51 protein-coding genes (1 of these 51 cut by a window edge) are annotated in these 56,842 nt (G+C 72.9%); 15 read left to right on the top strand and 36 right to left on the bottom strand.

What is annotated here, in order from left to right; translation table 11 throughout:
• Positions 1–288, bottom strand: partial view of a glycoside hydrolase family 10 protein gene (locus ACGF5U_RS26295; RefSeq protein WP_392715273.1) — the 5' end (the start) only. It extends 969 nt beyond the left edge of the window; the window shows 288 of its 1,257 coding nt (coding positions 1–288); it begins with the start codon at positions 286–288; its stop codon lies beyond the left edge, outside the window.
• A 170-nt stretch (positions 289–458) separates the two neighbouring features.
• Here ACGF5U_RS26295 and ACGF5U_RS26290 point away from each other — a divergent pair, with 170 nt between their 5' ends.
• The 3 genes from ACGF5U_RS26290 to ACGF5U_RS26280 all read left to right on the top strand — a co-directional run bounded on the left by ACGF5U_RS26290 (position 459) and on the right by ACGF5U_RS26280 (position 4,494).
• The gene (locus tag ACGF5U_RS26290) at positions 459–1,319 is read left to right on the top strand and encodes a 3-hydroxybutyryl-CoA dehydrogenase (protein ID WP_392715274.1); all 861 of its coding nucleotides are present in this window, start codon (positions 459–461) and stop codon (positions 1,317–1,319) included.
• 155 nt (positions 1,320–1,474) lie between these two features.
• Positions 1,475–3,175, top strand: coding sequence for an SPFH domain-containing protein (locus ACGF5U_RS26285; RefSeq protein ID WP_392715275.1), 1,701 nt, complete (start codon positions 1,475–1,477; stop codon positions 3,173–3,175).
• Complete coding sequence (locus tag ACGF5U_RS26280) at positions 3,172–4,494, top strand: SPFH domain-containing protein (protein WP_392715276.1); 1,323 nt, start codon at positions 3,172–3,174, stop codon at positions 4,492–4,494. Before ACGF5U_RS26285 ends, ACGF5U_RS26280 begins: the two co-directional genes overlap by 4 nt.
• Positions 4,495–4,619: 125 nt before the next feature.
• Here the strand turns inward: ACGF5U_RS26280 and ACGF5U_RS26275 are convergent, their stop codons facing one another.
• The 10 genes from ACGF5U_RS26275 to infC form a co-directional block, all read right to left on the bottom strand.
• Entirely contained in the window at positions 4,620–5,150 is a 531-nt protein-coding gene (locus ACGF5U_RS26275) for an NUDIX domain-containing protein (protein WP_392715277.1), read from the bottom strand.
• A gap of 51 nt (positions 5,151–5,201) precedes the next feature.
• Positions 5,202–6,542 carry a transcriptional regulator gene (locus ACGF5U_RS26270; RefSeq protein ID WP_392715278.1) on the bottom strand — a complete coding sequence of 447 codons (1,341 nt, stop codon included), beginning with the start codon at positions 6,540–6,542 and terminating at the stop codon, positions 5,202–5,204.
• Positions 6,543–6,807: 265 nt separating this feature from the next.
• Positions 6,808–7,887 carry a PP2C family protein-serine/threonine phosphatase gene (locus ACGF5U_RS26265; RefSeq protein ID WP_392715279.1) on the bottom strand — a complete coding sequence of 360 codons (1,080 nt, stop codon included), beginning with the start codon at positions 7,885–7,887 and terminating at the stop codon, positions 6,808–6,810.
• A 212-nt stretch (positions 7,888–8,099) separates the two neighbouring features.
• Positions 8,100–10,628 carry a phenylalanine--tRNA ligase subunit beta gene (gene pheT, locus ACGF5U_RS26260; RefSeq protein WP_392715280.1) on the bottom strand — a complete coding sequence of 843 codons (2,529 nt, stop codon included), beginning with the start codon at positions 10,626–10,628 and terminating at the stop codon, positions 8,100–8,102.
• On the bottom strand, positions 10,628–11,755 hold the full coding sequence (gene pheS, locus ACGF5U_RS26255; protein ID WP_392715281.1) for a phenylalanine--tRNA ligase subunit alpha: 1,128 nt from the start codon (positions 11,753–11,755) through the stop codon (positions 10,628–10,630). The genes pheT and pheS overlap by 1 nt, the downstream gene beginning before the upstream one ends.
• 136 nt (positions 11,756–11,891) lie before the next feature.
• Positions 11,892–13,088 carry an ATP-binding protein gene (locus ACGF5U_RS26250; protein WP_392715282.1) on the bottom strand — a complete coding sequence of 399 codons (1,197 nt, stop codon included), beginning with the start codon at positions 13,086–13,088 and terminating at the stop codon, positions 11,892–11,894.
• Positions 13,089–13,142: 54 nt separating this feature from the next.
• Positions 13,143–14,000, bottom strand: coding sequence for a TrmH family RNA methyltransferase (locus ACGF5U_RS26245; RefSeq protein ID WP_392715283.1), 858 nt, complete (start codon positions 13,998–14,000; stop codon positions 13,143–13,145).
• A gap of 149 nt (positions 14,001–14,149) precedes the next feature.
• Complete coding sequence (gene rplT / locus ACGF5U_RS26240) at positions 14,150–14,536, bottom strand: 50S ribosomal protein L20 (protein WP_017945472.1); 387 nt, start codon at positions 14,534–14,536, stop codon at positions 14,150–14,152.
• Positions 14,537–14,643: 107 nt separating this feature from the next.
• Complete coding sequence (gene rpmI / locus ACGF5U_RS26235) at positions 14,644–14,838, bottom strand: 50S ribosomal protein L35 (protein WP_019884943.1); 195 nt, start codon at positions 14,836–14,838, stop codon at positions 14,644–14,646.
• Between the two features lie 112 nt (positions 14,839–14,950).
• Complete coding sequence (infC, locus tag ACGF5U_RS26230) at positions 14,951–15,580, bottom strand: translation initiation factor IF-3 (RefSeq protein ID WP_392715284.1); 630 nt, start codon at positions 15,578–15,580, stop codon at positions 14,951–14,953.
• 335 nt (positions 15,581–15,915) lie between these two features.
• On the opposite strand from infC, the gene ACGF5U_RS26225 reads away from it, so the two are divergent.
• Positions 15,916–16,290 (top strand): DUF1844 domain-containing protein, encoded by a 375-nt coding sequence (locus tag ACGF5U_RS26225; protein WP_392715285.1) that lies wholly within the window; start codon positions 15,916–15,918, stop codon positions 16,288–16,290.
• Positions 16,291–16,315: 25 nt separating this feature from the next.
• Here ACGF5U_RS26225 and ACGF5U_RS26220 read toward each other — a convergent pair whose 3' ends face one another.
• The 3 genes from ACGF5U_RS26220 to ACGF5U_RS26210 form a co-directional block, all read right to left on the bottom strand.
• Positions 16,316–17,053 (bottom strand): SseB family protein, encoded by a 738-nt coding sequence (locus ACGF5U_RS26220; protein WP_392715286.1) that lies wholly within the window; start codon positions 17,051–17,053, stop codon positions 16,316–16,318.
• A 471-nt stretch (positions 17,054–17,524) separates the two neighbouring features.
• The gene (mycP, locus tag ACGF5U_RS26215) at positions 17,525–18,775 is read right to left on the bottom strand and encodes a type VII secretion-associated serine protease mycosin (RefSeq protein ID WP_392715287.1); all 1,251 of its coding nucleotides are present in this window, start codon (positions 18,773–18,775) and stop codon (positions 17,525–17,527) included.
• Positions 18,772–19,617: a hypothetical protein gene (locus ACGF5U_RS26210; RefSeq protein WP_392715467.1), complete on the bottom strand. Its 846-nt coding sequence runs from the start codon at positions 19,615–19,617 to the stop codon at positions 18,772–18,774. Before ACGF5U_RS26210 ends, mycP begins: the two co-directional genes overlap by 4 nt.
• An 820-nt stretch (positions 19,618–20,437) precedes the next feature.
• Between ACGF5U_RS26210 and ACGF5U_RS26205 the strand changes: the two genes are divergently transcribed.
• A complete protein-coding gene (locus ACGF5U_RS26205) occupies positions 20,438–21,640 on the top strand; it encodes an amino acid deaminase/aldolase (RefSeq protein ID WP_392715288.1) in 1,203 nt (400 codons plus the stop codon).
• Positions 21,641–21,743: 103 nt separating this feature from the next.
• Here ACGF5U_RS26205 and ACGF5U_RS26200 read toward each other — a convergent pair whose 3' ends face one another.
• The 4 genes from ACGF5U_RS26200 to ACGF5U_RS26185 are packed head-to-tail and all read right to left on the bottom strand — an operon-like array spanning position 21,744 to position 26,270.
• Positions 21,744–22,655, bottom strand: a complete 912-nt coding sequence (locus tag ACGF5U_RS26200; protein WP_392715289.1) for a DUF2510 domain-containing protein — start codon at positions 22,653–22,655, stop codon at positions 21,744–21,746.
• Positions 22,656–22,691: 36 nt separating this feature from the next.
• Positions 22,692–23,483 carry a 3-oxoacyl-ACP reductase gene (locus tag ACGF5U_RS26195; RefSeq protein ID WP_392715290.1) on the bottom strand — a complete coding sequence of 264 codons (792 nt, stop codon included), beginning with the start codon at positions 23,481–23,483 and terminating at the stop codon, positions 22,692–22,694.
• A gap of 6 nt (positions 23,484–23,489) precedes the next feature.
• The gene (locus tag ACGF5U_RS26190) at positions 23,490–24,863 is read right to left on the bottom strand and encodes an aldehyde dehydrogenase family protein (protein WP_392715291.1); all 1,374 of its coding nucleotides are present in this window, start codon (positions 24,861–24,863) and stop codon (positions 23,490–23,492) included.
• A gap of 3 nt (positions 24,864–24,866) precedes the next feature.
• Positions 24,867–26,270: a glutamine synthetase family protein gene (locus ACGF5U_RS26185; RefSeq protein ID WP_392715292.1), complete on the bottom strand. Its 1,404-nt coding sequence runs from the start codon at positions 26,268–26,270 to the stop codon at positions 24,867–24,869.
• Positions 26,271–26,444: 174 nt separating this feature from the next.
• On the opposite strand from ACGF5U_RS26185, the gene ACGF5U_RS26180 reads away from it, so the two are divergent.
• The 3 genes from ACGF5U_RS26180 to ACGF5U_RS26170 all read left to right on the top strand — a co-directional run bounded on the left by ACGF5U_RS26180 (position 26,445) and on the right by ACGF5U_RS26170 (position 29,537).
• Positions 26,445–27,170 (top strand): FadR/GntR family transcriptional regulator, encoded by a 726-nt coding sequence (locus ACGF5U_RS26180; protein ID WP_392715293.1) that lies wholly within the window; start codon positions 26,445–26,447, stop codon positions 27,168–27,170.
• Positions 27,171–27,308: 138 nt separating this feature from the next.
• Positions 27,309–28,787, top strand: a complete 1,479-nt coding sequence (gene eat / locus ACGF5U_RS26175; RefSeq protein WP_392715294.1) for an ethanolamine permease — start codon at positions 27,309–27,311, stop codon at positions 28,785–28,787.
• A gap of 69 nt (positions 28,788–28,856) precedes the next feature.
• Positions 28,857–29,537: a gamma-glutamyl-gamma-aminobutyrate hydrolase family protein gene (locus ACGF5U_RS26170; RefSeq protein WP_392715295.1), complete on the top strand. Its 681-nt coding sequence runs from the start codon at positions 28,857–28,859 to the stop codon at positions 29,535–29,537.
• 123 nt (positions 29,538–29,660) lie between these two features.
• On the opposite strand, the gene ACGF5U_RS26165 is transcribed toward ACGF5U_RS26170, so the two are convergent.
• On the bottom strand, positions 29,661–30,572 hold the full coding sequence (locus ACGF5U_RS26165) for a LysR family transcriptional regulator (protein ID WP_392715296.1): 912 nt from the start codon (positions 30,570–30,572) through the stop codon (positions 29,661–29,663).
• Positions 30,573–30,771: 199 nt separating this feature from the next.
• On the opposite strand from ACGF5U_RS26165, the gene ACGF5U_RS26160 reads away from it, so the two are divergent.
• Positions 30,772–31,917 carry a TDT family transporter gene (locus tag ACGF5U_RS26160; RefSeq protein WP_392715468.1) on the top strand — a complete coding sequence of 382 codons (1,146 nt, stop codon included), beginning with the start codon at positions 30,772–30,774 and terminating at the stop codon, positions 31,915–31,917.
• On the opposite strand, the gene ACGF5U_RS26155 is transcribed toward ACGF5U_RS26160, so the two are convergent.
• Both ACGF5U_RS26155 and ACGF5U_RS26150 read right to left on the bottom strand, forming a co-directional pair.
• Positions 31,856–32,605 carry a helical backbone metal receptor gene (locus ACGF5U_RS26155; protein WP_392715297.1) on the bottom strand — a complete coding sequence of 250 codons (750 nt, stop codon included), beginning with the start codon at positions 32,603–32,605 and terminating at the stop codon, positions 31,856–31,858. The two genes, ACGF5U_RS26160 and ACGF5U_RS26155, sit on opposite strands and share 62 nt — an antisense overlap.
• Positions 32,602–33,147: a helix-turn-helix domain-containing protein gene (locus ACGF5U_RS26150; protein ID WP_392715298.1), complete on the bottom strand. Its 546-nt coding sequence runs from the start codon at positions 33,145–33,147 to the stop codon at positions 32,602–32,604. Before ACGF5U_RS26150 ends, ACGF5U_RS26155 begins: the two co-directional genes overlap by 4 nt.
• A gap of 162 nt (positions 33,148–33,309) precedes the next feature.
• Here ACGF5U_RS26150 and ACGF5U_RS26145 point away from each other — a divergent pair, with 162 nt between their 5' ends.
• From ACGF5U_RS26145 to ACGF5U_RS26125, 5 genes are all read left to right on the top strand, one after another.
• Positions 33,310–34,215 (top strand): 5'-3' exonuclease H3TH domain-containing protein, encoded by a 906-nt coding sequence (locus tag ACGF5U_RS26145; protein ID WP_392715469.1) that lies wholly within the window; start codon positions 33,310–33,312, stop codon positions 34,213–34,215.
• 118 nt (positions 34,216–34,333) lie between these two features.
• Complete coding sequence (locus ACGF5U_RS26140; protein ID WP_392715299.1) at positions 34,334–35,185, top strand: siderophore-interacting protein; 852 nt, start codon at positions 34,334–34,336, stop codon at positions 35,183–35,185.
• A gap of 166 nt (positions 35,186–35,351) precedes the next feature.
• Entirely contained in the window at positions 35,352–35,756 is a 405-nt protein-coding gene (locus ACGF5U_RS26135) for a hypothetical protein (RefSeq protein WP_392715300.1), read from the top strand.
• A gap of 180 nt (positions 35,757–35,936) precedes the next feature.
• A complete protein-coding gene (locus tag ACGF5U_RS26130) occupies positions 35,937–36,839 on the top strand; it encodes a universal stress protein (RefSeq protein WP_392715301.1) in 903 nt (300 codons plus the stop codon).
• Positions 36,823–39,780, top strand: a complete 2,958-nt coding sequence (locus ACGF5U_RS26125) for a cation-translocating P-type ATPase (RefSeq protein ID WP_392715302.1) — start codon at positions 36,823–36,825, stop codon at positions 39,778–39,780. The genes ACGF5U_RS26130 and ACGF5U_RS26125 overlap by 17 nt, the downstream gene beginning before the upstream one ends.
• 115 nt (positions 39,781–39,895) lie before the next feature.
• Here the strand turns inward: ACGF5U_RS26125 and ACGF5U_RS26120 are convergent, their stop codons facing one another.
• The 11 genes from ACGF5U_RS26120 to ACGF5U_RS26070 form a co-directional block, all read right to left on the bottom strand.
• The gene (locus ACGF5U_RS26120) at positions 39,896–42,724 is read right to left on the bottom strand and encodes a DEAD/DEAH box helicase (RefSeq protein ID WP_392715303.1); all 2,829 of its coding nucleotides are present in this window, start codon (positions 42,722–42,724) and stop codon (positions 39,896–39,898) included.
• 173 nt (positions 42,725–42,897) lie between these two features.
• Positions 42,898–43,854: a twin-arginine translocase subunit TatC gene (gene tatC, locus ACGF5U_RS26115; RefSeq protein ID WP_392715304.1), complete on the bottom strand. Its 957-nt coding sequence runs from the start codon at positions 43,852–43,854 to the stop codon at positions 42,898–42,900.
• 74 nt (positions 43,855–43,928) lie between these two features.
• Complete coding sequence (gene tatA / locus ACGF5U_RS26110; protein WP_392715305.1) at positions 43,929–44,213, bottom strand: Sec-independent protein translocase subunit TatA; 285 nt, start codon at positions 44,211–44,213, stop codon at positions 43,929–43,931.
• 198 nt (positions 44,214–44,411) lie between these two features.
• Positions 44,412–44,648, bottom strand: coding sequence for a hypothetical protein (locus tag ACGF5U_RS26105; protein ID WP_392715306.1), 237 nt, complete (start codon positions 44,646–44,648; stop codon positions 44,412–44,414).
• Between the two features lie 38 nt (positions 44,649–44,686).
• Positions 44,687–44,941 carry a hypothetical protein gene (locus tag ACGF5U_RS26100; RefSeq protein WP_392715307.1) on the bottom strand — a complete coding sequence of 85 codons (255 nt, stop codon included), beginning with the start codon at positions 44,939–44,941 and terminating at the stop codon, positions 44,687–44,689.
• Positions 44,942–45,082: 141 nt separating this feature from the next.
• Positions 45,083–46,039: a helix-turn-helix transcriptional regulator gene (locus tag ACGF5U_RS26095; RefSeq protein ID WP_392715308.1), complete on the bottom strand. Its 957-nt coding sequence runs from the start codon at positions 46,037–46,039 to the stop codon at positions 45,083–45,085.
• Positions 46,040–46,059: 20 nt separating this feature from the next.
• Positions 46,060–47,055, bottom strand: a complete 996-nt coding sequence (locus tag ACGF5U_RS26090; protein WP_392715309.1) for a helix-turn-helix transcriptional regulator — start codon at positions 47,053–47,055, stop codon at positions 46,060–46,062.
• Between the two features lie 189 nt (positions 47,056–47,244).
• Positions 47,245–47,616 carry an FKBP-type peptidyl-prolyl cis-trans isomerase gene (locus ACGF5U_RS26085; protein ID WP_392715310.1) on the bottom strand — a complete coding sequence of 124 codons (372 nt, stop codon included), beginning with the start codon at positions 47,614–47,616 and terminating at the stop codon, positions 47,245–47,247.
• A gap of 42 nt (positions 47,617–47,658) precedes the next feature.
• Positions 47,659–48,651 (bottom strand): FKBP-type peptidyl-prolyl cis-trans isomerase, encoded by a 993-nt coding sequence (locus ACGF5U_RS26080; RefSeq protein WP_392715311.1) that lies wholly within the window; start codon positions 48,649–48,651, stop codon positions 47,659–47,661.
• A gap of 139 nt (positions 48,652–48,790) precedes the next feature.
• Entirely contained in the window at positions 48,791–50,152 is a 1,362-nt protein-coding gene (gene pafA, locus ACGF5U_RS26075; RefSeq protein ID WP_392715312.1) for a Pup--protein ligase, read from the bottom strand.
• Between the two features lie 9 nt (positions 50,153–50,161).
• Positions 50,162–51,457, bottom strand: coding sequence for an MFS transporter (locus ACGF5U_RS26070; RefSeq protein WP_392715313.1), 1,296 nt, complete (start codon positions 51,455–51,457; stop codon positions 50,162–50,164).
• Positions 51,458–51,580: 123 nt separating this feature from the next.
• Between ACGF5U_RS26070 and ACGF5U_RS26065 the strand changes: the two genes are divergently transcribed.
• Complete coding sequence (locus ACGF5U_RS26065) at positions 51,581–52,612, top strand: LacI family DNA-binding transcriptional regulator (protein ID WP_392715314.1); 1,032 nt, start codon at positions 51,581–51,583, stop codon at positions 52,610–52,612.
• A gap of 251 nt (positions 52,613–52,863) precedes the next feature.
• Here the strand turns inward: ACGF5U_RS26065 and prcA are convergent, their stop codons facing one another.
• From prcA to dop, 4 genes are all read right to left on the bottom strand, one after another.
• Positions 52,864–53,631, bottom strand: coding sequence for a proteasome subunit alpha (gene prcA, locus ACGF5U_RS26060; RefSeq protein ID WP_392715315.1), 768 nt, complete (start codon positions 53,629–53,631; stop codon positions 52,864–52,866).
• A 61-nt stretch (positions 53,632–53,692) separates the two neighbouring features.
• Positions 53,693–54,538: a proteasome subunit beta gene (gene prcB, locus ACGF5U_RS26055; RefSeq protein ID WP_392715316.1), complete on the bottom strand. Its 846-nt coding sequence runs from the start codon at positions 54,536–54,538 to the stop codon at positions 53,693–53,695.
• 204 nt (positions 54,539–54,742) lie between these two features.
• Positions 54,743–54,961 (bottom strand): ubiquitin-like protein Pup, encoded by a 219-nt coding sequence (locus ACGF5U_RS26050; protein ID WP_016325855.1) that lies wholly within the window; start codon positions 54,959–54,961, stop codon positions 54,743–54,745.
• A gap of 143 nt (positions 54,962–55,104) precedes the next feature.
• A complete protein-coding gene (dop, locus tag ACGF5U_RS26045; protein WP_392715317.1) occupies positions 55,105–56,616 on the bottom strand; it encodes a depupylase/deamidase Dop in 1,512 nt (503 codons plus the stop codon).
• Positions 56,617–56,842: the final 226 nt, after the last annotated feature.

Below are 56,842 nucleotides of genomic sequence, written 5' to 3'. Positions count from 1 at the left end.
CAGGGCGTCGGCGGTCGGCCGGACCTGGAGGATCACCGCGTTCAGCCGGCGCCGTACCGCCGTGTCCAGGTGCGCCAGCAGTTCGGCGCGCTGCTCGGCGGGCGTCAGCCCGGACGCCGACGGCCAGTCCCGGTTGGCGACGGTCGCCACCCACATGCCACGGAACTCCTCCGGCGTGTACCGCCGGGACACGGCCCCGGCCCCGGCCGCCGCCGGCCCGGGGGCCATCAGGGACGCCAGCGTCCCCACCGCACCCGCCACCAGCCCTCTCCGCCCGATACGTCCCATACGTCACCTCTCACCAGTCGTGCTCCGCCGTCCCTCGGGCAGAGCATGCCCGGCCCGGGGCGCCATCGAGCGGAGCGAACGGAGTAACGTCGTGGGGTCGAGGCGGGCGCCGGAACCATACGGAGGCCGCCACCGGGAAGTTCTGCGAAAGGCATGAGGTGACGGACTCAATGGCCGACATTGCGCGCGTCGGAGTGGTGGGCTGCGGCCAGATGGGCGCGGGCATCGCGGAGGTCTGCGCACGCAGTGGCCTCGAGGTGAAGGTGGCCGAGACCACGGGTGAGGCGCTGGAGATCGGCCGTACCCGGCTGACCAACTCGCTGTCGAAGGCCGCCGAACGCGGCAAGATCAGCGAGGAGGAGCGGGACGCGACGCTGGCGCGGCTGAGCTTCACCACCGACCTGGGCGAGTTCGCCGACCGCGATCTCGTCATCGAGGCGGTCGTCGAGAACGAGCAGGTGAAGACCGAGATCTTCCAGATCCTCGACCAGGTGGTGACCCGGCCGGACGCCATTCTCGCCTCCAACACCTCTTCCATCCCGCTGGTCAAGCTGGCCGTGGCGACGTCCCGCCCCGACCAGGTCATCGGCATCCACTTCTTCAACCCCGCCCCGGTGCAGCAGCTGGTCGAGCTGATCCCGGCGCTGACCACGTCCGAGGGCACGATCAGCCGCGCCCAGGCCGTGGTCGAGAAGGTGCTCGGCAAGCACGCCATCCGCGCCCAGGACCGGTCCGGTTTCGTGGTGAACGCGCTGCTGATCCCGTACCTGCTCTCGGCGATCCGGATGTTCGAGTCGGGTATCGCCAGCCGTGAGGACATCGACAACGGCATGGAGATGGGCTGCGCCCACCCGATGGGCCCGCTGAAGCTGTCGGACCTGATCGGCCTGGACACCGTCGCCTCGGTCGCCGACTCGATGTACGCCGAGTACAAGGAGCCGCTGTACGCCGCTCCCCCGCTGCTCCAGCGCATGGTGGACGCGGGACGCCTCGGCCGTAAGACGGGCTCCGGCTTCTACCCCTACTCCTGATCTCCACCCGTACTCCCGAGTACGCCCCCTGACGCGGCGGAAATTTGCCGGAACACGGCAATGATTCCGCCGCGTTCGCATGAGAACCTCGTTTCGGCCGTGGTGACGCGATCCGCGCACCCGCACGAGAACACGAGCAAGGCAGAGGGGGCACGGTGTCGCGGACCCAGAACGTACGCAGAATCGCGCGATCACTGGCGGAAGGAGCCGATCCACGGGCGGTCGCCGAGCAGGAACTGCGGCTCCGCGTCGGCGGCGGCCAGCAGCCGGGCGGTGGACCGGCCGCCGCCGGGGAGTCCCGGAGCGAGCGGCGCGAGCCGCAGGACGAGGGCATGGACCCGGCGGACTTCCCCGCCGCCCGCGAGCAGGGTGGCAGCATCGCCACCGTCATGACGCAGAAGACCGTCCCGCTGGACGAGGCCGGCGAGGCGCTGAACCGCAGCGAGCAGCAGCGCGAAGGCGGCGCGCAGGTGCATGCCATCTGCCCCATGGTGATGCCGCGCGGCCGTTCCTTCTGGAGCATGCTGCCGGTGGGCCTGCTGCTGGTGATCGGCGTGGTCGGATCGGTCGTCGTGGCGGCGACCGGGGACGGCGGGCTGCTGACGCATCCGCTGTTCGGGGCGCACTACTGGGTCATCGCGATCCTCGCCGTGTGCTTCGTCTGGGCGCGGCAGGGCATGGTGATGGTCCCGGACGGCTGCCAGGCGCTGATCACCCGCTTCGGCAAGCTGGAGAAGGTCGTGGGTCCGGGCCGGGTGATCCTGCTGAGCCCGTGGAAGAGGGTGTCGTACATCCTCAACACCACCCGTGAGTACCCGTTCAACGCGCCGGTGCGCGAGGCGCCCACCAAGGGCGGTGTGAAGGCGTCCATCGACCTGTTCATCCAGTTCCGGATCAACGACCCGACCGAGTTCGTGTACACGCTGGGCGCGGTGCGCGGCTTCGAGGAGAAGCTCGGCAACGCCGTGAGCGAGACGATCCGCAGCCTGATCTACGAGCAGGAGGCGTCCGGCATCTACGACATGGTCGGTGAGGACACCGGCCGGCTGCTGGAGCAGCTCAACCAGCAGTTCCAGCCCGCCGTGGAGCTGACGAACGCGAACATCACGCACGCCGAGCCATCGGACCGCGGCTACCGCATGGACCTGGCGGCGCCGGAGATGGTGCGGGTCGCCAAGGAGGCGTACACGCACGAGTACGCGCTCCAGCTGCGCAAGGAGCAGGACGAGGGCGACCTGACCAAGGAGCTGGCGACGCGGCAGGAGACGCTGTCCGCGATCCAGGCCGACATCGCCACGCACCAGGCGCAGATGGACACCGCCGTGGAGCGGGAGACCAACCGGGCGCAGGCCATGGCCCGTCAGCGCTATGTGCAGGCGGAGTCGGAGGCGAAGGCGAACGCGGCGCTGCTGGAGGCGCAGGCGCTGGACATCCGCGCGATGACGGCGGCCGAGGCCCCGGAGATCCTGGAGTACCGCTACCAGCAGCAGGTCCTGGACACGCTGGAGCAGGTCGCCGATCATCTGCCGCAGCTCGTGCGGATCGGTGGCTCCGGCGATCCCACGGAGGCCGCGGGGGTGGACTTCCTGCTCCTGGCCCGGGAGTTGATCGGCGAGCGCGGTGCCGAGCTGTTCACGCCGGAGGACATGACGGCGATGCGGGCGCGGCTGGCGGAGGTGTCGGAGCGGATCTCCGCGCGCGGTCCGGAGATCCGCGCACTGCTGGAGGAGGAGCGTCCGACCGTTCCGGCGGTCGGTGACGGTGCCGGCCCGGACGGCGACGCGGACGGCGCGGACGCGGCGGGTGCGGCGGGCGCGGCGCAGGTCGAGCTGAGCGACGAGGAGGCGGGCCGGTGAGCACCGCACGTACGAACAACCGGTCGGTCATCTCGGAGCGGGTGGCCCCCTGGAGCGACATCGCCCGGCTGCTGCGCGGCGGCGAGGCGGGCACGCTGATCCCCGTCATCATTCCGCGCTCGCGGCGCCGGCTGTGGTGGATGCTGCCCCTGTGGGTGGGCGTCTTCCTGCTGCTGACGGGGGTGATGCTGACGCTGCGGTCCGGTTCGGAGGGGGTCGCCGAGCTCGCCTACGGCGCCCTGGCCGCGCTGGCCTACGTGGGCGGCGGTCTGCTGCTCGTGGTGGGCGGGCTGTGGTGGTGGCGCTCCTCGATCGTGGAGATCGAGCAGGGCACGCACGGCATCCTGACGCGCTACGGCGCCTACACCCGCACGCTGGAGGCGGGCCGGCACTATCTGTGGCACCCGTGGGCGCGCGTCGAGTTCGTCGTGGACACGGCGACGGAGATCCCCTACTCGGCCCCGGTGATGGCCTGTCCGACGCGGGAGAACGTGCCGCTGCGGTCGATCGAGTTCTTCCTGAAGTTCCGGATCACGGACGCGCTGCTGTTCGTCCGGACCATCGGCGCGGGCAACTTCGACCTGGTGCTGTCGAGCGCGGTCCAGGACGCGATCCGGCAGCGGGCCCGCAAGATGCGCACCGAGCGGGCGTACGACCTGCGCGGCTCGGACGTCGCGGACATGCAGGAGCTGCTGAACCGTCAGCTGTCCCGCTACGGCGTACGCATCACGGGCTGCAACATCCCCGACGTGCAGCTGCCCACCCAGTACCAGCAGCACCTGGCGACCCGTGAGCGGGTGGCCAAGGAGCGGACGGCGTACGAGCAGGAGTGGGGTCTGACCCGCAAGCGCCGGATCGACAGCCTCCAGATGGACATCGAGCGGGCGAAGAAGGTGCGTGACGCCCGGATCGTGGAGGTGAAGGCCGCGCTGAACCGGGCCCGCGAGGCGGTGGCCCAGCTGCTGGAGGAGCAGGAGACCAACGCGCAGCGCGTCCGGTTCGAGATCGAGACGCGTGGGCGCAGCGGGCTGATCTCCGCCGAGAACGAGGCGCGTGCGCAGCGCGCCCTGGCCAAGGCGTACCGGGACAACCGGGCGGTGCTCCAGTACGAGCTGGCGCTGCGCCGGCTGGAGGTGGGCGCCGAGCTGGCGACGAACGCGCCGCAGCCGGTGGTGGTCCGCACCGACGGGCCCGGTGGCGGCGACACGTCGGCGCTGTCCACGCTGCTCACCGCCCAGTTGCTGCCCCACGCGTCGGGTCTCGGCCGGGCGGACGGTCTGGTCCGGACGCGGCGGCACGCGGAGGACGGCGAGGAGTAGCGGCGCCCGGCCGCCCCACGGGACGCGACCCCGCCGAGCCCCGGGGGGGACCCTCGCCGGTGCTCCGCCGCGGCCCGGCCCCGTGCCCGGGCGGTCGGCGCGGCTGCGCCCGGGCGGCCCGGCGGTCAGCCCAGGCGCAGGTGGTGCAGCATCAGCAGCCCGGCCGCCATGCCGGCGGCCGGGACCTCGCCCCTGGCGATCATGTCGGGAACCAGTTTGAGCGGTATCCACTCGCGGCGGGACGACTCGAAGTCGTCCACCGGGTGGCCGACGTAGGTGGCCTCCTGCGACCAGTAGAGGTGGTGGCGGGCGTCCGTCAGGCCGTTGGACGGCTCGACGGTGAGCAGATGCTGGAGGGGTCCGGGGCGCCAGCCGGTCTCCTCCTCCATCTCGCGGGCGGCCGCGGCCTCGATGTCCTCGCTGTCCTCCACCACACCGGCCGCCAGTTCCCAGCCCCAGCTGTCGGTGATGAATCGGTGGCGCCAGATCATCAGTACCTCGTTGGCCTCGTTGACGGCGGTGGCGACGGCCACCGGGCGGAGCCTGATGAGGAAGTGGTCCAGGTGCTGTCCGCCGGGGAGTGCGACATCCGCGAGATTGACCTTGAACCAGCGGTTCTCATAGACGGTTCTTTCGCTTAGGTTCGTCCACTGCACTGTTCTGCCACCTTCCGACACGTAGGTGGCAATATCGCATCAGCCACATGCTCACAGCGGAACGCGGAGCGCCCCGTCGATCAACTCGGCCGCGTCTTCCGCGTTACTGCACCCGCTCGCCACCAGACGCTCCCGTACCTCCCGCAGCCGGTCCCTGAGCCGTTGCGACTCCATGCCCCGTGCCCGCTCGGCCATCTCCACCGCCGTGTGCGCGGCCCGGTCCGGTTCACCCTGGCGGAGCTCTATCTGGCTGAGCATGGCCAGCCGGTGCACACGGCCCCGGTCGTGCGCCGGAGTACGCACCGCCGCCGCGGCGTGCTCCCGCGCGCCCGCCAGATCGCCCAGGCTGAGCAGCGCCTCCGCGACCTGGATGTTGACCAGCCCCGGCTGGACATAGCCCGTCTCGTCCGGCTCGTGCCCCGGCCTGATCCGCTCCGCCTCCGCCTCGGCGCGGCCGATGCACCGCAGCGCGGCGGCGGCGTCGCCGAGATGCGCGTACGCCTTCGCCTGCATGGCGTGCAGATCGGCGGCGAGCGCCGGGGTGATCTGCCGGCCGGCGGCCCGCAGCGCCGCCTCCGCGAACGCCACCGCCTGCCGGTACTCCCCCATGAACAGCGACTGGTTGACCAGCAGGGCGATGACGTACGCGCCCAGGCCCCGGTCCCCGCTCGCCTTCGCCAGCCGCAGCGCCTGGTGGAAGTAGCGCTGCGCCAGACCGTGCGCGTCCGAGTCGTAGGCGCAGATCCCGGCCACCGCGACCAGCCCACCGGTCGCCCGGTGCAACTGGCGGCCCAGGGTGTCGTTGTAGCCGCCGCGCAGCAGCGGGGCGGTCTCGGCGTTGAGGAAGCCGACGATCCTGGCACGTGTCGCGATGCCGCCCGCCTTGCGGTACATGAGCTCGTAGTGGGCGCGGGCCGCGCGCAGCATCTGGATGTCGGACATGCTGACGCGGGTCTGCCCGTCACGTGAGACGTCCGCGTCCTCGGGCGGGTTCTCCCACTCCCAGACCGGCATCACCGCGGGTGTGCCGGTGACGGCGGGGGCGCCCAGTATGTGCGGGCGCTGCTGTTCGTCGGAGCGCCACAGGGCGGTGGCCCGCTCCACGAAACCGGAGAGCGGCGAGCCGTGCGGGGCGGCCACGTCCCCCCGGACACCGAGCCCGATGTCGTCCAGCGTGATCGGACGGCGCAGCCGGGCCCCCAGCACCTCACAGATCAGGTCGGGCACCTGGCCGCGCGGCCGCTGCCCCTTCAGCCAGCGGGCCACGGCGGTGTGCTCGTACCGCAGGGCCAGGCCCCTGGCCCGGCCGGCCTGGTTGACGTGCGCGGCCAGGCCCGCGTGCGACATCCCCGCCTCGTCGAGCAGGGCGTCGAGCAGGGTGTTGGGCTGCATGGGTGCCCTCCGGTGCCTCGGTGCGCCCAGGGTAGTGGAGCCGTGTTCGCACGGGGTGTGAACGGAATGCCCGTATCCGTGCCCCACGTGCTCTGCCGTCATGCGCCGGGCGCGGGTTGACTTGGCTCCCTCTCACAGAGGCGGCCGGGCCGCCGGCTCCCCCTCGTACAGTGCGGCGGCCCGAACCGCGTCGCCCTCCCCGCTGATCTGCCCGACACTCCGCGGCGGGGAGGGTGGCGCCGGCCGCACCGTCCATGTCCGGCCGCTATCGATTGGAGGGTGCAGGCCGGGTACGGCGCAGCCCGGGTTCTGCGGGCTGCGCCGGTACCCGGGAACAGCCGCCGTACGCACGGTCGTTGCGTACGACGAGCAGCGCCACGTCGTCGGTGAGGCGTCCCCCGGTGTGCCGCAGCAGCGCCGCGTGGACGTGCTCGATCGCCTGGGCGGGCACCACGGGCCCGGCCAGCGCCAGCCGTACGAGCACGTCCTCCAGCCGGAAGAACCTCCCGACGGCGTCGCGCGCGTCCAGCGCCCCGTCGGTGTGCAGGAACAGCGCCTCACCGGCCAGCAGCCTCGGGCACCGCCGCACGGGCAGCGTGTCGGGCAGCGGGAACGCGCCGAGCGGCGGCATCGGGTCGCCGGCGGCCAGCGGTTCGGCGCCGTGGCCGAGCCGGTAGGGCCACGGATGGCCGCAGTTGAGGACCAGGATGTCGCCGTTGTGGCGGATGTCCAGGAGCAGCACCGTGACGAACTCCTCCGCCGACGGGCTGTCCGGGTCGCAGCGAAGCGAGGCGGGGTGCTCGTCACGCGCCCGCTCCCGCAGGTGCCGCCCCAGCGCCCGGTCCAGCCGCCGCAGCACACCGCCGAGCCCCGGTTCGTCGTGCGCGGCCTCCCGAAAGCTGCCCAGCACCGCGGCCGCCGCGCTCAGCGCGCCGAGCCCATGCCCCCGGACGTCCCCGATGATGATCCGCACCCCGTGCGGGGTGAGCACCGCCTCGTACAGATCACCGCCGACGGCCGCGCCGCGCGACGCGGAGAGCTGGGTCGCGGCGATGGACAGCCCGTCGATACGCGGCGGCAGAGGACGCAGCAACACCTGCTGGGCCGCCTGCGCGATGGCCTTGACCCGCTTCAGCTCACGCACCAGACCGTGCCGTATACCGATGACCAGGCCGGTACCGACCGTGAAGAACACGACGCTCGTGGCGATCCGGGTGACCATCCCCTCCTGCTGTGCCAGTGGGCAGGTCAGCTTCCAGGTGACGGCGACGGCGCCCCACAGGCCCGGCAGCGCGAGCGGCGCGAACCGGCGCGCCCAGGGACCCCAAGACCTCGTACGGATCATGCGGACCGCCCCTTCTCCAGGCCCCTTCCCGCGGTCGGGACGATTCTGTCGATCGTCCACGCCCTCCGGGAACGTCCACCAGACTTCTCACCCGAATGAGTGAGCAACCGTGCGAACGCTCCATGATCTGAAAAAAGGACGCATGAGGGGCGTGCCCGGTGATCCGGACACGCCCCTCAGCCCCGACGCGCGGGTCGGGCTCGACGCGTGGGTCAGGCTCCGCGCAGGACCGCGCCGGTCCGCTCGGCGGCGAGCGCCACGGCGGCGTCACGGGCGGCCGTGGCCTCCTCGACGGTCAGCGTGCGGTCCCCGGCACGGAACCGCAGCGCGTACGCCAGGGACTTCTTGCCCTCGCCGATCTGCTCACCGGTGAACACGTCGAACAGCCGGATCGACTCCAGCAGTTCACCGGCGCCCTCGCGCAGCACCCGCTCGACCTCGGCGGCCGGCACGTCCCGCGCGACGACGAGCGCCACGTCCTGGGTGGCGACGGGGAACGCGGAGATCCGCGGCGCCCGCAGCGGTCCGGCGGATGCCTCCTCGACCAGGTCGAGGTTCAGCTCCATCGCGCACGTACGGGCGGGCAGGCCGAGCGCCTTGACGACGCGCGGGTGCAGCTCACCGGCGAACCCGACGGTCCGCTCCTCGCCGTTCACGACCACGGCCAGCTCGGCGCAGCGACCGGGGTGCCACGGCCCGTACCGGCCCTGGCGCACGATCAGTTCGGCGCCGGTCTCCCGGGCGACCGTCCTGGCCGCCTCGACCGCGTCGGCCCAGTCGGACGGACGGCCCTTGCCCCACCAGCCGGCCTGCTCGCGCGCCCCGGCGAGGACCACGGCGGCGTGCCGCGGCTGCTCGGGCAGGGCGGCGTTGACGCCCGCGATCTCGGCGTCGGTCGGCCGTCGGTCGACGGGCAGCCGCACCGCGACGCCCGGCTCGGCCGGGAGGCGGAAGACGAGGCCGGTCTCGAAGAGGGCCAGGTCGTGGCTGCCACGGCCGTCGTTGCGGCGCAGCGCGCCGAGCAGCCCGGGCAGCAGCGCGGTGCGCAGCGCGGGCTCCTCGTCGGAGAGCGGGTTGACGAGCCTGACCAGCTTGCGGCAGTCGTCGTCAGCCGGGATGTCCAGCTGGTCGAGGACCTGCTCGCCGATGAACGGGTAGTTCAGCGCCTCGACGTAGCCGGCTCCGGCCAGGGCGCGGCCCACACGGCGGTGGGTGCGCTGGCGCTCGGTGAGACCACGGCCGGCCGGCGGCTTGGGCAGCGTGGAGGGCAGGTTCTCGTAGCCCTCCAGCCGGATGACCTCTTCGGCGAGGTCGTTGGGCTCGCTCAGGTCGGGGCGCCACGACGGGACGGTGACGACCAGCTCGTCCTGCCCGTAGACGTCGCAGCCGACCTCCTGGAGGCGGCGGACGACGGTCTCGCGGCCGTAGTCCATGCCGGCGACGCGGTCGGGGTGGTCGGCGTGCATCGCGATGGTGCGCGGGGCGCTCGGCGCGATGATCTCGGTGACACCGGCCTCGGCGGTGCCACCGGCGAGGAGGACCAGCAGGTCGACGGTGCGCTGGGCGGCGGCGGCCGCGGCCTGCGGGTCGACGCCGCGCTCGAACCGCTTGGACGCCTCCGACGACAGCCTGTGGCGGCGGGCGGAACGGGCGATGGAGATCGCGTCGAAGTGCGCGGCCTCGATGACGACCTCGGTGGTGCCCCGTACCTCGCCGGTCTCCGGGTCGCCGGTGGCGTCGGCGATCTCGGTGTTGGCGCCGCCCATGACACCCGCGATGCCGATGGGGCCGCGGTTGTCGGTGATGACCAGGTCGGCCGGGTCGAGGGCGCGTACGGTGCCGTCGAGGGTGGTGATCTTCTCACCGGGCTCGGCGCGGCGGACCCCGATGGGGCCGTCGAGGCGGCTGCGGTCGTAGGCGTGCAGCGGCTGGCCCAGCTCCAGCATCACGTAGTTCGTGACGTCGACGGCGAGCGAGATCGGGCGCATGCCCGCCTTCTGGAGGCGGCGCTGGAGCCAGATCGGGGAGCGCGCCTCGGGGTCGAGGCCGACGACCGTGCGCGCGGTGAACCGCGAGCAGCCGATCGGGTCGGAGACCTGGACCGGGTAGCCGTACGAGTTCGGCGCGGGCACGTCGAGGAGCGCCGGGTCGCGCAGCGGCAGGCCGTAGGCGGTGGCCACCTCGCGGGCGACGCCGCGCATCGACAGGCAGTAGCCCCGGTCGGGCGTGACGGCGATGTCGAGGACCTCGTCGAACAGCTCCAGCAGCTCGGTGGCGTCGGTGCCGACCTCGTGCTCGGGCGGCAGCACGATGATGCCGTGCGTACCGTCGTCACCCAGTCCGAGCTCGTCGCCGGAGCAGATCATGCCGCGGGAGACCTTGCCGTACGTCTTGCGCTCGGCGATCCGGAAGTCGCCGGGGAGGACGGCGCCGGGCAGGGCCACGACGACCTTGTCGCCCTCGGCGAAGTTCCGGGCGCCGCAGATGATCTCCTGGGGCTGACCTGTCCCATTGGCCTGGCCGACGTCGACGGTGCAGAAGCGGATCGGCTTCTTGAACTCGGTCAGCTCCTCGATGGTGAGCACCCTGCCCACCACGAGCGGGCCGGTGAGACCGGCGCCGAGCTGCTCGACGGTCTCGACCTCCAGGCCCGCCGACACCAGTTTGGCCTGTACGTCACGGCCGGTCTCCGTCACCGGCAGGTCGACGTACTCCCGCAGCCATGAAAGCGGGACCCGCATCAGATCTCCATCCCGAACGGCCGGGTGAACCGGACGTCACCCTCGACCATGTCTCGCATGTCCTCGACGTTGTGGCGGAACATCAGCATCCGCTCGATGCCGAACCCGAAGGCGAACCCGCTGTACTTCTCGGGGTCGACGCCGCAGGCGATCAGCACCTTCGGGTTGACCATGCCGCAGCCGCCCAGCTCGATCCAGCCCTCGCTGCCGCAGGTGCGGCAGGGCCGGTCGGCGTTGCCGACGGACTCGCCGCGGCAGACGTAGCAGAGCATGTCCATCTCGGCGGACGGCTCGGTGAACGGGAAGAAGTTCGGGCGGAGCCGGGTCTTCATGTCCGGGCCGAAGAGCGCCTGGACCATGTGGTCCAGGGTGCCCTTGAGGTCGGCCATGGTCAGGCCCTCGTCGACGGCGAGCAGCTCGATCTGGTGGAAGACCGGGGTGTGCGTGGCGTCGAGCTCGTCGGTGCGGTACACGCGGCCGGGGCACACGACGTAGACGGGCGGCTCGCGGTCGATCAGCGTGCGGGCCTGCACCGGGGAGGTGTGGGTGCGCAGCACGATGCCGGACTCGTCGCCCTTGGTGCCTTCCGGCCCCTGGACGAAGAAGGTGTCCTGCATCTGGCGGGCCGGGTGGTCGGGCACGAAGTTGAGGGCGTCGAAGTTGAACCACTCCGCCTCCACCTCCGGGCCCTCGGCGACCTCGTACCCCATGGAGACGAACACGTCGGCGACGCGCTCCATGAGGGTGGTCAGCGGGTGGCGGGCGCCGGCCGGGGTGCGGTCGTAGGGCAGTGTGACGTCCACCGCCTCCTCGACCAGCACACGGGCGTCGCGCTCGGCCTCCAGCTCGGTCTGGCGGGCGGCCAGTGCCTTGGACACGGCGCCGCGGGCCTGGCCCACGCGCTTGCCGGCCTCGGCCTTGGCCTGCGGCGGAAGGGCGCCGATCTCGCGGTTGGCGAGGGCGAGAGGCGAGGTACCACCGGTGTGCGCGACCTTGGCGTGGGCGAGCTCGTCGAGGTCGCCCGCGGCCGCGAAGGCGGCGAGCGCCTCGTCCCGCATGCGCTCGATCTCTTCCGGTTTCAGTGCCTCGACCTCGACTGGGTCGTACGACTTATTGGGTGCCGACATCTCTTCCCGTACTTCCGAATGGGCTGGCTGGGGCCCCCGCTCGACGACCGAGGACGCAAAGGTGCCAAAGGACGAGTCTAACGGGGTATGACGACGCGGATGCGCTGCGGATCAGCCCGTGGACTCCCGCGCGGCCTCAGAGGAGATAGGCCGGGGTGCCCACGGGCAGGGTAAATCGGAATTCGGCCCCGCCGGCGGGGCTCCGTCCGACGGTGATCGTGCCGCCGTGCGCCTCGACGATGCCCTTGACGATGTAGAGGCCGAGCCCGGTGCCGCCGCGCTTGCTGCCCCGCCAGAAGCGGGTGAAGACACGGCCCATCGACTCCGCGGGGATACCCGGGCCCTCGTCGCTCACGGTGACCGCCGTTCCCTTCTCGTCGTCGCTGTCCGCACCGGCGGGTGCCACCTCGATGGTGACGGTTCCCTCGCCGTGGCGCACCGCGTTTTCGAGGAGGTTGCCCAGGACCTGGTCGACCTTGTCGGGGTCGGCCCACAGATCGGGCAGGGGACGGCGGACGCGGACGAAGAAGCGGTCGGGTGCCTGTCCCCGGGCGGTGTGCGCCTGGATGTGGCGGCCGACGGCGGCGGCGATGTCGACGGGCTGGCGGCGGACCTCCAGCCGTCCCGAGTCGATGCGGGAGATGTCGAGGAGTTCGGTGATCAGCCGGGTGACCCGGTCGGCGTCGGCGTCGACGGTCTCCAGCATCAGCCGCTTCTGGTCGTCCGTGAACCGCTCCCACTTGGCGAGGAGGGTCGCGGTGAACCCCTTGACGGAGGTGAGCGGCGAGCGCAGTTCGTGCGCGACGGTGGCGATCAGCTCGGCGTGGCTGCGTTCGGTACGGCGCCGGGCCTCGGTGCCCCGCAGGGAGACCACGACGCGGCGGACGGGGCCGAGGGGGTGGTCGCGCACGTAGCGGGCGGAGACGAGGACCTCCCGGTTGCCGGGCAGCAGCAGATTCCGCTCGGGCTGCCCGGTACGGGTGGCGAGGCCGCCGTACGGATCGGTCAGCGCCCACCAGCGGCGGCCCTTGAGGTCCTCCAGGGGGAGCGCCTCGTCCAGGGGGCGGCCCATGGCGCGGGCGCGGGGCACGGCGGTGAGCCGTACGGCGGCGGCGTTGAAGCAGACGACACGGCCGCCGGCGTCGGCGACGACCAGGCCGTCGGGCAGGTCGTCGGGGTCGCAGGCGCGGGCGGGGTGACCGTCGGTGTGGCGGTCACCGGCGTGCCGGCCGTCTGCGCGGCGGTCGTCGGCGTCGTGGCCGTCGGCCGCGACGGCGGAGGCGTGAGCCGTGGCCTCCCGCGTCCCCGCGGGCCTGCTGGTCCCGACCGTCATCCCCGTACCCCACCCCTCCGTGCACCGCAGCGGGCCCCCGAGCCCGTCACCCTACTAGCTGGAGGTGACGGAGCGGCACCCTCCCGCAGCACGCTGCGCACGGGCGGACGCGTAGAGACATACGGCCGCGGCGGTCGCCAGGTTCAGGCTCTCGGCCTTTCCGTGGATCGGGACGCGGACGACGGCGTCGGCGAGGGCGCGGGTCTCCTCGGGCAGGCCCCAGGCCTCGTTGCCGAAGACCCAGGCGGTGGGGCCGCCCATGGTGCCGGCGTCGAGTTCGGCGTCCAGGTCGTCGTCGCCCGCGCCGTCGGCCGCGAGGATGCGGACACCGGCGCTCTTCAGACCGGCGACGGCCTGCTCGACGGGGACACCGACCGCGACCGGCAGATGGAACAGGGAGCCCACGGAGGCGCGGACCGACTTCGGGTTGTACAGGTCCACGGAGGCGTCCGTGAGGACGACCGCGTCGGCACCGGCGGCGTCGGCGCAGCGCAGGACGGTGCCCGCGTTGCCGGGGTCGCGTACGTGGGCGAGGACGGCGACCAGCCGGGGCCGGGCGGCGAGGATCTCGTCGAACGGCGAGTCGAGGAAGCGGCAGACGCCGACGAGGCCCTGCGGGGTGACGGTCTGCGAGACCTCGGCGAGCACGGCGTCGGATGCGAGGTGGACCCGGGCGCCGCCGGCGCGGGCGGCGGCCACGATGCCGGCGTACCGGTCGGCGGCCTCGGCGGTGGTGAACAGCTCGACCAGGGTCGGCTCGCCGCTGCCGCCGCGGTGTTCCACGGCCTCGCGGACGGCCTGCGGCCCCTCGGCGATGAAGAGGCGCTCCTTGCCCCGGAAGTTGCGCTTGGCGAGCCGCCGGGCGGCGACGACGCGCGGGGATCGCGGGGAGATCGGCTCGGGGGTGCCCATGATGGTCGGCGGCTCTCTTCTCGTACGGCCGCGTTCTGCGTGCGCGGCCCCGTCGTACGGGCGCGCCGGTGGCGGCGCGGGGGTGGAACGCGCCGGACCCGCAGGCGGTGGGCCTGCGGGTCCGGGCTGAAGTACTGCGGCCTGGGAGATCAGGCGGCGGCCTTCGGCGCGTTGACGTCGCTCGGAAGGGCCTTCTGGGCGACCTCGACGAGAGCGGCGAACGCGTTGGCGTCGTTGACCGCGAGCTCGGCCAGGATCTTGCGGTCCACCTCGACGTTGGCGGCCTTCAGACCCTGGATGAAGCGGTTGTAGGTGATGCCGTTCGCGCGGGCAGCGGCGTTGATGCGCTGGATCCACAGCTGACGGAAGTCGCCCTTGCGCTTCTTGCGGTCGTTGTAGTTGTAGACCAGCGAGTGGGTGACCTGCTCCTTGGCCTTGCGGTACAGGCGCGACCGCTGGCCGCGGTAGCCGCTGGCCTGCTCGAGGATCGCCCGGCGCTTCTTGTGAGCGTTGACTGCCCGCTTGACGCGTGCCACTTGTTAACTCCTTGTAGCGGGGTCGTGGTTGGACTCACACGACCCGGAAACGTTTGGGTCCCGGTATCGGGGATGCGCTCTCGTCGCCGAGAGCGTCACAGAACAAGTCAGATGCCGAGCATCTTCTTGATCTTGGCGGCGTCACCCGGGGCCATCTCGGCGTTGCCGGTGAGGCGACGCGTCAGCTTGGAGGACTTGTGCTCGAGCAGGTGGCGCTTGCCGGCGCGCTCGCGGAGCACCTTGCCGGAGCCGGTGATCTTGAAGCGCTTCTTGGCACCGCTGTGCGTCTTGTTCTTCGGCATCGCGCCGTATCTCCTCGTCAGTGGCGCTCCCAGCCGGTCCGGGGACCGGCGAGCGGGAGCGTCAGATGTGTCGGTTGGGTCCTGGGCGGGCCCGGAACCCGGGCCTTGCAGGCTATTCGGCGGGCTGATCCGCCTGGGCGGGCTGGCCCTGGCGCTCCGCCTTGCGGGCGGCCTGCGCCTCGCGGGCCTCGGCCATGGCCTCGGTCTTCTTCTTGTGCGGACCGAGAACCATGATCATGTTCCGGCCGTCCTGCTTGGGGTTCGACTCGATGAAGCCGAGCTCCTGGACGTCCTCCGCGAGCCGCTGCAGCAGCCGGTAGCCGAGCTCCGGCCGGGACTGCTCGCGACCACGGAACATGATCGTGATCTTGACCTTGTCGCCCTGCTTGAGGAACCGGACGACGTGACCCTTTTTGGTGTCGTAGTCGTGCGGGTCGATCTTCGGCCGGAGCTTCATCTCCTTGATGACCGTGTGCGCCTGGTTCTTGCGCGCCTCACGGGCCTTCATGGCCGACTCGTACTTGAACTTCCCGTAGTCCATGAGCTTGCACACGGGCGGACGGGCGTTCGCCGCGACCTCGACCAGGTCGAGGTCGTACTCCTGGGCAAGCTCCAGGGCCTTGGCAAGCGGGACAATCCCGACCTGCTCGCCGCTGGGACCGACAAGTCGCACCTCGGGAACGCGAATCCGGTCGTTGATGCGGGGCTCGGCGCTGATGGATCCTCCTCGGTAGCACCACACGACCGCCTGGCGGACGGACGCGTAACGTCTGTTTCGTCAGACCAACCGCGCCGGCGCACGAAAAATGCCCCGGACGGGACACAGGCGGGGCTCCTGGGAATACCGGAACACCGCCACGGTGAACCGCGGGGCGCACATCGGGCGGCTCCATCGTCCGTACGGAACGATGGTCGCCGCCTGACCGGTGACCCGCCACCCCGAGGGGCGGCCAGGTGGGAGATCGGAGCCTCCACTTGTGGGCCGGATCACATGAGGTGTCCAGCCGGTCGTCACACCAGGTTAGCAGCTACCGGGCGGTGGGCCCAACCGGAGACGGGCCGCCTATCGTGTGAGGCATGAGCGACGCCACCTCGAACCATGACCCGAGCAACGAGTCTCCCGACTTCTCCACCATGACCCGCGACATCGCGGAGGTCCCCGCGGTGGAGGTGATCGTGACGGTCGCCGTCAACCTGATGAGCGCCGCCGCCGTCAAGCTCGGGCTGACCGAGGAGGGCGAGAAGTACAAGGACCTGGACGAGGCCCGCAAGCTCGTCCACGCGCTGGCCGGCCTCCTCGACGCGGGCGCCACCGAGATCAGCTCGTTCCACGCGGCGCCGCTGCGCGACGGTCTGAAGTCGCTCCAGCTCGCCTTCCGCGAGGCGTCGCTCGTCCCCGACGAGCCGGGCCAGGGCCCGGGCGAGAAGTACACGGGCCCCGTCTACGGCTGACGGCCCCGCCGGCCCCGTGGGGGGGCTACCGCTTCTCCCGTACGTAGAAGGGCTCGCCCGGGGGCGTGGCCCCGGCCGGCAGCAGTGCCAGGTCGAGGCCCCGCACCAGGCGGGCCCTCAGTGTCTCGTCGGCCGCCAGGGCACGGGCGACGCGCCCCGCCACCTCGGCCGGTGCCGCGTCCGGCGCGGGCACCAGGGCCAGCGTGCCGTCCGCCGCGCCCCTGGCCAGGTACGCGCGGAGCACCGACGGCTCGGCGGCGACCAGGGCGCGTACGGCGTCCGTGACGGCCGGGTCGGCGAGCGGGTCCGATGTGGTGCGGCCCTCCGCGAGGGCACGCAGCGCGGGGCCGGTCAGCTGGTACGGCACGGGGCCTGCCATGTCGAGCACGACCGTGTCGGCCTTCTCGTGCGCGGCGGCCATGAGCGCCTGGTGCAGCGGTACGGCGACGGGACGGGCGGCCGGGTCCCAGAGGGCCAGCGCGTCGGTCGACGTGAACGCGGGCAGGGCCCGCCGGTCACCGGCCGTGAGGGTCGGTACGGCCATGTCGCTGGTCTTCTCGCGGCGCAGGCCGTTCTCGTCCTCCTCCACCTCGCCGAGCACGGCGACGACGGGGACCAGCAACCGGGCTCCCCGCAACGCCTCCAGCACGCGCGGCTCGGCCGTCCTGTCCTCGGCCCAGGCCGCGAGGGCCTCGGCGAGCCGTGGGTCGGCGGAGCCGTCGTCGTCGGAGAAACCGGGGTCGGGGATGTTCTTGAGCGCCACGTGCCGAGCGTATCGGCCCCCGCCCCGGGTGCGGCGCGCGGCCCTCGGCGCGCGGAGCCCCGGGACGTAGGCCCCGCAGAGCGTGCGCGCCCCGGGACGTACGGCCCTCGGACCTCGGGCCTCGGGACCTCTTGCCGTAGCGGCCTGCGGGGCATCCGGCCCCGGGCCCGCCGTGTGCGGGGCTTCGGGACCGCGCGGGGCTTCGGGACGCGGCGGAGCCCAGGGGTGCGGCGGCACTCAGGCGGTAGGGCGGCTCCCCGGCGGCGCGGCGGCCACCGGCGGTAGGGCGGCCTCAGGCGGACGGCGGCCCCCAGACGGTGCGGAGGCACTCAGGCGGTACGGCGGCGGTACGGCGGCACTCAGGCGGTACGGCGGCGCCCAGGCGGTACGGCGGCGCTCAGGGGTGCGGCGGCGCCCAGGCGGTACGGCGGCGCTCAGGGGTGCGGCGGCGCCCAGGCGGTACGGCGGCGCTCAGGGGTGCGGCGGCGCCCAGGCGGTTCGGCGGTCCTGGCGGCCGCCGCGCCACAGGACGACCGCCACGGCCAGCAGCAGCGCGCCGACGCCGCCGGCGACCGCCGCGAGCGGGCCGGTCTCGGCGGGCTCCTCGGGCGCGGGCTTCGGTCCGGGGCCGAAGTACCGCTCGCCGTAGCCGTGCGTCGCCGCCTTCAGGTCGGCGGGGCGCAGCTTCGCGCCCGCCTCGATCGCGGCGGCCGGGTCGACCATCCCGTACCCCTTGTCGTCGTCGTGGCCGCCCTCCGGGCGGCCGCGTGCGGTGTCCGACAGGAGCTTCTTGATCTGGGCCGGGCTCAGTCCGGGGTGCGCGGCGCGCACCAGGGCGACGGCTCCGGAGACGAACGCGGACGCGGCGCTGGTGCCCCAGCCCTCGTAGTACTTGCGGTCCGGGTCCGCTATCACCACGTCGACTCCCGGCGCGCTGACGGTGGAGTACCAGCGGCTGGTGGAGAAGGAGGCGTGGGTGCCGTACCGGTCGACGGCGGTGACGGCGATCACGCCGGGGTAGGCGGCGGGGTACGAGACGCGGTCGCCCTTCTCGCCGCCGTTGCCCGCCGACGCGACGACGACGGCGCCCTTGGACAGCGCGTACTGGACGGCGGCGTCCTCGGCGGGCTCGGGGTGGGCGGACTCGCTGTCGTCGCCGAGGGAGAGGTTGATGACGTCGGCGCCCTGGTCGGCGGCCCAGCGGATGCCCTGGGCGAGGGCGCCGCCCCGGGTGTGCCTGGCTTTGGCGCGGGCCTTGTCGGTGCCTTCGAGGATGACCCGCACGGGCAGGATCTTCGCTTCGGGCGCGATGCCGAGGACCCCGTCCTCCCGCCGGGGGCCGTGTCCGTGGCCCGCGACGATGCCGGCCATGGCGGTGCCGTGCCGGGCCCAGGAACGGTCGCCGCGGCGGGCTCCGAAGCCGATGAAGTCCTTGCCGGGCAGGACGTTGCCCGCCAGGTCGGGGTGGGTGGCGTCGACGCCGGTGTCGAGGACGGCGACGGTGATGCCCTTGCCCTGGGTGGTGCGCCAGGCGTCGTCCGTGTTCAGGGCGTGCAGACCCCACTGCCGGGCGCGGATCGCGTCCGCGTGGGCGGTGGCGGCCGGGAGCAGGGCGAAGGCGGTGGCGGTCAGGGCGGTGGTGACCGTGCGGACGGCCCGCCGGGTACGGGGCCGGGGGCGGCGGCCCGGACGGACGGGTGCCCCGAGGGCTCGTCGGGTCATCGGGGCTCCTTGGTGGCGGCCGCCGCGGTCTTGCGGAGGGCGGCCTCGATGCCGGTGGCGACCCCCTTGGCGTCGTGCCCGAGGCCCGCCTGCGCGGGCGCGGTGGTCCGGCCCTTGATCATGGCCTCGTCGGCGGGCTCGGGCGTCGGGACGGCGCGGCCGTCCGCGAAGCCGGACACCGCGTAGACGACGACGGGGAGTTCGGTGAGGACGCTCACGTGCCAGCTGGCGCGCTGCCGGTCGCCGAACCCCTGGGCGACGGTGCCGGGGGCGGCCAGCGGGCGGGGCATCAGATCGGTGCGTTCGTCCCACGCGTCCTGGCCGAACCGGGTGCGCAGCGCGGCCATGGCGGTGGCGTCGGCCTCGGTGAACACCATGCCGACCGTGGTGACGCTGGTGGCTGTGGCGTCGGTGTACGTGGCGCGCAGCACGCGCAGGCAGCCGACCGGCTTCAGGGCCTGGAGGAGGAGCGGGTCGAAGGCGGTGGTCGAGCAGGGGCCGTCGGGTGCGACGGCGACGCGCGTCCACACGCGGTCGGCGCCTCCGGGCCCGGCGTCGTCGCCCTTGAGGGTGCGCGGGAAGAGCGTGTCGACGGGTACGCCGTGCCAGACGGTACGGGTCTCGGTGTAGACGGTGCGGGGCGGTTCGGCGGCCTCGCCGACGAGCCAGGTGCCGGCGGCCGCGCCGCCGATCAGGCCGAGGCCGAGGACGAGGCAGGCGACGGCCGTGGCCGTACGGGCGGGGTGCCGGGTGCGTATCGGCCGCAGCCGGGTGGTGGTCTCGGCCGGCGCCTCGGGCGGCACCGTATAGGTCTGCCCGTACGACACGGGGGCCACGGGCAGCGTGGGCGGCGCCGGTTCCGCGGCGGGGTACGGCGCCGACGCGCGGGCGGCGCCGGGGTCGACGGGGCGCGCCGGGTGCGGGAGGCCGGGACGGGACGGGTGCGGGGCGGGGCCGGGCTGGGGCCGCGCGGGGGTGCGCGGGGCGGCGGGGTACGGCGCGGCGGGGCCGGGCTGCGACGGCAGGCGGGCCCCGGCCGGGTCGCCGCCGGGCGCGGGGGCGCCGGGACGCCGGCCGCCCGGACCCGTCGGGTGCGGGGCGCTCGGGTCGGGCCGCCGTGGCGGAGAGCCGCCGGTCGCGTCGGGGTGGGGCGCCTGGGCGTTCCGGGGAGCGGCGAGGGGTGCCCGTACGGGCCGGAGCGGAGTGGTGGTCTCGGCGGGGGTGGCGGGCGGCGCGGGGTGCTGCCCCGCCGGACGGCGCGGCTCGTCGGGACGGCGCGGCTCGTCGGGACGGTGTGGCCCGTCCTGCCGTTCGGCCGTGGGGCGCGGTCCGGGACCGGGCGGGGACGGGGGGCGCGACACGGGTGTGTGCGGCGCGCGTTGCGCGGGCGGCGTCGGTATCGCCGTGCCGGGAGGCGGCCCCGCCGGGTCGTCGGACGGCAGCGGGGCGTCGGTGATACGGGAGGACGGGCGCCGTGCCTCGGTGCTCATCCGCCCCCCTGGTTGTCGTACGGAACGCCGCTCGGAGCAGGCTCGTTCGGCGGCGCGTGACGGCCACTTTACGGGCTGCCGGGACCTCGGCGGCAACGAGCCCGCAGGTCGGGGAGGTTCTGACCGTATCGTCCCCCTACCCCCGGGTAGCCGGGTCTGGCAGTCTCGGTCCATGACTCCCCGTGCCGCCGACCAAGCCCGGTACGACCGGGCCACCGCCCATCTCGACGCGCCGCTCGCGGTGGTCGACCTGGAGGCCTTCGACGCGAACGCCGACGATCTCGTGCGCCGTGCCGGCGGCAAGCCGGTCCGGGTCGCGAGCAAGTCGGTGCGCTGTCGCGCGCTGCTGGAACGGGTCCTGGCCCGCCCCGGGTTCGCGGGCATCATGTCGTTCACGCTGGACGAGTCGCTGTGGCTGGCCCGCGCCGGGTTCGACGACGTGCTGCTCGCGTACCCGTCGGCGGATCGTGCCGGGTTCGCGGAGCTGGCCGGGGACGCGAAGCTCGCGCGGGCGGTGACGGTGATGGTGGACGACCCGGCCCAGCTGGAGCTGATCGACGCGGCGCGGAGCGGGGGGCGGGAGGAGGTCCGGGTCTGTCTGGAGCTGGACACCTCGCTGCGGCTGTTCGGCGGGCGGGTACGGATCGGGGCGCTGCGTTCGCCGCTGCGGGAGCCCGCGCAGCTGGCCGAGCTGGCCCGGTCGGTGGCGCGGCGGCCGGGGTTCCGGCTGGTGGGTCTGATGGCGTACGAGGGGCACGTGGCCGGGGTCGGGGACGCGATCGCGGGGCGGCCGGTGCGCTCGCGGGCGGTGCGGCTGATGCAGTCGGCCGCGCGCCGGGAGCTGGCGGCGCGGCGCGCGGCCGTGGTGGCCGCGGTGCGGGCGGTGGCGCCGGACCTGGAGTTCGTGAACGGCGGCGGCACGGGGAGCGTGCAGCACACGGCGGCCGAGGACGCGGTGACCGAGATCGCGGCGGGCTCGGGGCTCTACGTACCGAGGCTGTTCGACAACTACACGTCGTTCACGGGCCGCCCGGCGGCGCTGTTCGCCCAGCCCGTGGTGCGCCGGCCGGGGGTGGGCGTGGTGACGGTGCTGGGCGGCGGCTACCCGGCGTCGGGCGCGCCGGGCAGGGACCGGCTGCCGGTGCCGTACCTGCCCCAGGGGCTGCGCTACGACCCGCAGGAGGGGCCGGGCGAGGTGCAGACGCCGCTGCTCGGCGCGCCCGCCGACGATCTGCTGATCGGCGACAAGGTCTGGTTCCGGCACGCGAAGGCCGGTGAGCTGTGCGAGCGGTTCGAGCGGCTGCACCTGGTGGAGGGCGACCGGGTGACGGCGACCGTCCCGACGTACCGGGGCGAGGGCCGTACGTTCCTCTAGACCGTGCGTTCCTCTCAGGGTGCGTCGCGCACGGGGAGGGGTGCGTCGCGCACGCGTAGGGGTGCGTCGCGTACGGGTCTCCCGGGGCCTTCCCGGCCCGGTGTCAGCCGCCCTGTCCGGGGCCGATGCTGCTGCCGACGCCGCCGCCCGTCGAGCTGCCGATGGGGCGGATGCCCCGGGTGATCTCGTCCATGAGGGCGAGCGGCGGCCCGTCGGGTCCCGCGTCGAAGGCGAACCGCACGACGACGGGCGCCTCGCTGCCGAGCGGTGAGGGGAAGGCGAGCGACTGGACGTAGCCGCCGGGTCCGGCGCCGGTGGTGACCTGCCAGCGGACCAGGTAGCCGGTGCGTCCGGCGACGACGGCGGGGCGGGCCGCGACGACCTTGTGGGAGCGGATGCCGCCGTAGTGGCGGTTGCCGAGTGAGTCGTCGCCGTAGAGGTGCTCGGCGGCGTCCGCGATGTCCTCCTTGGCGATCGCCTCGGCGCCGGTCGCGGAGGTGGTGGCCGTCCAGGAGGAGACCCGGCCGTGCCGGCACAGCCGGCTGGTGGAGTTGGGGCACTGGTAGCTGTCGGCGGTGCTGACGGTCGGCACCCGGTCGACGGTGCGTTCCGGTTTCTCCCAGCCTGCGGGGATGGGCAGGGTGATGCCGTTGAGCTGGTCCACGACGACGCCCGGGTCGTCGGCGGGGCCCGACGGTTCCGCCGGGGCGGACGGTGTCGGCGTGCCCGGGGCGGGGGTCGCGCCGGTGGGCCCGGCGGCGGGTGCCTTGCCGGCCTCGGGCGCGCCGCCGCCGGGGCGTGTCCACAGGACGGCCGCGGCGACCGCCGCCACGACGACGACGGCCGCCGCCGCGACCTGGACGACCCGTCCCGTGCGCTTCGGCGGCACGACCGGGGCGTGCGGCTGTCCGCCGGCGGGGCGGGTGTGCCCCGTCCAGGCGGTCCCGTCCCACCAGCGCTCGACCGAAGGCGTGCCGGGGTCCGGGTACCAGCCCGGCGGAGTCGTCATGCTCATGCGGCCCAGGGTAGAAGGCGGCGGGGCGGCGACGGCCTACAGGGGCGTGACGTACGCGCCGGAGATACCGCCGTCGACCAGGAAGTCGGTGGCGTTGACGAAGGACGAGTCGTCGCTCGCGAGGAACGCGACGGCGGCGGCGATCTCCTCCGCCTCGGCGAACCGGCCGACCGGGATGTGCACGAGGCGGCGCGCGGCGCGCTCGGGATCCTTGGCGAACAGCTCCTGGAGGAGGGGGGTGTTCACCGGCCCGGGGCAGAGCGCGTTGACGCGGATGCCCTCGCGGGCGAACTGGACGCCCAGCTCGCGCGACATGGCGAGCACGCCGCCCTTGGACGCGGTGTACGAGATCTGCGAGGTGGCCGCGCCCATGACGGCCACGAACGATGCCGTGTTGATGATGGAGCCCCTGCCCTGGCGGCGCATGTAGGGGATGGCGGCCTTGCAGCACAGGTAGACGGAGGTGAGGTTGACGTCCTGGACCCGCTTCCAGGCGTCCAGTCCCGTGGTCAGGATCGAGTCGTCGTCGGGCGGCGAGATACCCGCGTTGTTGAAGGCGATGTCGACACTGCCGTACGTGTCGTACGCCGCCTTGAAGAGCGCGTCGACCTGTTCGGCGTCGGTGACGTCGACGCGTACGAAGAGGCCCCCGACCTCGTCGGCGGCGGCCTTGCCCGCCGTCTCGTCGATGTCGCCGCAGACGACGTGGGCGCCCTCGGATGCGAGCCGGCGTGCGGTGGCGAGGCCGATGCCGCTGCCGGCGCCGGTGATGACGGCGGTGCGGCCGGCCAGGCGGCGGCAGACGGTCTCTTCGGTCTTGTCCTTCATGGGTGTTCAGTCCTCCGTGCTGATGAAGACGTTCTTGGTCTCGGTGAAGGCGGTGAGGGCGTCGGGGCCCAGTTCACGGCCGATGCCGGACTGCTTGTAGCCGCCGAACGGTGTCCAGTAGCGGACGCTGGAGTGGGAGTTGACCGACAGGTTGCCCGCCTGGACCGCCCGGGACACGCGCAGGGCGCGGCCCACGTCGCGGGTCCAGATCGAGCCGGCGAGGCCGTAGTCGGTGGCGTTGGCGAGGCGTACGGCGTCGTCCTCGTCCTCGAAGGGGAGGACGACGGCGACGGGGCCGAAGACCTCGTCGACGGCGACGGGCGCGTCGGGCGCGGCATCGGTGAGCACGGTCGGCGGGAACCAGAAGCCGGGGCCGTCGGGCGCGCTGCCCCGGATGCCGTGTCCCGTGCCGTCGGGTACGTACGACCGGACCCGGTCGAGCTGTGCGCGGGAGATCAGCGGGCCCATGTCGGTGGCCTCGTCGGAGGGGTCGCCGACGACGACCTTCTCGACGGCCGGGGCGAGGAGTTCGAGGAACCGGTCGTGGACGGAGCGCTGGACGAGGACGCGGGTGCGGGCGCAGCAGTCCTGGCCCGAGTTGTCGAGGAACGCCATGGGCGCGGCGGCGGCGGCCGCCTCGATGTCGGCGTCCGCGAAGACGATGTTGGGGCTCTTGCCGCCGAGTTCCAGGGTGACGCGCTTGAGCCGGTCGGCGCCCCTGGCCATGATCTGCTTGCCGACGCGGGTGGAGCCGGTGAAGACGACCTTCGCGACGCCGGGGTGTTCGACGAGGGCGTTGCCGGCCACGGCGCCCTCGCCGGGCAGTACCTGGAAGAGGCCGTCGGGCAGTCCGGCGTCCAGGGCGAGTTCGGCGAGGCGCAGCGCGGTGAGCGGGGTGGTCTCGGCGGGCTTGAGGAGGACGGCGTTGCCCGCGGCGAGCGCCGGGGCGGTGCCCCAGGCGGCGATGGGCATGGGGAAGTTCCAGGGGGCGATGACGGCGACGACCCCGAGGGGTTCGAGGAGGGTGACGTCGAGCCCGCCGGGGACGGGGATCTGCCGGCCGCTGAGCCGTTCCACTCCCCCGGCCGCGTAGTCCAGCAGGTCGCGGACGTTGCCGGCTTCCCAGCGGGCGTTGCCGATGGTGTGTCCGGCCTCGCGGACCTCCAGCAGGGCGAGTTCCTCGCGGTGGTCGTCCACGGCGGCGGCGAAGCGGCGCAGCAGCCGGGCCCGGTCGGCCGGGGCGGCGGCCGCCCAGCCGCGCTGGGCCAGGGCGGCACGCGTCACGGCGGCGCCGACGTCCGCGACCGTGGCGGCGGGGACGGTGGCGACGACCTCTTCGGTGGCGGGGTTCAGAACGTGGAGCTCGGTGGTCAACGTCATGCCTCACATGCGTTCGAAGGAGCGGCGCAGCTCCCAGTCGGTCACCGCGGCGTCGAAGGCGTCCAGTTCGACCCGCGCCATGTTGTGGTAGTGCGCGACGACCTCGTCGCCGAAGGCGGCCTTCGCCAGGGTGCTGGTCTGCCAGAGTTCGGCGGCCTCGCGCAGCGTCGGCGGGACGTGGGCGTAGTCGGCGGTGTAGGCGTTGCCGGTGCACGCCTCGGGCAGTTCCAGCTGCTGTTCGATGCCGTGCAGGCCGGCCGCGATCATGGCCGCGACGGCGAGGTACGGGTTGACGTCGCCGCCGGGGAGGCGGTTCTCGAACCGGGTGGAGCGGCCGTGGCCGACCACCCGCAGGGAGCAGGTGCGGTTGTCGTACCCCCAGGCGACGGCGGTCGGCGCGAAGGAGCCGGGCTGGAAGCGCTTGTAGGAGTTGACGTTCGGGGCGTAGAGGAGGGAGAAGTCCCGCATCGCGGCGAGCTGGCCGGCCAGGAAGTGCCGCATGACGGGTGACATGCCTGCCCGGAGCTCGCGGCTGCGGCCGGGCACGGGGGACCCCCATGGTCCCTCGCCCGCCATGACGTTGTTCCCGTCGGCGTCCTGGAGGGAGAGGTGGATGTGGCAGGAGTTGCCCTCCCGCTCGTTGTACTTGGCCATGAAGGTGAGCGAGACGCCCTCCTGGGCGGCGATCTCCTTCGCGCCGGTCTTGTAGACGGCGTGCTGGTCGCAGGTGACGAGCGCCTCGTCGTACTTGAAGACGATCTCGTGCTGGCCGGGGTTGCACTCGCCCTTGGCCGACTCGACCGTCATGCCCGCGCCCGCCATGTCGTTGCGGATGCGGCGCAGCAGCGGTTCCACGCGGCCGGTGCCGAGGACGGAGTAGTCGATGTTGTACTGGTTGACCGGGGTGAGCCCCCGGTAGTTCGCGTCCCAGGCCTGTTCGTAGGTGTCCTTGAAGACGATGAACTCCAGCTCGGTGCCGACGTGCGCGGTGTAGCCGAGCGCGGCGAGCCGGTCGAGCTGGCGGCGCAGGATCTGGCGGGGTGCGGCGACGACGGGCGAGCCGTCGTTCCATGCGAGGTCGGCGACGAGCAGGGCGGTGCCCTCGTGCCACGGGACGCGCCGCAGGGTGGCGGGGTCCGGGCGCATGGCGAAGTCGCCGTACCCCTGGGACCACGAGGACATCTCGTAGCCGTCGACGGTGTTCATCTCGGTGTCGACGGCGAGGAGGTAGTTGCAGCCCTCCGTGCCGTGCTCCAGCACCTCGTCGAGGAAGAACGGGGCGGCGAACCGCTTGCCCTGGAGCCGCCCCTGCATATCGGGGAACGCCAGGACGACCGTGTCGATCTCACCGTTCGCGACGAGGGCGCGGAGCTCCTCGACGGCGAGCGGGGGTGTGCGGTCTGCCACGGGACGGATCCTCCTTCGGTCAGCCGGAAGCCATAAGGTATGACCTGAGACCATTGCTTGGGAAGGGGCCACGTCCCGCCGGGGGACACTGCATCCGATCGCGGCCGTCCCGCGGGCCGGGTCCCGGCCCGCCGGGCAGGAGGCCGACGGCATGCCATCGCGAGGTGAGACCAGGTGAACAAGAGCGACCGGCCCGACGCGCTGACGCCCGTGCTGCGGGCCGTGCGGGCGGGCAACGGCTTCGAGGAGGCGCTGGAGCAGATCCTCCAGGTCGTACGGCTCGGGCTGGTGCCCGGCGGCGAGCGGCTGCCGGCGGAGCGCGAGCTGGCCGAACGGATGGGGATCAGCCGGGTCACGCTGCGCGAGGTGCTGAAGGTGCTGCAGGAGCAGGGCCTGGTGGAGAGCCGGCGCGGCCGCTACGGCGGCACGTTCGTGCTGCACCGGGCCCGTACGCCCGGGGAGGAGGAGCTGCGGCGCCGGATAGCCGCCGTGGACCTGGAGGACACGCTGCGGTTCCGGGAGGTCCTGGAGACCGGCGCGGCGGGCCTGTGCGCGGGGCACGGACTGTCCGCCGACGGCGCCGACCGGCTGCGTACGGCCCTGGCGGCGACGCACGACGCCCCGCTGGAGGACTACCGGCGCCAGGACACGCTGCTGCACCTGACCCTCGCGGAGCTGTCGGGCTCCCCCACCCTCACCGCGAGCTACGCGGCGGTCCGGGCGAAGCTGAACGACCTGCTGGACTGCATCCCGCTGCTCGTCCGGAACCTGGAGCACTCGCAGCACCAGCACACCGCGCTGGTGGAGGCCGTCCTGGAGGGCGACGCCGACGCGGCGCGGGAGGTGGCGCGGGAGCACTGCGCGGGCACGGCGGCGCTGCTGCGCGGCTTCCTGGCCTGAGGTCGCGGCGGACGGGGGGCGCTCGGCCGCGACGGGCCCGCGTAACCCGAAAGTAACGCAGGGGTCTTGCGTTACCCACGAGCCACCGCAAAGGTATGGGTCCATTCCATTGGGCCCGACCCCGGAGCTGACACTGCCATGACGCTCGAAGACACCTCGGGAACCTCCTCGGGAACCTCCCCGGACCGTACGACCCCGAAAGCCGCCGGCGCCGACGACTACCTGAAGCGCAGGGCACTGCGGCAGGGCAGCGCGGGATGGCTGCTGCTCACCGGGCTCGGCGTCGGCTACGTCGTCTCCGGCGACTTCTCCGGCTGGAACATCGGTCTGGAGAAGGGCGGCTTCGGCGGGCTCGCCGTGGCGACCGTCCTGATGGGCGCCATGTACGCCTGTCTCGTCTTCGCGCTGGCCGAGCTGTCGGCCATCCTGCCCGCCGCAGGGGGCGGGTACGGCTTCGCGCGCCGGGCGCTCGGCACCTGGGGCGGTTTCCTCACCGGAACCGCCATCCTCATCGAGTACATCCTCGCGCCCGCCGCCATCTCCATCTTCATCGGCGACTACGTCGAATCCCTCGGACTGTTCGGCCTGGAGTCGGGCTGGCCGGTGTACCTCGCCTGCTTCGCGATCTTCATCGGCATCCACCTCTGGGGCGTCGGCGAGGCCCTGCGCTTCAGCCTGGTCGTGACGGCCATCGCCGTCGCCGCACTGCTGATCTTCGCGGTCGGCGCGTTCACCGAGTTCCGCGCGGACGGGCTCGACGACATCCCGGTCGACCCGAGCGCGTTCGGCGCGAACTCCTGGCTGCCGTACGGGCTGCTGGGCATCTGGGCGGCCTTCCCGTTCGGGATGTGGTTCTTCCTCGGCGTCGAGGGCGTCCCGCTGGCCGCCGAGGAGGCCAAGGACCCGGTGCGGTCGATGCCGCGCGCGATGTCCCTGTCGATGGGCGTGCTGGTGGTGCTGGCCGTGGTGACGTTCTTCGCCGCGACGGGCGTGCGCGGCTCGGCCGCCATCCAGGACGCCGGCAACCCGCTGGTCGTCGCGCTCCAGGGCGACGGCGCGCCCACCGCGCTCAGCCGGTTCGTCAACTACGCGGGGCTCGCGGGCCTGGTGGCGTCGTTCTTCTCGCTCATCTACGCCGGGTCGCGGCAGCTGTTCGCGCTGTCCCGGGCCGGCTACCTGCCCCGGTTCCTGTCGCTGACCAGCCGCCGCAGGTCCCCCTACCTGGGGCTGCTGATCCCGGGCTCGATCGGGTTCGCGCTGGCCGCCGGCACCGGGGACGGGGCGCGGATGCTGAACATCGCCGTCTTCGGCGCCACCATCAGCTACGCGATGATGGCGCTGTCCCACATCGTGCTGCGCCGCCGCGAACCGCACCTGGAGCGGCCGTACCGTACGCCCGGCGGGGTGCTGACCTCGTCCGTCGCCTTCGTCCTCGCCCTGTCCGCGCTGGTGGCGACGTTCCTGGTGGACCCGGACGCGGCGGGGATCGCCCTGGTCGTGTACGCGGTCGCCGTCGCCTACTTCGCCCTCTACAGTCGGCATCGTCTCGTCGCGAACGCGCCGGAGGAGGAGTTCGCGGCACTGGCCGCGGCGGAGGCCGAACTCGACCGCAAGTGATTCGACCGTGATTCGACCCGATTCGACCGCGATCTGACCGCGATTCGACCGCGAGGGAAGGGACCCGATGTGCCCAAGCCGTTGATCGGTGTGACGACCTACCTGGACCCGGCCACGTGGAGCATCTGGCAGCTGCCCGCCGCTCTGCTGCCCGAGGCGTATCCGCGCCTGGTCCGGGCAGCGGGCGGGCTCGCCGCGATGCTGCCGCCGGACGAGCCGTCAGTCGCGGCGTCGGTGGTGGCCCGGCTGGACGCGCTGGTCGTCGCGGGCGGCGCCGATGTGGACCCCGTACGGTACGGGGCGCCGCGCGATCCCCGGACGGGTCCGCCCGCGCCGGAGCGAGACGCGTGGGAACTCGCCCTCATCGACGCCGCGCTCGCCTCCGGCACCCCGCTGCTGGGCATCTGCCGGGGCATGCAACTGCTGAACGTCGCGCTCGGCGGCACCCTGGTCCAGCACCTGGACGGGCATGTGGAGCGGGTGGGCGTGTTCGGCGGCCACACGGTCAAGCCGGTGCCCGGAACCCGGTACGCCGAGCTGGTCCCGGAGGCGGCGGACGTGCCCACGCACCACCACCAGGCGGTGGACCTGCTGGGTACGGGCCTGACGCCGTCCGCCCACGCCGGGGACGGCACGGTCGAGGCGGTGGAACTCCCCGGCGACCACTGGGTGCTGGGCGTGCAGTGGCACCCCGAGATGGCCGAGGACACCCGGGTGATGGCAGGTCTCGTACGCGCGGCGGCGTCGTAGCGGCGTCCGCGTGGCGGCCGTCCCGTCACGGGCGGTCTCATGGCGGCCGTCCCGTCACGGGCGGTCTCGTCGCGGGCGGTCTCGTCGCGGGCGTGCTCGCCACCGGCGTGCTCGCCACCGGCGTCAGGACGCCTTCGCGGCCCGGGAGAGGGAGAGCAGGTCCCGGGCCGGTCCCGTGGGACGGTGGCCGGTTGGCCATACGGCGCGCAGGGCACGCCGCAGGTCCACGCCCCGCACCGGGACCTCGACCAGGCGGCGGGAGGTCAGCTCCTCGGTGATGGCGAGCTCGCTCAGCACGGCGGGACCCGCGCCCGTGACCGCCGCCGCCTTCACCGCCGTCGTGGAGGCGAGCTCCAGCAGCGGCTCGGCGAGCCCGCCCTGCTCGGCGAGCGCGGAGTCCAGGACCTGGCGGGTACCGGAGCCGTACTCGCGCAGCACCAGCGGGGTCGCGGCCAGCTCGTCGGTCGTGACCGGCCCGCGGCGGCGGGCCCACCGGTGGGACGGCGCGGCCACCACGACGAGCCGGTCGTGGGCGACGACCGCGCCGTCGAGGCCGTCCGGGATCGTGAGCCCCTCGACGTACCCGAGGTCGGCCTCGCCGTCCATGAGGCGCTCGGCGACCGCCGCCGAGTTGCCGGCGTGCAGCGACACGGCCGTGTCCGGGCGCTGGCCGCGCAGCGCGATGAGCCAGCCGGGCAGCAGGTACTCGGCGATCGTCATCGAAGCGGCGACCCGCAGCCGCGAGTCCCGCCGGTCCCGCAGCGCCTGCGCGCCCGCGTCGAACGCCTCGGCGGCCTCCACCACGCGCCGCGCCCAGTCCGTGACGAGCGCGCCCGCGTCCGTGAGCCGGGAGCCACGCGGCGAACGGTCCACGAGCGCCACGCCGAGCTGCCGCTCCATGGAGCGGATCCGGCTGCTCGCGGCGGGCTGGGTGACGCCCACCTCGCGCGCGGCCCGGCCCAGACTGCCGTGCCTGGCCACGGCGAGGAGGAGTTCGAGTGCGCCGAGATCCGGCACGCGGTGCGAGAGGCTCATAACGCCAGCTTATGGGGTCATAGAGGAAACCTCCCTGGTCGGGGCGGTTTCCCGCCGGGAGGGTGTGAGCATGGCAGCTCTCGCGCGACACCACCCCCACGACACCGCAGGCCGCGCCGCACCAGGCGCCCCCGCCGCACCCGGGGCCGCCATGCCGGGGGCCGCCATGCCCGGCGCCCGCGCCACCCCCGGCGCCGCCATGCCCGGCGACCGCGCCGCCGCCGTCTCCGTGAGCCGCGCCCCGGTGCGGGTCCCGGCCGCCGCCCGGCGCCGCGCCGCCGCCGTCCGGCACCTCGGCCCGAACTGGTACGCGACGGTGATGGGCACCGCGATCGTCGCCAACGCGGGCTCGGCACTCCCCGTGGACGTGCCGGGGCTGCGGGCCGCCTGCGCCGCCCTCTGGGCGCTGTCCCTGCTGATGCTGCTCACGCTGCTGGTCGCGCGGGCCCTGCACTGGACCCACCACCGCGACCAGGCCCGCGCACATCTGCTGGACCCGGCGGTGGCGCCGTTCTACGGCTGCCTGGCGATGGCGCTGCTGGCGGTCGGCGGCGGCGCGCTGGCCGTCGGACGCGACTGGATCGGGACGGGCGCGGCGGTCGCCCTGGACGCGGTGCTGTTCACGGCCGGTACGGCGGTCGGCCTCGCGGCCGCCGTGGCGGTCCCCTACCTGATGGTGGTGCGGCACCGGATCGACGGCGCCTCACCGGTGTGGCTGCTGCCGGTGGTCGCGCCGATGGTGTCCGCGGCGCTCGGCCCGGCGCTGGTGCCGTACCTTCCGGCGGGTCAGGCGCGGCGGACGCTGCTGCTCGGGTGCTACGGGCTGTTCGGCCTGAGCCTCATGGCGGCACTGCTGATGCTGCCGCTGATCCTCGGGCGGCTGATCACCGGCGGGCCGCCGCCGACGGCGCTGACACCGGCCCTCCTCCTGGTACTCGGGCCGCTCGGGCAGTCCACGACGGCCGCCGGCATGTTCGCGGACGCGGCGCCCGGCGTGCCGTACGCCGCCGGTCTGGCCGTGCTGTACGGGGTGCCGGTGATGGGCTTCGCGACGCTGTGGCTGGCGCTGGCCGGCGCGCTGGTGGTGCGGGCCGTGCGGCGCGGGATGGCGTTCACGATGACGTGGTGGGCGTTCACGTTCCCGGTGGGGACCTGTGTGACGGGGTTCGAGGTGCTGGCGCGGCACACGGGCGTGGCGGCGCTGCGGTGGGCGGCGGTGGCGCTGTTCGTCCTGCTGGTGGCGGCGTGGCTGGTGGCGGCCGCGCGGACCGCGCGGGGGCTGGTCAGCGGAGCGCTGCTCGCAGCGCCGTCGCCGCGTCGGCCAGCGACGGCCCGTACCACGTGAGGTGGCGCCCGCCGACGAGCGCGGCGGGCATCCCGTCGAACGCCTCGGGCCCGTCGTCCACGGTGAACCGGTACGGCTCGTCCGGCAGGACGACGAGGTCGGCGCCGGACGCGCGCAGCTCGTCCAGCGGGACGCGCGGGTAGCGCTCGGGGTGGTCGGCGTAGATGTTGGCGACGCCGAGGCGGGCCAGCAGGTCCCCGGCGAACGTGTCGCGGCCGAGCACCATCCAGGGCCGCCGCCAGATCGGCACGACGGCCGCGCGGGGCGGTCCTGCGGGCGTCACCGCCGCCCAGGCCGCCTCCGCGTCGTCCAGCCAGCGCGGCCGGGACCGTACGCCGCAGGCCCGCAGCACCCGGTCCAGTTCGCTCAGCGCCTGGTCGAGGCCGCGGACCTCGGTGACCAGGACGTCGAGCCCGGCGGCGCGCAGGGCGGCGAGGTCGGGTGCGCGGTTCTCCTCCTCGTTGGCGACGACCAGGTCGGGCCGGAGGGCCACGACGGCCGGTACGTCCGGGTTCTTGGTGCCGCCGACGCGTGGGGCGTCCAGCCCCACGGGGTGGCTGCACCAGTCCGTGGCGCCGACGAGGACTCCGGGCGCCGAGACGGCCACGGCTTCGGTGAGGGACGGCACGAGGGACACGACGCGCGGCCCGCCGCTTCGTGTCGTGGCGGCCGCGGCGCGCCGGGTCACGGGGATTCCAGGCTCTCGGCGACGGCGACGACGAGGACCCGGGTGTCCGGCCCGGCGGCCCGCCAGCGGTGCCGTACGCCGCCGGAGAGGTACAGGGTGTCGCCGCGCTCCAGCCGGTACGCCCGGCCCTCGGCCTCCACCTCGACGGTGCCGTCGGCGACGTACAGCAGCGCGTCGTTGCGCAGGACCAGTTCGCGGCGGGCGTCGTGCTCGCCGGTGAACTCCTCGGCGTGCATCTGGTGTTCGCCGCGCACCAGGGGGCGCACGCCGGGGCGTGCGGTGTCGTCGCCGTTCGCGGCCCGTACGACGTCGACGGTGCGGGCGGAGTCGGCGGCGTCGAGCAGTTCGACGGCGGTCGTCTTCAGCGCGTCGGCGACCCGCTGGAGCGACCGCATGCTGGGGCGCGCGCGCTCGTTCTCGATCTGGCTGAGAAACGGCACGGAAAGCCCACTGCGCTCGGCGACCGCGGCGAGGGTGAGCGACAGGTCTCTGCGTCTCCTGCGGACGGCCGCGCCGACGCGCGGTGTCTCCTTGTCGTCCATGTTCGGCTCCCTCCCTCTGCGACCACCTTACGCAGCGGCGGTACCACCGAGTAGCGCAACGACCGAAGCAGGGGTACGCCGAAGCGGAAGCCGCAGGTGGGGACCGGGGTGCCGGTGAGTGTCGGTGGCGTGCGGCATGATCGGTGTGTGACGCGACGCCTGATGCTCCTCGACACCGCCTCCCTGTACTTCCGGGCCTACTTCGGGGTGCCGGACTCCGTGAAGGCACCGGACGGCACGCCGGTCAACGCCGTGCGCGGACTGCTGGACTTCATCGCCCGGCTGGTCCAGGACCATCACCCCGACGAGCTGGTGGCCTGCATGGACGCGGACTGGCGGCCGGCCTGGCGGGTCGAGCTCATCCCGTCGTACAAGGCGCACCGCGTCGCCGAGGAGACGCCCACCGGGCCGGACGTGGAGGAGGTCCCGGACACCCTGTCGCCGCAGGTGCCGGTGATCGAGGCGGTGCTCGACGCGCTGGGCATCGCGCGGGTCGGTGTCGCCGGGTACGAGGCGGACGACGTCATCGGGACGCTCGCCGGCCGGGCGGCCGGGCCGGTGGACATCGTGACCGGCGACCGGGACCTGTACCAGCTCGTGGACGACGCCCGCGGGGTGCGGGTGCTGTATCCGCTCAAGGGCGTCGGCAGCCTTCAGGTGACGGACGAGACCTGGCTGCGGACCCGGTACGGGGTGGACGGCCGGGGGTACGCCGACCTGGCGCTGCTGCGCGGCGACCCGAGCGACGGGCTGCCCGGCGTGCCCGGCGTCGGCGAGAAGACGGCGGCGAAGCTGCTGGACACGTACGGGGACCTCGCCGGGATCATGGCGGCCGTGGACGATCCGGCGGCGAAGCTCACGCCGACGCAGCGGAAGCGGCTGGACGAGGCCAGGGGCTACCTGGCGGTCGCGCCCACGGTGGTGCGCGTGGCCGACGACGTACCGCTGCCGGACTTCGACCCCGCCCTGCCGGGCGAGCCGCTGGACCCGGTGGCCCTGGAGGAGCTGGCGGCGCGCTGGGGTCTCGGCGGATCGCTGGAGCGGCTGCTGGAGTCGCTGCCCCGCTGACGCGCCTGACCGCCGGTCCCGCCGGGCGGCGGCGTGCGCCCGCGCCGGTCCCGCTGCGCCTCCGGGGACAAGGTGTTAGCTTAGGCATACCTAAGCCGACGACACCGGGGAGAGCGCAGTGGCGGAACAGCCGGCCCGCAAGGCACGGACGGCCCACGAGGCGAAGGTGGTGCGCACCGAGCGGATCACCCCGCACATGGTGCGTGTCGTCCTGGGCGGTGAGGGCCTCGCGGCCCTGCGGCTGGGCGAGTTCACGGACCACTACATCAAGCTGCTGTTCCCCGCCGAGGGCGTGACGTACCCCGAGCCGTTCGACATGGACCGGATCCGCGCCGAGTTCCCGCGCGACCAGTGGCCGTCGAACCGGACGTACACGGTACGGGCGTGGGACGCGGCGCAGCGCGAGCTCACCGTCGACTTCGTGGTCCACGGCGACGAGGGCCTGGCCGGGCCGTGGGCCGCCCGCGCCCGGGTCGGCGACACCGTGCGGTTCCTGGGGCCGGGCGGCGGCTACGCCCCGGACGCCGAGGCGGACTGGCACCTGCTGGTGGGCGACGAGAGCGCCCTGCCCGCGATCGCCGCGACGCTGGAGCGGCTGCCGGAGAACGCGGTGGCGTACGCCTTCATCGAGGTCGAGGGGCCGGACGACGAGCAGAAGATCGCGGTGCCGGCCGGCGTCGAGCTCCGCTGGCTGCCCCGCCGGGGCCGCCCGGTCGGTGAGGCGATGGTGGCGGCGGTACGCGACCTCGCGTTCCCGGCCGGCGACGTCCAGGCGTTCGTGCACGGCGAGGCCGGCGCGGTGAAGGAACTGCGCCGGCACCTGCGCCTGGAGCGCGGCATTCCGCGCGAGCGCCTGTCCATCTCGGGCTACTGGCGGCAGGGCAAGACGGACGAGGCCTGGCGCGCGGTGAAGCGCGAGTGGAACGAGCAGGTGGAACGCGAGCAGGAAGCGACCTCGAAGGCCGCGTAACCCTCGCCCCCCTGCGGCCGGGGCAGCCCCGGCGGCCCCGACACCCCCGGCCACGACGGCGACGCCCCCACCACCCGGGCCCACCGCCGACGCCCCGGTCGACCGGCCCACCGGCGACGCCAGGCGGAGCCACCCCACGCTCCTCCTGGCCCTGGCCCTGGCCCTGGTGGTCCTGGCGCCGCGCTTCCCCCGGCTGGCGGACGTCCGCGTACGACTGCGGCTGATGCTCGTCGCGTCCGGAGCGTACGGGGCGGGGCTGGCCCTCCTCGTCTGGCAGGCCCTGCGCGGGCAGCCGCTCACCGCGCCCGACGGCGTCACGCTCACCGCCACCGCCCTGCTCGTGGTGGTCGCGGCGGCCGGTTCACGGGCGGCGCTCCGTACCCGAGCGAGCGCCCGGACAGGGAGCGGGGCCCCGCATCAGGGCGCGACCCGGGCCCAGGCCCGGCCCCGGGTCCAGGCGGCAGCGGGGCCCTCGGACCGTGTGTCGGGAGTCGGGAGTCGTCCGGGGACCGCTGATCGGGCCATGGACGCTCCCGCCGGAGCCGCCGCCTCGGGGTGCGCCCCGTGCTGACGGGTCCGATGCTGGTCCTGACGATCCTCCTGTCGCCGATCGGGATGCCGGCCTTCCCGGTCATCCGGGCGGCGACGCCCCGGGGGCCGTACGGCCCTTTGGCGGTCGCCCCGGGTGAGGGACCGTGGAGGGGACAGCGGGTACGCGTGAGCGTCGCGCGCCGCGGATCGGAGGTACACCGTGACCAACGCACCGGTCGTGGTGGGTGTGGACGGTTCACCGGCGGGTCTCGACGCCGTGGAGGTCGCGGCCCGCGAGGCGCGGCTGCGCCGACGCGGGCTGCACATCGTGCACGCGTTCATCTGGCCCGCCCTGCACGTACCCCTCGGCCCCTCCCCGCTGGGACCGGCGGAGGGCGGCCTCCGCAACCAGGCGCACGCCATCGTCGCCGATGCCGTGCGCCGCGCCCATGCGGTGGCGCCGGACATCGAGGTCACCAACGCCATCGTGACCGGCGAGCCGCTGACGGTACTGGAGGCCCAGTCGCGCCACGTGCCACTGGTCGTCGTCGGCAGCCGGGGCCTGGGCAGCTTCCTGGGGCTGCTCCTCGGGTCGACCGCCGTGCACCTCGCCGCGCACAGCCACTGCCCCGTCCTCGTGGCCCGGGGCGGCGTCAGGACCGGCGGCGACATCGTGCTCGGTGTGGACGGGTCGCCGGAGGGCGAGGCCGCGGTCGGCTTCGCGTTCGCCGAGGCGTCCCTGCACGGGGCGCGGCTGGTGGCCCTGCACGCGTGGAGCACCTGGAACACCTGGCCCGACCGCGACGTACGGGACCCGGGCGACCCGCCGATCGTCTCCTTCGACAAGGCCCGGCTGCGCGCCGCCGAGGAGCGGGTCCTGTCCGAGGTGCTGTCCGGCTGGAAGGCCACGTACCCGGACGTCGTCGTGGAACGGCGCCTCGTCGAGGAGCGCACGCGCCCCGCGCTCATCGAGGCGAGCCGCAGCGCCCGGCTCACGGTGGTCGGGGCGCGCGGCCGGGGCGGTTTCTCCGGCCTGCTGATGGGCTCCGTCAGCCAGGCCCTGCTGCACCACGCGTACGGACCGGTCGCCGTCGTACGGGGCCCCCATGGCACCGCCGCGTAAGGCCGCCGCGACACCGCCGCGGCCGCGGGCCGCCCACCACCACGGACTGGCCACGCACGAGGTCGTACTACTGCTGGAGACCGACCCGCACCATGGGCTGACGGCCGGCGATGCGGCATCCCGGCTGGAGCGGTTCGGCCCCAACGCGTTGCCGGCCGGGAGGGGCGGCGGAACACTGCGCCGCGTCCTGCGCCAGTTCCACCATCCGCTGATCCACATCCTCATGGCCGCCGGAGCGATCACCGCCGCGCTCGGCTCGTACGTGGACAGCGCGGTCATCCTCGGTGTGGTCGCCGTCAACGCGCTGGTCGGCTTCCTGCAGGAGTCCAAGGCCGAATCGGCGCTCGACGGTCTGCGGTCGCTGGCGCGGACGAGCGCGCGGGTGATGCGCGACGGGCGCGAGCGCACCGTGCCGTCGGAGGACCTGGTGCCGGGCGACCTGGTCCGGGTGGAGGCCGGTGACGCGGTCCCGGCCGACGTGCGGTTGCTCAGGCTCGCCGGGCTGCGCGTCGACGAGTCGGCGCTGACCGGTGAGTCCGTGCCCGTGGTCAAGGACGAGGTGGTGCTCGACCCGCGCACCCCGGTGGCCGACCGGCACAACATGATCCATTCCGGGACGCTGGTGACGGCCGGCCACGGCGTGGGCGTCGTCGTGGCGACCGGGCCGGAGACCGAACTCGGCGAGGTCCACCGGCTGGTCGGCGCCGCCGCGACGCTGGCGACGCCGCTGACCGCGAAGCTGGCCCGGTTCAGCAGGACCCTGACCGTGATCATCCTCGCTCTCGCCGCCGTCACGTTCGCCATGGGTGTGGTCCGCGGCCAGGACGCGGTCGAGACGTTCACGGCGGCGGTGGCCCTGGCCGTGGGCGCGATACCCGAGGGCCTTCCGGCCGCCGTGACCATCACCCTGGCCATCGGCGTCGTCCGGATGGCCAGGCGCGGGGCGCTGATCCGCCGGCTGCCGGCCGTGGAGACGCTCGGCAGCACGACCGTCATCTGCTCGGACAAGACCGGAACGCTCACCGAGAACCGGATGACGGTACGCGCGGTGTGGACACCGGACGGCACGGTCGACGTCACCGGCTCCGGGTACGCGGCGGACGGGGTGCTCCGCGACCCGCACGGCGGCGGTGTCGTCACCGCCCGCGACAGCGAGGCGCTGCGCTGGTGCCTGGTGGCCGGCGTCTGCTGCAACGACGCCGTCGTTCCCGACGGCGGCGACCTGGACGGCGAGGCGCCGGACGGCGACGCGGGCGGGGCGCAGGCCGGCGACACCCCGGGCGGCGGCGCGCCGGGACCCGTGGTGACCGGGGATCCGACCGAGGTGGCACTGCTGGTCTCGGCCCGCAAGGCGGGCCTCCGGCCGGAGGAGCTGCGAACCCGGTACGTACGCGTCGGGACCGTGCCGTTCTCCTCCGAGCGCCGCTGGATGGCGACGCTGCACCGCGACACCGTGCCGTCCGCTCCCGGCGCGGTCGGCACGGACGGCACGGACGGCACGGACGGCGCCGCGGTCGGCGCGGACGGCACGCCCGGCGCGGACGGCGCGGTCGGCGCGGGCCCCGAGACGGCGGTGCTCCTGGTCAAGGGCGCCGCCGAGCGGGTCGCCGACCTCTGCGCGGCGGAGATGGCGGCCGACGGCTCGACCCGGCCGCTGGACCGCGCGGCGCTGCTGCGTGCCGCCGACGAACTGGCCGCCACGGGGCTGCGGGTGCTCGCGACCGCCGTGCGCCGCGGCGCCGACCCCGCCGCCTTCGACGAGGAGGAGCCGCCGGACGAGCTGGTCCTGACCGGTCTGCAGGCCATGCTGGATCCGCCCCGTGCGGCCGCCGCGTCCGCGATCGACGCCTGCCACACCGCCGGCATCACCGTGAAGATGATCACCGGTGACCACGCGGCCACGGCCCGCAACGTCGCCGGCCGGCTCGGCCTGCTGACCGTCTCCGCCGCCCCGGGCGACGACGGCGACGGCGACGAGGTGCTCACCGGCGCCGAACTGGCGGCGCTGCCCTCGGACGCCTACCCGGACGCCGTCGAACGGGCGCGGGTCTTCGCCCGGGTCTCCCCCGAACAGAAGCTCCGGCTGGTCGAGGCGCTCCAGGAACGCGGGCACGTCGTCGCGATGACCGGTGACGGTGTCAACGACGCCCCCGCCCTGCGACAGGCCGACATCGGGGTCGCCATGGGGGGCGCCGGCACCGAAGTGGCCAAGGACGCCTCGGACATGGTCCTCACCGACGACGACTTCGCCACGATCGAGGCCGCCGTCGAGGAGGGGCGCGGGGTGTTCGACAACCTCACGAAGTTCATCGTGTGGACCCTGCCGACCAACATGGGCGAGGGCCTGGTCATTCTCGTGGCGGTCCTGATGGGTGCCACCCTGCCGATCCTGCCCACGCAGATCCTGTGGATCAACATGACCACCGCCGTCGCGCTCGGTCTCATGCTCGCCTTCGAACCGAAGGAGACCGGCATCATGAGCCGTCCGCCGCGCGACCCGGGGCGGCCTCTCCTCACCCCCGACCTCGGCATGCGCGTCCTTCTCGTGTCGGCCCTCCTCGTCGCGGGCGCCTGGTGGGTCTTCACCTGGGAGCGCGGCCTGGGCGCCGATGTCGCCGAGGCGCGTACCGCCGCGGTGAACCTGTTCGTCGCGGTCGAGGCGTTCTACCTGTTCAGCTGCCGGTCGTTGACGGCGCCGGTGTCGCGGATCGGCCTGTTCACCAACCGCTGGGTCGTCGGCGGTGTCCTCGTCCAGGCGTCGGCGCAGCTCGTGCTCACGTACGTGCCCGCCATGAACCGGCTCTTCCACACCGCGCCGATCGGGCCGCAGACCTGGCTGCGCGTGCTCGGGGTCGCCCTGCTCACGTCCCTCGTCGTCGCGATCGACAAGCGGCTCCGCCGGCGGACGGGCGACACGCCCCGCCTGGTGCCGGGAGTCTGACGGACGGCGGAGGGCCCGCCCGGGGACCGTTCCTCGGGCGGGCCCTCCCCGCACAGGAGCTGCCCGGCGCCTGGCGCCACCGACGCCGGTGACGAGGTGACGAGGTGACGAGGTGTCAGCCGACCGAGCTGTACGCCACGACACCGCGCAGCAGCCCGTCGACCGCCTTGCGTGCGCTCTTGGCGACCGTGCTGTCCTCCCGGGGCGCCGCCGCCGCGATCTGGCCGAGTACGTCGATGACCTGCTTGCACCACCGTACGAAGTCGCCGGCCGGCATCTCCGCCTCGCGCAGCACCTCGTCGAGGCCGCTGCCGGACGCCCACTGGTGGGCGGCCCAGGCGAAGCCGAGGTCGGGTTCGCGCTGCCCGACGCCCTCGGTCTGGCTGATCCTGAACTCCTCCTCCAGGGCGTCCAGACGGCCCCAGATCCGCACCATCTCGCCGAGCGCGGCCTTGGCCCTGCCGGTGGGCACCTTCGGCGCGACCGCGTCGTCCGCCTGCCGCGCCTCGTACACCAGCGCCGAGACGCAGGCGGCGAGTTCGGCGGGGTTGAGGCCCTCCCAGATCCGCTCCCTGAGGCATTCACTGGCCAGCAGGTCGAGTTCGCCGTAGAGCCGGGCGAGCCGCTTGCCGTGCTCGGTGACCTCGTCGCCCCGGAGGTAGTCCATCTCGGTCAGCAGGGCCACGATCCGGTCGAAGGTGCGGGCGATGGTGTTCGTCCGGCCCTCGATGCGCCGCTCCAGCTGCCGGGTGTCCCGCTGCAGCCGGTGGTACCGCTCGGCCCACCGCGCGTGGTCCTCCCGCTCGTCGCAGCCGTGGCACGGGTGGGCTCGCAGGGCGGTCCGCAGCCGTGCGATCTCCCGGTCGTCGGCGGCCGCCGACCGCTGCTTGCGGTGCCGGTCCGGCTCGATGTGACCGGCCTTCGTGCGCAGCGCGGACGCCAGGTCGCGCCGCGACTGCGGAGAGCGCGGGTTGAACGAGCGGGGGATGCGCATCCGCTCCAGCGGTTCGACCGGCACGGGGAAGTCGATCGAGGCGAGCCGCTTGACCTGCCGTTCGGCCGTGAGCACGAGCGGGCGCGGCCCGTCGTCGTGGTGGAAGCCGCGGTGGCCGTTGGACCGCCCGGCCGGGAGGCCGGGGTCCAGCACCAGCGCCAGACCGGCGAACTTGCCGGTCGGCACGTGGATGACGTCGCCGGGCTTGAGCCGCTCCAGGGCTGTGGCGGCCGCCGCGCGGCGCTGCGCCGCGCCCTGCTTGGCGAGTTCGGTCTCCCGGTCCTTGAGCTCCCGGCGCAGCCGGGCGTACTCGTCGAAGTCACCGAGGTGGCAGGTCATGCCCTCCTTGTAGCCTTCGAGTCCCTCCTCGTTCCGCTGGACCTGGCGCGATATGCCGACGACCGACTTGTCCGCCTGGAACTGGGCGAACGACGTCTCCAGCAGTTCGCGCGACCGGTGCCGGCCGAACTGGTCGACCAGGTTCACGGCCATGTTGTACGACGGCTTGAAGCTGGAGCGCAGCGGGTACGTGCGCGTGCCGGCGAGCCCCGCGAGGTGCGTGGGGTCCATGCCGCGCTGCCACAGCACGACCGCGTGGCCCTCGACGTCGATCCCGCGCCGCCCGGCCCGGCCGGTCAGCTGGGTGTACTCGCCGGGGGTGATGTCGGCGTGCTGTTCGCCGTTCCACTTGACCAGCTTCTCCAGCACCACGGACCTGGCCGGCATGTTGATGCCGAGCGCCAGGGTCTCGGTGGCGAAGACGGCCTTGACCAGGCCCCGGACGAAGAGCTCCTCCACGACCTCCTTGAAGGTCGGCAGCATGCCGGCGTGGTGCGCGGCGATGCCCCGCTCCAGTCCTTCGAGCCACTCGTAGTACCCGAGGACGTGCAGGTCCTCGGTGGGGATCGACGCCGTGCGCTCCTCGACGATCTCGCGGACCCGCGCCCGGGAGTCGTCGTCGTTCAGGCGCAGCCCGGCGTACAGGCACTGCTGTACGGCGGCCTCGCAGCCGGCCCGGCTGAAGATGAACGTGATGGCCGGGAGCAGGCCTTCGGAGTCGAGCCGTTCGATGACCTCGGGACGTCCCGGTGTCCAGATGCGGGAGCGCTGGCGGCGCTCACGCTCGCGGTCGGCCTCGCGGACCATCTTGCCGCGGCGCCGCTCGCGCGGGTTGTACGTGCGCTGGTTCTCCATGCGCGCGAGCCGCACGAGGTCGGGGTTGACCTCGCGCCGGCCGGCGCCCCGGCCGCCGTGGTCGGTCTCCTCCTCGAAGAGGTCGTAGATCCGCCGTCCGGCGAGGACGTGCTGCCAGAGGGGGACGGGGCGGCTCTCCGAGACGATCACCTCGGTGTCGCCGCGGACCGTGTCGAGCCAGTCGCCGAACTCCTCGGCGTTGGACACGGTCGCGGAGAGCGACACCAGGGTCACGGACTCGGGGAGGTGGATGATCACTTCCTCCCAGACCGCGCCGCGGAACCGGTCGGAGAGGTAGTGGACCTCGTCCATGACGACATAGCCGAGCCCGCGCAGCGACTGGGAGCCCGCGTAGAGCATGTTGCGGAGCACCTCGGTGGTCATGACGACCACCGGCGCCTCCGAGTTCACGCTGTTGTCGCCGGTCAGCAGGCCGACCTTGGCCGCGCCGTAGCGCTTGACCAGGTCCGCGTACTTCTGGTTGGAGAGCGCCTTGATCGGGGTGGTGTAGAAGCACTTGCGCCCCTGTTCGAGGGCGAGGTGCACGGCGAACTCCCCGACGATGGTCTTGCCGGAGCCCGTGGGTGCCGCGACGAGCACTCCCTTGCCGGCCTCCAGGGCGCGGCAGGCCTCGATCTGGAACGGGTCCAGCTCGAAGTCGTACAGGGCGCGGAAGGGAGCGAGCGCGGTCGCCTGCTCGGCGGCGCGGAGCCGGGCAGCTGCGTACGCTTCCGCTGGTGTGAGGTCGTCTGTCATCTTGATATCGAGCCTACCCGCCACCGCTGACAGTCAGCTCGGCCTTTATTCGACCTTGTGAGCGGCTCTCCGCCGGCACGGACGCCGCGCGACTCCGCTACGGAACGCGAACGGCCGGGCGCGCTGTGTGCGCACCCGGCCGCGTCGGCCGACCCGGGGGTCGGGCGGGAGCGTCAGGTGATGTCGTCGTAGCCGTTGAGGCGTCGCGCGACCGTTCCGTCGGCCTCGCCGCTCGCCTGCTCGGGCAGGGCGCGGGAGGCGCTGACCGCTTCGACGGAGCCGACGTCCTCCGGGGTCAGGTCCAGCACGGAGGCTTCGTCGTCGCTCAGTTCGGGGCCGCTCCTGCGACCCTTGCGGCGGTCGTTGAGCAGGGCGAAGACGACCGCGCCGAAGTACAGGGCGGTCATCGGTACCGCGAGGGCGATCATGGAGAGCGGATCGGTGGGAGTGACGAGCGCCGAGAAGATGGCGATGCCCATGACCATCCCGCGCCACCAGCTGAGCATGCGCGCACCGCTGACCACGCCGCCGACGTTGAGCAGGGCGAGCAGGAGCGGGAGCTGGAAGGCGAGACCGAACGCGAGGACGAGCTTGATCGTCATGCCGATCATGTCGTCGACGGTGATGTAGTTGACCGAACCCTCGACGCTGAAGCCGAGCAGGACCGGGACGGCGAGCGGAAGGATCTTGTAGGCGAGATAGCCGCCCAGGACGAACAGCGGCGTACCCACGACGACGGTGGAGATCGCGTACTTCTTCTCGTTCCGGTGCAGCCCCGGCGCGATGAACGCCCAGAGCTGGTACAGCCAGACCGGCGCCGCCGCGACGAGTGACGCCATCACCGCGACCTTCACATAGGTGGTGAAGGGGGACGTGATGCCGATCTGCGAGAGCACCGCACACCGCCCCTGCGCGGCGGCCGGGTCGGTCTCGCTCGTGCATCGCGGCACGGGCTCGCTCAAGAATTCGGCGATGTCCTTGGCGAAGAACAGCGCCACGATCATCAGCGGCACGATGGCCAGGAGGGCCTTGAGCAGCCTGTCGCGCAGCTCGCGCAGATGCTCCACGAGGGGCATCCGCCCCTCGGGGTCCTTGGGTCCCTTGGCCTTCTTGCGGGCGGACTTGAGCAACCCACGTCCTTATCTCGGGGAGCAGCCGACCCGTCCGGACGACCGCCCCTTTACCTGTGGTGAACCGGCGGAGCTCAGCCCTGAGCGGTGCGCTTCGGCTCGTCGACAGGGCGCGCGGAGGACATGTCGCCGGGGGCGGCCTGGATCGTCCTGTGCGCGGTGTTCTGCTCCGGGGCACCGGAACCCGTCTGAACGTCGTCCTTGGCAGGGCCGTCGTTCTTCATGGCCGCGGCTTCACTCTTGAGGATTCGGGCCGACTTGCCCAGTGAACGCGCCATCTCGGGCAGCTTCTTGGCCCCGAAAAGCAGCACGACGATCCCCAGAATGATGGCCAGCTGCCAGACACCGACCTGACCCATGTTTCCCTACCTTCTGACCGAGGTCATCTGAAGAGCGAGTGGTACGGACAGGGACACTGCTGACGGTCCGCACGAGTAGTCATCGTAACCCTGACCGGTAAACGCGAGGCAATGGCCGGGCATACCTTCAGGTCAGGTGGCATCGTCGCCGACGACAGGCCGCTCACCTCAGGGCCGCTCACCTCAGGGCCGCTCGCCTCAGGGCCGAGGACCTCCGGGCTCGGAGCCGGCGGACCGCCGGGGCAGCGAATCCCCCGCCCGGGCAAGCCCTGTGGCGACCCGCTCCAGATCCTCGGCGGCGCGGCTGATCCGCTCCGTGGTCCGTGTCACTTCACGGCCGAGACGCTGGGCTTCGATGAACACCCGGATTCCGAGGAAGCCGAGGACGGCGATCCCGAGAAATCCGAGGGCGATGGCGAGCATGGGCCAGAACATGCGCAGAGCCTAGACGTTGGCGGCCGGATTCTCCGACCTCAGACGGTGGAGTGGAGGCGCAGCGTCCGCACACCGCCGCCGGTGAGCAGTTCGATGATCCTTTCACCGGCCGGCTTGCGTACGGCGGATCCGCATTCGGGACAGGTGAAGGAGTAGAACGTCGTGCGGTGGCTGGCGCCGATGGCAAGGCGCAGGGAGCCTGCGGAGAGCTCGAAGGAGGCACGGCACTCCGGGCATGCGGCCCTGAAGAGGACCGGACCCCGGGGCGCCGGAATACCCGACAGAAGCGACATATCCCCCAACTCCCCCAACTCCCCCATCTCCCTCATATCGCTCGGCTCGCTCGGCCCGCTCGGCTCGCTCGGCTCGCTCGGCTCATGGTGTGCGCCCCGGTCGCCGGGTGTGCCGGGCCGGCCGTTGTCCGCCAACTCCGCTCAGCCCTGGAGGTCGTACGCCGCGAGGGCCTCACCGGCCGCCCGTCGTGCGCTTTCGGCCAGATCCTCGGGCGAGACGATCCGCCCGTCCCTGCCCAGGCGCAGGGCGAGCCGGCGCAGCGACGTGGGATCGGGCGTGCGCAGGGTGATGCGCAGCCCTCCGTCGGCCAGCTCCTCCGCGCTGTCGTGCGGGTAGTACTCGGCGACCCAGCGGCCGCCGGGCCCCACCTCGACCACGACCTCGGGGTCGTCGGCCGACGGCTGGACCAGGCCCTCCGAGAGGTCGCGAAGCTCGATCTCGGGCGGGGCGGACGGCTCGTCGAGGATGCGGATCTCGGCCACCCGGTCGAGGCGGAAGGTGCGCCGGGCCTCGGAGAGCCTGCACCACGCCTCCATGTACGTGTGGCCGACGGCGAAGAGCCGGATCGGGTCGACCTCCCGCTCGGTGAGCTCGTCGCGCGCCGGCGAGTAGTAGCGCAGCCACAGCCGGCGGCGTTCCGAGATGGCCCGGTCGACCTCGGCGAACACACCGCCCTCCGACTCGAAGGTCACGGAGAGGCGGGCGCTGGCGCCGGCCGCCTCACCGGCCGCGGCCTCCAGCTTCGCGGTGGCCCGCAGCAGGGCCTCGCGGTCGCTCTCGCGCAGTCCGGGCAGGGTCGCCACGGCGCGGGCTGCGACCAGCAGGGCCGTCGCCTCGTCGGCGGCGATCCGCAGGGGCGCGGCGACGTCGTCGGGGTTGTGCCACCAGATGCGCTCACCGTCGGTGTCGATGTCGAGCAGGTCGCCGCCGCGGAAGCTGGTCCCGCACATGGGCAGCACGTCGAGGTCGGAGATCAGCTCGTCCTCGGTGATCCCGAAGGCGCGGGCGACATCGGCGACGTGCGCGCCGGGGCGCTCCCGCAGATAGGTCACCAGGGAGAGCATCCGCCGTGTCTGGTCGATCGCGTTCGTGGCCATCGCTCTTTCGGTCCGTCCCCTCAGCCCTTGGCCACGGCGCGCAGCCGGTCCACGACGTCCGCCCGAAGATCGGCGGGTTCCAGTACGACGACGTCCGGGCCGAACTCGACGAGCCAGGCGTCCAGGCCGTGTCCGTACGGGATCTCCAGCTCGTCCCAGCCGTCGCCGCGTTCCCGTACGGAGAGCGCGCGGGCACGCAGCGGGTAGCCGCAGTCGGCGCGCAGCCGGATCAGCGCGGAGCGGGTGGCGCTCTCGCCCGCCCAGCGTTCGACGGTCTCGCGGACCGTGGACACGTCCGGTACGGGCGCGGTGAAGGCGCCTGCCCGGGAGCGGACCCTGCCGGTGATCCGGGACAGCCGGAAGACCCGTTCGGCACCCCGCTCGCGGTCCCAGCCCGCCAGGTACCAGTGGCCTCGCCAGCACTCCAGCGTCCACGGCTCCACCTGCCTGCTCTCGGGGCGGGCGGCGTTGGCCTTGCGGTACTCGAAGACGACGGGCCGCCGGTCGCGGCAGGCCAGCATCAGCGGCTCGAAGGCGGTCTCGTGGACGGGGATGCGCGGTTCGAGGGCGCTGTGCCGGTCGTCGTACGTGTCCCCGGCCTCCGGCATCCCGGCGGCGCGCAGCTTCTGCAGGGCCCCGCTGGCCGCACCGGCCAGGCGAGCCTGCTGCCAGACCTTCGCCGCCAGGCCGAGCGCCGCGGCCTCCTCGGCGTCGAGCTGGACGGGCGGCAGCCGGTTGGAGTCGCGGCGGGCGAGGTAGCCGGTCTCGCCGTCGAGGTTCTCCACGGTCTCGATGATCAGACCGAGCTCGCGCAGATCGTCCTTGTCCCGCTCGAACATGCGGTTGAAGGAGTCGTCGGAACCGGCCGCGCCACCGTCCCCGTAGGCCCTGCCCGGTCCGAAGGCCTCGACGTACGCCTCGATGGAGCCGCGCAGCTCGCGCTTGCTGAGCGGGCGCCGCGTCCCCAGCAGGCACAGCGCCAGGTTCATCAGCCGCTCGGCCTTGGCAATCGCCATCGACGCCCCGCACCTCTTCTTATGGAGTCACTATCGCCCGATGACCGTACCGCCCCGGGGTGTCGCGGCAAAAGCCGAGGGCCCGTGCCAGCAGGCACGGGCCCTCGGGGTGACCGTTTCCGGCCGAGAACGACCGATCGGCGAACCGATCGGCGAACCGATCGGACGACCGGCCGCACAGCCGACCGATCAGACGCCGACCAGGTCGCAGACGAAGATCAGCGTCTCGCCCGGGGCGATCTTGCCGCCCGCGCCACGGTCGCCGTAGGCGAGGTGCGCGGGGATGATCAGCTGGCGGCGACCGCCGACCTTCATGCCCTGGACGCCCTGGTCCCAGCCCGCGATGACCTGGCCGGCACCCAGCTTGAAGCTGAGCGGCGTGCCGCGGTTCCACGACGCGTCGAACTCCTCGCCGGTGGAGAAGGCCACGCCCACGTAGTGGACGGAGACGGTGGCGCCGGCCTTGGCCTCGGGCCCGTCGCCCTCCCAGATGTCCTTGATCTCCAGGTCGGCCGGCGGCTCGCCACCCGGGAAGTCGACCTCGGGCTTGTCGATGCTCACGTAAGTGCTCCTACGAATCGCTTGTGTGCAACCGGGACAGTCTTACATTGCCGCGAGGATGTCCACGACGAAGACCAGCGTCGAGTTGGCGGGCAGGTCCTCGCCCTTGTCCTGGTCCTTGTAGGCCTGGGCCGGCGGGATGACCAGCAGGACACGGCTGCCGACCTTCTTGCCGACAAGCCCCTTGTCCCAGCCCTCGATGACCTGTCCCTGACCGATGACGGTCGTGAACGGCTTGCCCGCGTTCCAGGACGAGTCGAAGTTCTTCGCCTTGTCCTTGCCCTCGTTGATCTTCCAGGCGGCGCCGGTGTACTGCATGTACACGGTCTGTCCCGACTTCACCTCGGGACCCTTGCCCTCGATGAGGACGTCGTCGACCAGCTTGGCCGGCGGGTCGTTCTTGGGGATCTTGATGGTGGCGGGCTCCGCCTTCTCCGCGTCGATCTGCGGGAGGTTCGACGGGATGTCCGCCTGCTTGCCCTCGACCTTGTTCGGGATCACGTTCTCGACGTCCAGGACGAAGACGAGCGTGTCCGTCCCGGAGACGCCGATCTGCGGGTTGCCGGCCGAGCCGAACGCGGCCGCGGGCGGCGCGACGACCAGGACGCGGCTGCCGATCTTCTGACCGGTGACGGCCTGCGAGAACGCCGGGATGATCGACTCGGAGCCCGCGGTGATGACCTGCGGGGCGCCGCCCTGGTCGTAGGAGCTGCCGAGGTCCTTGGCGTCCTTCCAGATCTTGGCGGTGAAGTTGGCGACCACCAGGTCGTCCTTCTTCACCTCGGCCCCGGTGCCCGGCGTGAGCGTGTGCACAACGAACGCCTTGCTGGGCTCGCCCTTGGGAATGGTGATCTCGGCCTTCTTGCCCTTCGCCCCGGCCACCTCGGGCATCGGCGACGCCGAGTCGACGGGCTTGGGTACCTCCGTGGTGCCCGGGGACGCGGACGCGTCGGCGTCGGCCTTGGTGTCCTCACCCCCGCACGCGGTCAGCAGCAGGGCCGGCACGATGAGCAAGGCGGCAAGTCGGCGTCGCACAGTGGTCCTCGGGGGGTCGGTGGGATGCGAATGCCCGTCACTCTACGACCCTCGCGCCACTCCCCTCCCGTACGGCATGCCCGCGGCCCCGCACCGACGGGTGCGGGGCCGCGGGCCCGCCCGGCCGTGAGCTCTCGGCTCACATGCCGGCGATGAGCTTCTCCACCCGGTCGTCCACCGAGCGGAAGGGGTCCTTGCACAGCACGGTCCGCTGCGCCTGGTCGTTGAGCTTGAGGTGCACCCAGTCGACGGTGAAGTCCCGGCGCTGCTCCTGCGCACGGCGGATGAAGTCGCCGCGCAGCCGGGCCCGGGTCGTCTGCGGGGGCACCGACTTGCCCTCGAAGATCTTCAGGTCGTTGCAGATCCGGGCCGCCTGCCCCTTCTTCTCCAGCAGGTAGTACAGCCCGCGCCGCCGGTGGATGTCGTGGTAGGCGAGGTCTATCTGGGCGACCCTGGGGTGCGACATGGTCATGTTGTGCTTGGCGCGGTAGCGCTCCAGGAGCTTGTACTTCATGACCCAGTCGATCTCGGTGCCGATGCGGTCGAGGTCCTCCTCCTCGATCGCGTCGAGGGTACGGCCCCACAGCTCCAGGACCTGGGCGACGGTGCCGGTGCGCAGCCCGCGCCGGTCGACGAAGTCCGCGGCCTTCTCGTAGTACTCCCGCTGGACCTCCAGCGCGGAGGCCTCGCGTCCACTGGCGAGGCGGACCTTGCGCTGTCCGGTCGTGTCGTGGCTGACCTCGCGGATGGCGCGGATCGGGTTCTCCAGGGTGAGGTCCCGCATCACCGTGCCCGCTTCGATCATGCGCAGGACGAGGTCGGTGGCGCCGACCTTCAGCAGCATGGTCGTCTCGGACATGTTGGAGTCGCCGACGATGACGTGCAGACGGCGGTAGCGCTCGGCGTCCGCGTGCGGCTCGTCGCGGGTGTTGATGATGGGCCGGGAGCGGGTCGTGGCGGAGCTGACGCCCTCCCAGATGTGCTCGGCGCGCTGGCTGACGCAGTAGACGGCACCGCGCGGCGTCTGGAGCACCTTCCCGGCGCCGCAGATCAGCTGGCGGGTGACGAGAAACGGAATGAGGATGTCCGCGAGCCGGGAGAACTCTCCGTGCCGGGCGACGAGATAGTTCTCGTGGCATCCGTAGGAGTTTCCCGCCGAGTCGGTGTTGTTCTTGAAGAGATAGACGTCGCCTGCGATTCCCTCCTCGTGCAGCCGGCGTTCGGCGTCGACGAGGAGTCCTTCGAGAATGCGCTCGCCGGCCTTGTCGTGGGTGACCAGTTCGGTCACGTTGTCGCATTCCGGTGTGGCGTATTCCGGATGCGAACCCACGTCGAGGTACAGACGGGCGCCGTTGCGCAGAAAGACGTTACTGCTGCGGCCCCATGACACGACACGGCGGAAGAGGTAGCGCGCCACTTCGTCAGGAGACAGTCGGCGCTGTCCCCTGAACGTGCACGTGACGCCGTACTCGTTCTCCAGCCCGAAAATGCGGCGGTCCATGACTGAACATTACGCCTGATGGCCTGTGCTGAAACCGGGTTCGACAGCACCGTTTCGATCATTTTCCGATACGTGCCCCTCGCCTTCGGCGTGTTGCGCCCAGGTGGGAGCCGTCTTCCGGGGCGGAACGACCAGGATCCGGCGGGTGGCGATCAGGACGGACAACGCCGCGATTCCGCCGACGGCCGCGACGGCGAAACCGGCGGTGGTGCCGGACGACTCGAGTGCGGGACCCGCCAGGGCCGTTCCCCCGGCGGCGCCCACCCCGAAGGTGGTGACGAGCCAGGAGAACGCCTCGGTCACCGTGCCGCGCGGCGCGTGCCGGTCCACGACGATGAACGCGCAGGCGATCGCGGGCGCCAGGAACACCCCGGACAGTGCGGCCAGGGCGGTCATGGCGACCACGCCGGGGGTGAGCGCCAGGGGCAGGTAGCCGAGGGCGAGCAGCCCGACGATGAAGCGCAGCCGCCGCTCGGGCGGACCGGCCCACTGGCGGGCGCCGTAGACCGCGCCGCCGACGAGGGCGCCGAGACCGAGCGCGGCCATCAGCCAGCCGTACACGGAAGCGCGCCCGTGGTCGTCGGCGTAGGCGACGGCGGCGACCGTGATGGAGCCGAGCGCGAACCCGACGAAGAAGAAGGCGCCGAGCAGGGCCAGCAGGCCCCGCGAGCGCAGGGCGCCGAGCCAGTGCGCCTCGCGGGGCGCGGAGCGCCAGGCGCGGGACGGCTCGGACACGACCACGGACAGGGCGCCGAGCACCCCGATCGCGTTGATGACGAGCAGCGCGGCGGCGGGCGACCAGAGGCTCACCAGCAGGGTGACCAGCAACGGGCCGACGGTGAACATGACTTCCTGGGCGATGGCGTCCAGTGCGTACGCCCGGTGGACCCGGTCCTCGCGGCCGAGGACGCTGGGCCACAGCGCCCGCAGGCCGCCTTCGAGGGGCGGCGTGAAGAGTCCGGCGAGGGCGACGGCCGCGTAGGCGAGGACGGGCGCGTCGATCCCGACGAAGGTGAGCAGCACCATCCCCAGCGCCGAGACGACCGCCGCCGGCAGTTGTACGCGCGGCTGTCCGTGCAGGTCGACGGCGCGGCCCAGCAGGGGCTGCCCGACGGCGTTGGACAGTCCGTAGACGGCGGCGAGGCCACCGGCGAGGGTGTAGCCGCCGCCCTCGGCGCGGGTGAACAGCACGATGGCGATGTGCGCCGTGCCGTTGGGCAGCCGCCCCACGAGGGTGCCGACGAGCAGCCGCATGGCGTGGCGTGCTCCGAGTATGTCGGCGTACCCGCCGCCTGCCGCGCCCATGTCCGGCCCCTCTCCTTCGGCCTCGCCCGAAGTTTTACGTATAACGTCCTCCGTCATACGTACCATGTGGGCATCCCGCGGGTCCACCCCGCGCGGAGACGGTCATCGAGCGCGGAGGCGTATGTGAAGGCCCCGGATCCCCTGGGCGGGGCGCGCCCCACCAGCCGTGACGTGGCGCGGGCGGCGGGGGTGTCGCAGGCGACGGTGTCGCTCGTGCTGGGCGACAAGTGGCGCGGCCGGGTCTCGGAGCGTACGGCCGGCCTGGTCAGGGAGGCGGCACGGGAGCTGGGCTACCGCCCCAACCTCGCCGCCCGCAACCTCCGTCTCGGCCGCACGCGCACGGCCCTCCTGGTCGTGCCCGCCCTCACCAACGAGTTCTTCGCCCGCGTCTACACCGGCGCGGCCACCGTCGCCGCACGGCACGGGTTCGGTGTGGTCCTGTACCCCTCCCCCGAGGGCGTCGGCCCCGCGAAGGACCCGTTCGCCTCGGCGCGGGCGGCACTGGACGGTGTGATCGCCTCCTCGATGGCCGCCGGCGCGCTCACCGCGATCCGGGGCTCCGACCTGCCCCTGGTGATGCTGGACAGCGATCCCGCCGACTCCGGAGCGGCCGCGCACGTGAACCTCGACATGGCGGACGGCATGCGCCAGGTGACGGAGCATCTGCTGGCGCTGGGCCACCGCCGCTTCGTGCACCTCTCGTCAGCCGTGCCCTCATGGACGTTCGACGTACGCGCCAGGGCGCTGGCCGCCCGCCTCGGCGGACGGCCGGACGTGACGGTACGGACCGCCCCGGCGCCGCTCGACGTGGACGGCGCCCGCGCCGCCGCCCAGCGCGCGCTCACCGCGCCGGGGCCGCGTCCCACGGCCCTGGTGTGCGACGACGACATCGTGGCGGCGGGCGCCTGCAAGGCGGTGCGGCGACTGGGCCTCAGGGTCCCGGAGGACGTCTCGGTCACCGGATTCGACGACCTGGCGCTCGCGACCGCCCTGGAACCCGAGCTGACGACGGTACGGCTACCGGCGGAGCGGATCGGGGAACGCGGCATGGAGGCGCTCCTCGCGGTCCTGGAGGGCCGCCCCCCGGAGAACGGCGACCTCCCGGTCACCCTGATGCCCCGGGCCTCCACGGCCCCGCCCCCGCCCTCCCCGTAGAACGCCCCGGGACGCACGCCGGCGGGAGGGGCCGTGCCGGGTCGCCCCCGCGGGGCATGCGGTCAGTCTGGGGGCTTCTGAACGGCGCCCGGGACCGCAGGGCGTGCTCACGGCAATGCCCCGGCCTCCACGCGACGAGCGCGGCGGCCGGGGCACCGGTCTCGGGCCACGGTCCCGGGCCGCCAGACCACCGACCGGCGGCTCGGAACCGAACCGACCAGACCGATCAGGCCGACCGGCCACGCGGGAGGCTACTCCTCCGTGCCTTCCGCGCCCTCGGCCTCGTCGGACGCGGCGTCCGTCGGCGTCGTCGCGGCGTCGTCCGCCTCCAGCAGCCGGGACAGCTGCCGTCCGACGATCCGCTTGAACTTGCGCTTCTGCGGGCGCGTCCGGTCCAGGACCGCCACCTCCAGCCGCTCTGCGGGGATCTCCCGCTCGCTGCCGTTGGTGTCCCGGGAGAGCGCCTGCACGGCCAGCTTCAGCGCCTCGGCGAGCGACATGCCGTCGCGGTGCCGCTGGTCGAGGAAGCTGCTGATCTGCTCGGCGTTGCCACCGACCGCGACCGAGCCGTGCTCGTCCACGATCGAGCCGTCGTGCGGCAGCCGGTAGATCTGGTCGCCCTCGGGCGACACGCCGACCTCGGCGACGACCAGCTCCACCTCGTACGGCTTCTCGCCCGCGCTGGAGAAGATGGTGCCGAGCGTCTGGGCGTACACGTTCGCCAGGCCGCGCGCCGTCACATCGTCACGGTCATAGGTGTAACCCCGCAGGTCGGCGTAGCGCACGCCGCCGATCCGCAGGTTCTCGTACTCGTTGTACTTGCCGGCCGCGGCGAAGCCGATCCGGTCGTAGATCTCACTGAACTTGTGCAGCGCGCGGGACGGGTTCTCGCCGACGAAGACGATGCCGTCGGCGTACTGGAGCACGACCAGGCTGCGGCCACGGGCGATGCCCTTCCGGGCGTACTCCGCCCGGTCCTGCATGGCCTGTGCGGGCGAGACATAGAACGGCGTCGTCACCGGCTATCCGTCCCTTTCTTCAGTGGCATGGGGGCACCGCCCACCGTTAGCTGGGGGAACATCAGAGCAGCGCGGCACGCGGGCCGTCGGGCTGTTCGAGGCGGCGCTCCAGGATCGAGCGGGCGATCTCGGAGGACTCCGCCTCGGTGAGGCGCCGGAAGCCCTCGTCCGTGATCACGGTCACGATCGGGTAGATGCGGCGGGCCACGTCGGGGCCGCCGGTCGCCGAATCGTCGTCGGCGGCGTCGTACAGCGCCTGTACGACCAGGGTGACCGCCTGCTGCTCCGTCAGGTCGTCCCGGTACAGCTTCTTCATCGATCCGCGGGCGAAGATGGAACCCGACCCCGTGGCGGCGAAGCCGTGCTCCTCGGACCGGCCGCCGGTGACGTCGTACGAGAAGATCCGGCCCTTCTCGCGGTCGACGTCCCAGCCGGCGAAGAGCGGCACCACGGCGAGGCCCTGCATGGCCATGCCCAGGTTGCTGCGGATCATCGTGGACAGGCGGTTCGCCTTGCCCTCCAGGGAGAGCTGGGCGCCCTCGACCTTCTCGAAGTGCTCCAGCTCCAGCTGGAACAGCTTGACCATCTCCACGGCGAGGCCGGCCGTGCCGGCGATGCCCACGGCCGAGTACTCGTCGGCCGGGAAGACCTTCTCGATGTCGCGCTGGGCGATCATGTTGCCCATGGTCGCGCGCCGGTCGCCGGCGAGGACCACACCCCCGGGGAAGGTCGTCGCGACGATGGTCGTGCCGTGCGGTGCTTCGATCGCGCCCTGCACGGGCGGCAGGGTGCGCCTGCCCGGCAGCAGCTCCGGCGAGTGCTCGGACAGGAAGTCCATGAAGGAGGACGAGCCGGGCGTCAGGAAGGGTGCCGGCAGACGCCCGGTGCTACGAGGGTTGGCTTCCACGCGAATCCTTCCGAAAGAGGCGGCGGCCCGCCGCCGCGCGGCCAGGCCGATCATGCGTACTGTGCACGGACCTTACCCGTGCCGTCGCCGGTCATCCGTCCCGGTGCCCGTGGCTTTCGCCTGGGGCACCGGGAGGCGCGACGCGCGTCGCCGTCCCCGGTGCCCGCGGCGTTCGGCCAAGGCACCGGGCGGGGGCAACGCGCGTTACTGTCCGCCCTTTTGAACGAAGCTTCGGACGAAGTCCTCCGCGTTCTCCTCAAGCACGTCGTCGATCTCGTCGAGTACGGAGTCGACGTCGTCGGAGAGCTTCTCCTGGCGCTCCTTGAGGTCCTCGGACGCCTGCGCGTCCTGCGCCTGCTCCTCGACCTCTTCCGTGGAACGCGTCGCCTTCTGCTGCCCGCCGCCGGTGTCCTTGGTCGCCATATCCCTCACCCCGCTCGGTTTGCCCGCTTGGTTCGGTGTCTCAAGATCAGACCCTACAAGCCCGGTCTGACATCGGCCCCGCACTTTCTCAACGTCCGGGGATCACCCCCATGATTCCCGGAGATTCCCGCGTGAAGCCCTTTTCAGTGGCCGGACAGCACGCGGACCAGGTCCTCGGCCGTACGGCAGCGGTCCAGGAGCTCCTTCACATGGTTACGTGTACCGCGCAGCGGTTCCAGTGTGGGCACCCGTTGCAGAGAGTCACGCCCGGGCAGGTCGAAGATCACCGAGTCCCAGGAGGCGGCGGCGACGTCGTCGGCGTACTGCTCCAGACAGCGGCCGCGGAAGTAGGCCCTGGTGTCCTCAGGAGGCTTCGTCTCGGCCCGTTCGACCGCCGACTCGTCCAGTAGCCGCTTCATCTTCCCGCGGGCCGCCAGACGGTTGTACAGGCCCTTGTCGGGGCGTACGTCGGCGTACTGCAGGTCCACGAGGTGCAGCCGGGCCGCGTCCCAGTCCACGCCGTCCCGCCGCCGGTAGCCCTCCATGAGCTCCCGCTTGGCGATCCAATCCAGCTCGCCGGAGAGGCTCATCGGATCGTTCTCGAGGCGGTTGAGCGTGTCCTCCCAGCGGACCAGGACGTCCTTGGTCTGGTCGTCGGCGTCCGCCCCGAAGCGCTCCTCGACGTACTTCCTGGCCAGCTCGAAGTACTCCATCTGGAGCTGCACGGCGGTGAGTGTCCGACCGCTGCGGAGCGTGATCAGGCGCTGGAGCGTCGGATCGTGCGACACCTGGTGGAGGGTCCGCACGGGCTGGTCGACGGCGAGGTCGACGTTGATGAAGTTGTCCTCGATCATGGACAGGACCAGGGAGGTCGTGCCCAGCTTGAGGTAGGTGGAGATCTCCGAGAGGTTCGCGTCGCCGATGATCACATGGAGCCGGCGGTACTTCTCGGCGTCCGCGTGCGGCTCGTCGCGGGTGTTGATGATGGGCCGCTTCAGCGTGGTCTCGAGGCCCACCTCCACCTCGAAGTAGTCGGCGCGCTGACTGATCTGGAAGCCGTGCTCGTGGCCGTCCTGGCCGATCCCGACCCGGCCGGCACCGGCCACGACCTGCCGTGAGACGAAGAACGGCGTCAGGTGGCGCACGATGTCCGAGAAGGGGGTCTCCCGCTTCATCAGGTAGTTCTCGTGGGTGCCGTAGGACGCGCCCTTGTTGTCGGTGTTGTTCTTGTACAGGTGGATGGGCTGGGCGCCGGGCAGCTGGGCCGCCCGCTCGGCCGCCTCGGCCATGATCCGCTCGCCCGCCTTGTCCCACAGGACGGCGTCGAGCGGGTTCGTGACCTCGGGAGCGCTGTATTCCGGGTGCGCGTGGTCGACGTAGAGCCGCGCGCCGTTGGTGAGGATGACGTTGGCCAGGCCGATGTCCTCGTCCGTCAGCTGGCTGGAGTCGGCGGCCTCGCGGGCGAGGTCGAAGCCGCGGGCGTCCCGCAACGGGTTCTCCTCCTCGAAGTCCCAGCGGGCGCGTCGCGCCCGGTGCATCGCCGCCGCGTAGGCGTTGACGATCTGGGACGAGGTGAGCATGGCATTGGCGTTCGGGTGGCCAGGAACGGAGATCCCGTACTCCGTCTCGATGCCCATTACTCGCCGTACAGTCATGCGGCCCTCCTTGCCCGGCGGCGCCCCCGTTCGGGAACGTCGCTCAAGTACCGCCGGTTCTCCGATGCGTGTGCGGTGCCCGTCCCCGCACTGCGCGATCCGGCGGTATGGACGAGCCTAGAGCGCCGCTGCGCCGGTGGGGAGATCAATTGCGTCATTGCTCCGGTGTGGTCGATTCATGGCCGAAGACCGTGGAATGCAGGCGGCTGCGGATGCCCTCCTCCGC

It is taken from the genome of Streptomyces sp. NPDC047886, from assembly GCF_043204435.1.
Taxonomy (GTDB): domain Bacteria; phylum Actinomycetota; class Actinomycetes; order Streptomycetales; family Streptomycetaceae; genus Streptomyces.
Note: the sequence above shows the minus strand (reverse complement) of the source record. Positions and strands in the feature narration are given on the sequence as shown.

Coding starts and splice junctions, on each gene's coding strand:
- mycP (WP_392715287.1), bottom strand. CDS start 18,775: ATGACCCGACGAGCCCTCGGGGCACCCGTCCGTCCGGGCCGCCGCCCC.
- ACGF5U_RS26125 (WP_392715302.1), top strand. CDS start 36,823: ATGGCACCGCCGCGTAAGGCCGCCGCGACACCGCCGCGGCCGCGGGCC.
- ACGF5U_RS26205 (WP_392715288.1), top strand. CDS start 20,438: ATGACTCCCCGTGCCGCCGACCAAGCCCGGTACGACCGGGCCACCGCC.
- ACGF5U_RS26270 (WP_392715278.1), bottom strand. CDS start 6,542: ATGCAGCCCAACACCCTGCTCGACGCCCTGCTCGACGAGGCGGGGATG.
- ACGF5U_RS26070 (WP_392715313.1), bottom strand. CDS start 51,457: ATGGGCGCGGCAGGCGGCGGGTACGCCGACATACTCGGAGCACGCCAC.
- ACGF5U_RS26190 (WP_392715291.1), bottom strand. CDS start 24,863: ATGACGTTGACCACCGAGCTCCACGTTCTGAACCCCGCCACCGAAGAG.
- tatA (WP_392715305.1), bottom strand. CDS start 44,213: ATGGGTCAGGTCGGTGTCTGGCAGCTGGCCATCATTCTGGGGATCGTC.
- ACGF5U_RS26160 (WP_392715468.1), top strand. CDS start 30,772: ATGCCCGGCGACCGCGCCGCCGCCGTCTCCGTGAGCCGCGCCCCGGTG.
- ACGF5U_RS26265 (WP_392715279.1), bottom strand. CDS start 7,887: ATGATCCGTACGAGGTCTTGGGGTCCCTGGGCGCGCCGGTTCGCGCCG.
- ACGF5U_RS26095 (WP_392715308.1), bottom strand. CDS start 46,039: ATGGCCACGAACGCGATCGACCAGACACGGCGGATGCTCTCCCTGGTG.
- ACGF5U_RS26250 (WP_392715282.1), bottom strand. CDS start 13,088: ATGACGGTCGGGACCAGCAGGCCCGCGGGGACGCGGGAGGCCACGGCT.
- ACGF5U_RS26100 (WP_392715307.1), bottom strand. CDS start 44,941: ATGTCGCTTCTGTCGGGTATTCCGGCGCCCCGGGGTCCGGTCCTCTTC.
- ACGF5U_RS26200 (WP_392715289.1), bottom strand. CDS start 22,655: ATGAGCATGACGACTCCGCCGGGCTGGTACCCGGACCCCGGCACGCCT.
- pheS (WP_392715281.1), bottom strand. CDS start 11,755: ATGTCGGCACCCAATAAGTCGTACGACCCAGTCGAGGTCGAGGCACTG.
- ACGF5U_RS26245 (WP_392715283.1), bottom strand. CDS start 14,000: ATGGGCACCCCCGAGCCGATCTCCCCGCGATCCCCGCGCGTCGTCGCC.
- pheT (WP_392715280.1), bottom strand. CDS start 10,628: ATGCGGGTCCCGCTTTCATGGCTGCGGGAGTACGTCGACCTGCCGGTG.
- ACGF5U_RS26225 (WP_392715285.1), top strand. CDS start 15,916: ATGAGCGACGCCACCTCGAACCATGACCCGAGCAACGAGTCTCCCGAC.
- rpmI (WP_019884943.1), bottom strand. CDS start 14,838: ATGCCGAAGAACAAGACGCACAGCGGTGCCAAGAAGCGCTTCAAGATC.
- ACGF5U_RS26145 (WP_392715469.1), top strand. CDS start 33,310: ATGCTCCTCGACACCGCCTCCCTGTACTTCCGGGCCTACTTCGGGGTG.
- dop (WP_392715317.1), bottom strand. CDS start 56,616: ATGACTGTACGGCGAGTAATGGGCATCGAGACGGAGTACGGGATCTCC.
- pafA (WP_392715312.1), bottom strand. CDS start 50,152: ATGGACCGCCGCATTTTCGGGCTGGAGAACGAGTACGGCGTCACGTGC.
- ACGF5U_RS26090 (WP_392715309.1), bottom strand. CDS start 47,055: ATGGCGATTGCCAAGGCCGAGCGGCTGATGAACCTGGCGCTGTGCCTG.
- ACGF5U_RS26290 (WP_392715274.1), top strand. CDS start 459: ATGGCCGACATTGCGCGCGTCGGAGTGGTGGGCTGCGGCCAGATGGGC.
- ACGF5U_RS26195 (WP_392715290.1), bottom strand. CDS start 23,483: ATGAAGGACAAGACCGAAGAGACCGTCTGCCGCCGCCTGGCCGGCCGC.
- ACGF5U_RS26120 (WP_392715303.1), bottom strand. CDS start 42,724: ATGACAGACGACCTCACACCAGCGGAAGCGTACGCAGCTGCCCGGCTC.
- eat (WP_392715294.1), top strand. CDS start 27,309: ATGACGCTCGAAGACACCTCGGGAACCTCCTCGGGAACCTCCCCGGAC.
- ACGF5U_RS26105 (WP_392715306.1), bottom strand. CDS start 44,648: ATGTTCTGGCCCATGCTCGCCATCGCCCTCGGATTTCTCGGGATCGCC.
- ACGF5U_RS26050 (WP_016325855.1), bottom strand. CDS start 54,961: ATGGCGACCAAGGACACCGGCGGCGGGCAGCAGAAGGCGACGCGTTCC.
- ACGF5U_RS26150 (WP_392715298.1), bottom strand. CDS start 33,147: ATGGACGACAAGGAGACACCGCGCGTCGGCGCGGCCGTCCGCAGGAGA.
- ACGF5U_RS26165 (WP_392715296.1), bottom strand. CDS start 30,572: ATGAGCCTCTCGCACCGCGTGCCGGATCTCGGCGCACTCGAACTCCTC.